58 protein-coding genes and 1 other RNA gene (2 of these 59 running past the window's edge) are annotated in these 54,013 nt (G+C 67.0%); 30 read left to right on the top strand and 29 right to left on the bottom strand.

Features of this window, described 5'->3' with window-relative positions:
• The 3 genes from BMX57_RS10910 to BMX57_RS10900 form a co-directional block, all read left to right on the top strand.
• Positions 1-1,734: the 3' portion of an ABC transporter transmembrane domain-containing protein gene (locus BMX57_RS10910; protein ID WP_092366455.1), read on the top strand. It extends 78 nt beyond the left edge of the window; 1,734 of the gene's 1,812 nt are visible here — the last part of the coding sequence; its start codon lies off the left edge, out of view; it ends in the stop codon at positions 1,732-1,734.
• 159 nt (positions 1,735-1,893) lie between these two features.
• Entirely contained in the window at positions 1,894-3,783 is a 1,890-nt protein-coding gene (locus BMX57_RS10905; RefSeq protein WP_092366452.1) for an acyl-CoA synthetase, read from the top strand.
• A gap of 12 nt (positions 3,784-3,795) precedes the next feature.
• Positions 3,796-4,719 (top strand): alpha/beta hydrolase, encoded by a 924-nt coding sequence (locus BMX57_RS10900; RefSeq protein WP_092366449.1) that lies wholly within the window; start codon positions 3,796-3,798, stop codon positions 4,717-4,719.
• Positions 4,720-4,758: 39 nt separating this feature from the next.
• Here the strand turns inward: BMX57_RS10900 and BMX57_RS10895 are convergent, their stop codons facing one another.
• From BMX57_RS10895 to BMX57_RS20670, 7 genes are all read right to left on the bottom strand, one after another.
• Positions 4,759-5,595 carry an alkaline phosphatase family protein gene (locus BMX57_RS10895; protein WP_092366446.1) on the bottom strand — a complete coding sequence of 279 codons (837 nt, stop codon included), beginning with the start codon at positions 5,593-5,595 and terminating at the stop codon, positions 4,759-4,761.
• A gap of 138 nt (positions 5,596-5,733) precedes the next feature.
• Entirely contained in the window at positions 5,734-7,371 is a 1,638-nt protein-coding gene (locus BMX57_RS10890; protein ID WP_092366443.1) for an ABC transporter ATP-binding protein, read from the bottom strand.
• On the bottom strand, positions 7,368-8,183 hold the full coding sequence (locus BMX57_RS10885; protein WP_092366524.1) for an ABC transporter permease: 816 nt from the start codon (positions 8,181-8,183) through the stop codon (positions 7,368-7,370). Before BMX57_RS10885 ends, BMX57_RS10890 begins: the two co-directional genes overlap by 4 nt.
• Complete coding sequence (locus tag BMX57_RS10880; RefSeq protein ID WP_092366441.1) at positions 8,183-9,139, bottom strand: ABC transporter permease; 957 nt, start codon at positions 9,137-9,139, stop codon at positions 8,183-8,185. The genes BMX57_RS10885 and BMX57_RS10880 overlap by 1 nt, the downstream gene beginning before the upstream one ends.
• Position 9,140: 1 nt before the next feature.
• The gene (locus BMX57_RS10875; protein WP_092366438.1) at positions 9,141-10,727 is read right to left on the bottom strand and encodes an ABC transporter substrate-binding protein; all 1,587 of its coding nucleotides are present in this window, start codon (positions 10,725-10,727) and stop codon (positions 9,141-9,143) included.
• Between the two features lie 426 nt (positions 10,728-11,153).
• Complete coding sequence (dtd, locus tag BMX57_RS10870; RefSeq protein WP_092366435.1) at positions 11,154-11,591, bottom strand: D-aminoacyl-tRNA deacylase; 438 nt, start codon at positions 11,589-11,591, stop codon at positions 11,154-11,156.
• On the bottom strand, positions 11,579-11,731 hold the full coding sequence (locus BMX57_RS20670) for a hypothetical protein (protein ID WP_177175440.1): 153 nt from the start codon (positions 11,729-11,731) through the stop codon (positions 11,579-11,581). The genes dtd and BMX57_RS20670 overlap by 13 nt, the downstream gene beginning before the upstream one ends.
• Positions 11,732-11,877: 146 nt before the next feature.
• On the opposite strand from BMX57_RS20670, the gene BMX57_RS10865 reads away from it, so the two are divergent.
• Positions 11,878-12,297 carry an Hsp20/alpha crystallin family protein gene (locus BMX57_RS10865; protein ID WP_092366432.1) on the top strand — a complete coding sequence of 140 codons (420 nt, stop codon included), beginning with the start codon at positions 11,878-11,880 and terminating at the stop codon, positions 12,295-12,297.
• Between the two features lie 3 nt (positions 12,298-12,300).
• Here BMX57_RS10865 and BMX57_RS10860 read toward each other — a convergent pair whose 3' ends face one another.
• The 6 genes from BMX57_RS10860 to BMX57_RS10835 all read right to left on the bottom strand — a co-directional run bounded on the left by BMX57_RS10860 (position 12,301) and on the right by BMX57_RS10835 (position 18,701).
• Positions 12,301-13,398, bottom strand: coding sequence for a TFIIB-type zinc finger domain-containing protein (locus tag BMX57_RS10860; RefSeq protein WP_092366429.1), 1,098 nt, complete (start codon positions 13,396-13,398; stop codon positions 12,301-12,303).
• A gap of 51 nt (positions 13,399-13,449) precedes the next feature.
• The gene (locus tag BMX57_RS10855; RefSeq protein WP_092366426.1) at positions 13,450-14,580 is read right to left on the bottom strand and encodes an SPFH domain-containing protein; all 1,131 of its coding nucleotides are present in this window, start codon (positions 14,578-14,580) and stop codon (positions 13,450-13,452) included.
• 27 nt (positions 14,581-14,607) lie between these two features.
• Positions 14,608-15,573, bottom strand: coding sequence for a DUF2927 domain-containing protein (locus tag BMX57_RS10850; protein ID WP_177175439.1), 966 nt, complete (start codon positions 15,571-15,573; stop codon positions 14,608-14,610).
• Position 15,574: 1 nt separating this feature from the next.
• Positions 15,575-16,765: a toxic anion resistance protein gene (locus BMX57_RS10845; RefSeq protein WP_092366423.1), complete on the bottom strand. Its 1,191-nt coding sequence runs from the start codon at positions 16,763-16,765 to the stop codon at positions 15,575-15,577.
• A gap of 16 nt (positions 16,766-16,781) precedes the next feature.
• The gene (locus BMX57_RS10840; protein ID WP_092366420.1) at positions 16,782-17,714 is read right to left on the bottom strand and encodes a 5-bromo-4-chloroindolyl phosphate hydrolysis family protein; all 933 of its coding nucleotides are present in this window, start codon (positions 17,712-17,714) and stop codon (positions 16,782-16,784) included.
• Between the two features lie 168 nt (positions 17,715-17,882).
• Complete coding sequence (locus BMX57_RS10835) at positions 17,883-18,701, bottom strand: pseudouridine synthase (protein ID WP_092366417.1); 819 nt, start codon at positions 18,699-18,701, stop codon at positions 17,883-17,885.
• A gap of 61 nt (positions 18,702-18,762) precedes the next feature.
• On the opposite strand from BMX57_RS10835, the gene BMX57_RS10830 reads away from it, so the two are divergent.
• Positions 18,763-19,254: a nucleoside deaminase gene (locus tag BMX57_RS10830; protein WP_092366414.1), complete on the top strand. Its 492-nt coding sequence runs from the start codon at positions 18,763-18,765 to the stop codon at positions 19,252-19,254.
• A 240-nt stretch (positions 19,255-19,494) separates the two neighbouring features.
• Here BMX57_RS10830 and BMX57_RS20880 read toward each other — a convergent pair whose 3' ends face one another.
• The 6 genes from BMX57_RS20880 to BMX57_RS10805 all read right to left on the bottom strand — a co-directional run bounded on the left by BMX57_RS20880 (position 19,495) and on the right by BMX57_RS10805 (position 25,070).
• On the bottom strand, positions 19,495-19,680 hold the full coding sequence (locus tag BMX57_RS20880) for a hypothetical protein (RefSeq protein ID WP_244892198.1): 186 nt from the start codon (positions 19,678-19,680) through the stop codon (positions 19,495-19,497).
• 65 nt (positions 19,681-19,745) lie between these two features.
• Positions 19,746-21,182, bottom strand: a complete 1,437-nt coding sequence (locus tag BMX57_RS10825) for a tryptophan halogenase family protein (protein ID WP_229724223.1) — start codon at positions 21,180-21,182, stop codon at positions 19,746-19,748.
• 281 nt (positions 21,183-21,463) lie between these two features.
• Entirely contained in the window at positions 21,464-22,429 is a 966-nt protein-coding gene (locus BMX57_RS10820) for a nuclear transport factor 2 family protein (RefSeq protein ID WP_177175438.1), read from the bottom strand.
• Positions 22,426-23,394, bottom strand: a complete 969-nt coding sequence (locus tag BMX57_RS10815; RefSeq protein ID WP_092366408.1) for an adenylate/guanylate cyclase domain-containing protein — start codon at positions 23,392-23,394, stop codon at positions 22,426-22,428. The genes BMX57_RS10820 and BMX57_RS10815 overlap by 4 nt, the downstream gene beginning before the upstream one ends.
• Positions 23,391-24,362: an adenylate/guanylate cyclase domain-containing protein gene (locus BMX57_RS10810; protein WP_092366405.1), complete on the bottom strand. Its 972-nt coding sequence runs from the start codon at positions 24,360-24,362 to the stop codon at positions 23,391-23,393. Before BMX57_RS10810 ends, BMX57_RS10815 begins: the two co-directional genes overlap by 4 nt.
• A 15-nt stretch (positions 24,363-24,377) precedes the next feature.
• Positions 24,378-25,070: a metal-dependent hydrolase gene (locus BMX57_RS10805; protein ID WP_092366402.1), complete on the bottom strand. Its 693-nt coding sequence runs from the start codon at positions 25,068-25,070 to the stop codon at positions 24,378-24,380.
• A gap of 210 nt (positions 25,071-25,280) precedes the next feature.
• Here BMX57_RS10805 and gatC point away from each other — a divergent pair, with 210 nt between their 5' ends.
• The 5 genes from gatC (at position 25,281) to rnpB (ending at position 28,963) form a co-directional block, all read left to right on the top strand.
• Positions 25,281-25,568 carry an Asp-tRNA(Asn)/Glu-tRNA(Gln) amidotransferase subunit GatC gene (gatC, locus tag BMX57_RS10800; protein ID WP_092366398.1) on the top strand — a complete coding sequence of 96 codons (288 nt, stop codon included), beginning with the start codon at positions 25,281-25,283 and terminating at the stop codon, positions 25,566-25,568.
• A gap of 3 nt (positions 25,569-25,571) precedes the next feature.
• Positions 25,572-27,059, top strand: a complete 1,488-nt coding sequence (gene gatA / locus BMX57_RS10795; RefSeq protein ID WP_092366395.1) for an Asp-tRNA(Asn)/Glu-tRNA(Gln) amidotransferase subunit GatA — start codon at positions 25,572-25,574, stop codon at positions 27,057-27,059.
• Positions 27,060-27,100: 41 nt separating this feature from the next.
• Positions 27,101-27,844 (top strand): hypothetical protein, encoded by a 744-nt coding sequence (locus BMX57_RS10790; protein WP_177175437.1) that lies wholly within the window; start codon positions 27,101-27,103, stop codon positions 27,842-27,844.
• Between the two features lie 3 nt (positions 27,845-27,847).
• Positions 27,848-28,549 carry an N-acetylmuramoyl-L-alanine amidase gene (locus BMX57_RS10785; RefSeq protein ID WP_229724224.1) on the top strand — a complete coding sequence of 234 codons (702 nt, stop codon included), beginning with the start codon at positions 27,848-27,850 and terminating at the stop codon, positions 28,547-28,549.
• 11 nt (positions 28,550-28,560) lie between these two features.
• An RNA gene (gene rnpB, locus BMX57_RS10780) (RNase P RNA component class A) lies at positions 28,561-28,963 on the top strand.
• Positions 28,964-28,973: 10 nt separating this feature from the next.
• On the opposite strand, the gene BMX57_RS10775 is transcribed toward rnpB, so the two are convergent.
• Positions 28,974-29,306, bottom strand: a complete 333-nt coding sequence (locus tag BMX57_RS10775; protein WP_092366392.1) for a GYD domain-containing protein — start codon at positions 29,304-29,306, stop codon at positions 28,974-28,976.
• A 391-nt stretch (positions 29,307-29,697) separates the two neighbouring features.
• Between BMX57_RS10775 and BMX57_RS10770 the strand changes: the two genes are divergently transcribed.
• The 4 genes from BMX57_RS10770 (at position 29,698) to BMX57_RS10755 (ending at position 31,886) form a co-directional block, all read left to right on the top strand.
• Positions 29,698-30,411 (top strand): DUF533 domain-containing protein, encoded by a 714-nt coding sequence (locus BMX57_RS10770; RefSeq protein WP_092366389.1) that lies wholly within the window; start codon positions 29,698-29,700, stop codon positions 30,409-30,411.
• A gap of 131 nt (positions 30,412-30,542) precedes the next feature.
• Positions 30,543-30,710 (top strand): 50S ribosomal protein L33, encoded by a 168-nt coding sequence (rpmG, locus tag BMX57_RS10765; protein WP_068241894.1) that lies wholly within the window; start codon positions 30,543-30,545, stop codon positions 30,708-30,710.
• A gap of 126 nt (positions 30,711-30,836) precedes the next feature.
• Entirely contained in the window at positions 30,837-31,322 is a 486-nt protein-coding gene (locus BMX57_RS10760; protein WP_092366386.1) for a GNAT family N-acetyltransferase, read from the top strand.
• A gap of 51 nt (positions 31,323-31,373) precedes the next feature.
• The gene (locus BMX57_RS10755) at positions 31,374-31,886 is read left to right on the top strand and encodes a hypothetical protein (protein ID WP_092366384.1); all 513 of its coding nucleotides are present in this window, start codon (positions 31,374-31,376) and stop codon (positions 31,884-31,886) included.
• A 97-nt stretch (positions 31,887-31,983) separates the two neighbouring features.
• Here the strand turns inward: BMX57_RS10755 and BMX57_RS10750 are convergent, their stop codons facing one another.
• Positions 31,984-32,760, bottom strand: a complete 777-nt coding sequence (locus tag BMX57_RS10750; RefSeq protein ID WP_092366381.1) for a Bax inhibitor-1/YccA family protein — start codon at positions 32,758-32,760, stop codon at positions 31,984-31,986.
• A gap of 171 nt (positions 32,761-32,931) precedes the next feature.
• A complete protein-coding gene (locus BMX57_RS10745) occupies positions 32,932-33,204 on the bottom strand; it encodes a DUF1127 domain-containing protein (protein ID WP_308419732.1) in 273 nt (90 codons plus the stop codon).
• A 78-nt stretch (positions 33,205-33,282) separates the two neighbouring features.
• Here BMX57_RS10745 and BMX57_RS10740 point away from each other — a divergent pair, with 78 nt between their 5' ends.
• Positions 33,283-34,173 carry a LysR family transcriptional regulator gene (locus BMX57_RS10740; RefSeq protein ID WP_177175436.1) on the top strand — a complete coding sequence of 297 codons (891 nt, stop codon included), beginning with the start codon at positions 33,283-33,285 and terminating at the stop codon, positions 34,171-34,173.
• A 7-nt stretch (positions 34,174-34,180) separates the two neighbouring features.
• On the opposite strand, the gene BMX57_RS10735 is transcribed toward BMX57_RS10740, so the two are convergent.
• Entirely contained in the window at positions 34,181-35,143 is a 963-nt protein-coding gene (locus tag BMX57_RS10735; RefSeq protein ID WP_092366378.1) for an NADPH:quinone oxidoreductase family protein, read from the bottom strand.
• A gap of 349 nt (positions 35,144-35,492) precedes the next feature.
• On the opposite strand from BMX57_RS10735, the gene BMX57_RS10730 reads away from it, so the two are divergent.
• The 3 genes from BMX57_RS10730 to BMX57_RS10720 all read left to right on the top strand — a co-directional run bounded on the left by BMX57_RS10730 (position 35,493) and on the right by BMX57_RS10720 (position 38,177).
• A complete protein-coding gene (locus tag BMX57_RS10730) occupies positions 35,493-35,864 on the top strand; it encodes a helix-turn-helix domain-containing protein (protein WP_092366376.1) in 372 nt (123 codons plus the stop codon).
• Positions 35,865-35,940: 76 nt separating this feature from the next.
• On the top strand, positions 35,941-36,732 hold the full coding sequence (gene hisN, locus BMX57_RS10725; RefSeq protein WP_092366373.1) for a histidinol-phosphatase: 792 nt from the start codon (positions 35,941-35,943) through the stop codon (positions 36,730-36,732).
• Positions 36,733-36,842: 110 nt separating this feature from the next.
• Positions 36,843-38,177, top strand: coding sequence for an 8-oxoguanine deaminase (locus BMX57_RS10720; protein WP_092366370.1), 1,335 nt, complete (start codon positions 36,843-36,845; stop codon positions 38,175-38,177).
• Positions 38,178-38,230: 53 nt separating this feature from the next.
• Here the strand turns inward: BMX57_RS10720 and guaD are convergent, their stop codons facing one another.
• Positions 38,231-39,514 (bottom strand): guanine deaminase, encoded by a 1,284-nt coding sequence (gene guaD / locus BMX57_RS10715; protein ID WP_092366367.1) that lies wholly within the window; start codon positions 39,512-39,514, stop codon positions 38,231-38,233.
• 135 nt (positions 39,515-39,649) lie between these two features.
• Between guaD and mgtE the strand changes: the two genes are divergently transcribed.
• Positions 39,650-41,044 carry a magnesium transporter gene (mgtE, locus tag BMX57_RS10710; protein WP_092366364.1) on the top strand — a complete coding sequence of 465 codons (1,395 nt, stop codon included), beginning with the start codon at positions 39,650-39,652 and terminating at the stop codon, positions 41,042-41,044.
• Positions 41,041-41,604: a 5-formyltetrahydrofolate cyclo-ligase gene (locus BMX57_RS10705; protein ID WP_092366362.1), complete on the top strand. Its 564-nt coding sequence runs from the start codon at positions 41,041-41,043 to the stop codon at positions 41,602-41,604. The genes mgtE and BMX57_RS10705 overlap by 4 nt, the downstream gene beginning before the upstream one ends.
• A gap of 26 nt (positions 41,605-41,630) precedes the next feature.
• On the opposite strand, the gene BMX57_RS10700 is transcribed toward BMX57_RS10705, so the two are convergent.
• Complete coding sequence (locus BMX57_RS10700; protein WP_092366359.1) at positions 41,631-42,470, bottom strand: 2OG-Fe(II) oxygenase; 840 nt, start codon at positions 42,468-42,470, stop codon at positions 41,631-41,633.
• Between the two features lie 266 nt (positions 42,471-42,736).
• Here BMX57_RS10700 and BMX57_RS10695 point away from each other — a divergent pair, with 266 nt between their 5' ends.
• Positions 42,737-43,549, top strand: coding sequence for a TIGR00282 family metallophosphoesterase (locus tag BMX57_RS10695; RefSeq protein ID WP_092366356.1), 813 nt, complete (start codon positions 42,737-42,739; stop codon positions 43,547-43,549).
• A gap of 4 nt (positions 43,550-43,553) precedes the next feature.
• On the opposite strand, the gene BMX57_RS10690 is transcribed toward BMX57_RS10695, so the two are convergent.
• Positions 43,554-44,171: an ImuA family protein gene (locus BMX57_RS10690; RefSeq protein WP_092366353.1), complete on the bottom strand. Its 618-nt coding sequence runs from the start codon at positions 44,169-44,171 to the stop codon at positions 43,554-43,556.
• 118 nt (positions 44,172-44,289) lie between these two features.
• Between BMX57_RS10690 and BMX57_RS10685 the strand changes: the two genes are divergently transcribed.
• Positions 44,290-45,336, top strand: coding sequence for an aldo/keto reductase (locus BMX57_RS10685; RefSeq protein ID WP_092366350.1), 1,047 nt, complete (start codon positions 44,290-44,292; stop codon positions 45,334-45,336).
• 59 nt (positions 45,337-45,395) lie between these two features.
• Here BMX57_RS10685 and BMX57_RS10680 read toward each other — a convergent pair whose 3' ends face one another.
• The gene (locus tag BMX57_RS10680; protein ID WP_092366507.1) at positions 45,396-46,376 is read right to left on the bottom strand and encodes a GlxA family transcriptional regulator; all 981 of its coding nucleotides are present in this window, start codon (positions 46,374-46,376) and stop codon (positions 45,396-45,398) included.
• 99 nt (positions 46,377-46,475) lie between these two features.
• Between BMX57_RS10680 and bcoG the strand changes: the two genes are divergently transcribed.
• The 4 genes from bcoG (at position 46,476) to BMX57_RS10660 (ending at position 50,251) form a co-directional block, all read left to right on the top strand.
• Complete coding sequence (bcoG, locus tag BMX57_RS10675; protein ID WP_092366347.1) at positions 46,476-47,390, top strand: 3-dehydrocarnitine:acetyl-CoA trimethylamine transferase BcoG; 915 nt, start codon at positions 46,476-46,478, stop codon at positions 47,388-47,390.
• Positions 47,391-47,462: 72 nt separating this feature from the next.
• Complete coding sequence (locus BMX57_RS10670) at positions 47,463-48,011, top strand: lipocalin family protein (RefSeq protein WP_092366344.1); 549 nt, start codon at positions 47,463-47,465, stop codon at positions 48,009-48,011.
• Positions 48,012-48,014: 3 nt separating this feature from the next.
• On the top strand, positions 48,015-49,493 hold the full coding sequence (locus BMX57_RS10665; RefSeq protein WP_092366341.1) for a carnitine 3-dehydrogenase: 1,479 nt from the start codon (positions 48,015-48,017) through the stop codon (positions 49,491-49,493).
• Positions 49,490-50,251: an SDR family oxidoreductase gene (locus tag BMX57_RS10660; protein ID WP_092366338.1), complete on the top strand. Its 762-nt coding sequence runs from the start codon at positions 49,490-49,492 to the stop codon at positions 50,249-50,251. Before BMX57_RS10665 ends, BMX57_RS10660 begins: the two co-directional genes overlap by 4 nt.
• 113 nt (positions 50,252-50,364) lie before the next feature.
• Here BMX57_RS10660 and BMX57_RS10655 read toward each other — a convergent pair whose 3' ends face one another.
• Positions 50,365-50,643, bottom strand: a complete 279-nt coding sequence (locus BMX57_RS10655; RefSeq protein ID WP_092366335.1) for a DUF4242 domain-containing protein — start codon at positions 50,641-50,643, stop codon at positions 50,365-50,367.
• Between the two features lie 100 nt (positions 50,644-50,743).
• Between BMX57_RS10655 and BMX57_RS10650 the strand changes: the two genes are divergently transcribed.
• On the top strand, positions 50,744-51,721 hold the full coding sequence (locus BMX57_RS10650; RefSeq protein WP_092366333.1) for a LysR family transcriptional regulator: 978 nt from the start codon (positions 50,744-50,746) through the stop codon (positions 51,719-51,721).
• 71 nt (positions 51,722-51,792) lie between these two features.
• Here the strand turns inward: BMX57_RS10650 and BMX57_RS10645 are convergent, their stop codons facing one another.
• The gene (locus BMX57_RS10645) at positions 51,793-52,656 is read right to left on the bottom strand and encodes a helix-turn-helix domain-containing protein (RefSeq protein ID WP_092366330.1); all 864 of its coding nucleotides are present in this window, start codon (positions 52,654-52,656) and stop codon (positions 51,793-51,795) included.
• A 105-nt stretch (positions 52,657-52,761) separates the two neighbouring features.
• Here BMX57_RS10645 and BMX57_RS10640 point away from each other — a divergent pair, with 105 nt between their 5' ends.
• The 3 genes in view from BMX57_RS10640 to BMX57_RS10630 are tightly spaced (at most 21 nt apart) and all read left to right on the top strand, a layout consistent with a single transcriptional unit that may run on beyond the window.
• Positions 52,762-52,965: a DUF2061 domain-containing protein gene (locus tag BMX57_RS10640; protein ID WP_092366327.1), complete on the top strand. Its 204-nt coding sequence runs from the start codon at positions 52,762-52,764 to the stop codon at positions 52,963-52,965.
• Positions 52,958-53,863, top strand: a complete 906-nt coding sequence (locus BMX57_RS10635) for a fatty acid desaturase (protein ID WP_092366324.1) — start codon at positions 52,958-52,960, stop codon at positions 53,861-53,863. The genes BMX57_RS10640 and BMX57_RS10635 overlap by 8 nt, the downstream gene beginning before the upstream one ends.
• A gap of 21 nt (positions 53,864-53,884) precedes the next feature.
• A protein-coding gene (locus BMX57_RS10630; protein ID WP_092366322.1) for a DMT family transporter crosses the window boundary here: on the top strand, positions 53,885-54,013 show its 5' end (the start). 774 nt of this gene lie beyond the right edge of the window; the window shows 129 of its 903 coding nt (coding positions 1-129); its start codon is at positions 53,885-53,887; its stop codon lies beyond the right edge, outside the window.

Raw genomic sequence — 54,013 nt, 5'->3', positions numbered from 1 at the left:
CTGGCCTCTCTCTGGCCTTTCCTGTCGCCCTATCGGGCGCTGATGGCCGGCGCCCTGTTGGCGCTGACGCTGACCGCCGCGACCTCGCTGGCGCTGCCGCTGGCGGTGCGCCGGGTGGTCGACAATTTCCGGGTCGAGGACGGCTCGCTGCTGGATCGCTACTTCCTGGCCGCGCTGGGCATCGCCGGAATCCTCGCGCTGGGCACCGGGCTGCGCTATGCGCTGGTCACGCTTCTGGGCGAGCGGGTGGTGGCCGATATCCGCAAGGCGGTGTTCAACCGCGTCATCGGCATGAGCCCGGCCTTCTACGAGCGTATCATGACCGGCGAGGTGCTCAGCCGGATCACCACCGACACCACACTGATCCAGTCGGTGCTGGGCTCGTCGGCCTCGGTGGCACTGCGCAATGTTCTGCTGTTCTTCGGCGGCCTGGCGCTGATGCTGCTGACCTCGGCCAAGCTGACGGCGATGGTGCTGCTGATCGTGCCGGCCGTCGTCGTGCCGATCCTGGTGCTGGGCCGGCGCCTGCGCAAGATCAGCCGCGAGAACCAGGACTGGATCGCCGCCTCCTCGGGCAACGCAGGCGAGGCGCTGGGCGCGGTGCAGACAGTGCAGGCCTATACCCATGAAGGCGAAAGCCGCACCCGCTTCGGCACCATAACCGAGACCGCCTATGACGTCTCGCGCCGCCGCATCCGGACCCGCGCGGTGCTGACCGTGATCGTGATCTTCCTGGTCTTCAGCGGCATCGTGGGTGTCCTGTGGATGGGTGCCAATGCCGTGCGCGCCGGCACGATGACCGAGGGCACGCTGATTCAGTTCGTGATCTACTCGGTCATCATGGCGGGCTCCGTCGCCGCGCTTTCCGAGATCTGGAGCGAGCTGCAGCGCGCCGCCGGCGCGACCGAGCGGCTGGTCGAGCTGTTGCAGGCGGGCGATGCGGTGACCGATCCGGCGCGCCCGGTGCCGGCCCCGAACCCGGTGCGCGGGCGGATCGAGTTCGACGCCGTCAGCTTTCATTATCCCTCGCGCCCGGACATCCCCGCGCTGGACGACCTGAACCTGACCGTCGAGCCGGGCGAGACCGTGGCGCTGGTCGGCCCGTCCGGAGCCGGCAAGACCACGGTGATCCAGATGATCGAGCGGTTCTACGATCCGCTCAGCGGCGCGGTGAGGCTGGACGGGGTGGACCTGCGCGAGATGGCGCGGCATGACTTCCGCCAGCATGTCGCCCTGGTGCCGCAGGATCCGGTGATCTTCGCCACGTCGGCGCGCGAGAATATCCGGTTCGGCCGGCTGGATGCCTCGGACGAGGAGGTCGAGGCCGCCGCACAGGCCGCCGCCGCGCATGACTTCATCGCCGCGCTGCCCGAAAGCTTCGACGCCTATCTCGGCGAGCGGGGCGTGATGCTTTCGGGCGGCCAGAAACAGCGCATCGCCATCGCCCGCGCGATCCTGCGCGATGCGCCGGTCCTGCTGCTGGATGAGGCGACCAGCGCGCTGGACGCCGAAAGCGAACGCGCAGTACAAGAGGCAGTGGACCGGCTGAGCGCGGACCGCACGACGTTGATCGTGGCGCACCGCCTGGCCACGGTGAAGAAGGCCGACCGGATCGTGGTGATGGAAAACGGCCGCATCGTCGCGCAGGGAACCCATGACAAGCTGGTGGGCGAGGGCGGGCTCTATGCCCGGCTGGCGCGGCTGCAGTTCACCGACGGCGCCAACGCGGCCTGACGCGAGGCCGCCCGGCGTGCGGTTCCGTCGCAACGTCACGGGCGACCGTTTCCCAAAATGACGCTAAGGCGTTTCTTGCGCAGGGGCGGTTTTGCACCCATCCTGTGCACGAGGAATTCAGGGGTCCGGCCAACGGACCCGACCAGGGGAGGACAGCCAATGGCTTTTGCGGGGATCGCGGATCGCAACGCAATCGAGAACGAAATGCCGTGGGAGCAGCGGGACCTGCCGCAGACGCTCTATGCGCTCTTGTCGAACACGGCGCAGAAGTTTCCCGATCACCGCGCCGCCAGCTACCAGATCTTCTCGGGCGCGGGCGACAAGGCCGAGACCCTGACCTGGAAGGCACTGCGCGGACAGGTGGCGCAGGCGGCCAACCTGTTCCGGTCCCTGGGCATCGGCGAAAGCGATGTCGTGGCCTATGTCCTGCCCAATTGCAACGAGACCCTTGTCACCATGCTGGGCGGCGCGGTGGCGGGGATCGTCAACCCGATCAACCCGCTGCTCGAACCCGAACAGATCGCCGCGATCCTGCGCGAGACCAAGGCCAAGGTCGTGGTCACGCTCAAGCCCTTCCCCAAGACCGATGTCGCCCAGAAGGTTGCCGAAGCCGTGCGCCATGCACCTCAGGTCAACAAGGTTCTGGAGGTCGATCTCAACCGCTACCTGACGCCGCCGAAATCCTGGATCGTGCCGCTGATCCGGCCCAAGATCGAGAACAAGGAACTGGTGGCCCACGCCGACTACCTGTCGTTCAACAAGGAAATGGCCAAACAGCCCACCGAGTTGAGCTTTGCCGACAGCGAGAGTGACCGGGTCGCCTGCTACTTCCACACCGGCGGCACGACCGGCATGCCCAAGGTGGCGCAGCACAAGTATTCCGGCCTGATCTATAACGGCTGGCTGGGGCATCGGCTGCTGTTCACCGAAAACGACAACATCATGTGCCCGCTGCCGCTGTTCCATGTCTTTGCCTGCCACGTCATCGTGATGGCGGCGGTCGCCTCGGGGGCGCATGTGGTGTTTCCGACGCCGCAAGGCTATCGCGGCGACGGCGTGTTCGACAATTTCTGGAAGCTGATCGAGCGCTGGAAGATCAGCTTCATCATCACCGTGCCGACCGCCGTCTCGGCGCTGATGCAGCGTCCGGTGGATGCCGACATCTCGTCGGTCAAGACCGCCTTCTCGGGATCCGCGCCGATGCCGATGGAGTTGTTCAAGCGGTTCGAGGCGACATCCGGCGTGACCATCGTCGAGGGCTATGGGCTGACCGAGGCGACCTGCCTGGTGTCCTGCAACCCGCCCGAGGGTGAAAAGAAGGTGGGCTCGGTCGGCGTGCCGTTCCCCTATACCGAGGTGAAGATCATCACCGCCACCGAAGACGGCCCCCGCGAATGCGGCGTGGACGAGGTGGGCGAGATCTGCGTCTCGAACCCCGGCGTCTTTGCCGGCAATACCTATACCGAGACCGCCAAGAACCGCGACCTTTACCACCATGACAGGTTCCTGCGCACCGGCGACCTGGGCCGGATCGACGCCGACGGCTATCTCTGGATCACCGGGCGGGCCAAGGACCTGATCATCCGCGGCGGGCACAACATCGACCCCGCCGAGATCGAAGAGGCGCTTCTGGGCCACGAGGCCGTGGCGTTTGCCGGGGCCATCGGCCAGCCCGATGCCCATTCCGGCGAAGTGCCCTGTGCCTTCGTCGAACTGGTGGACGGGGCCAGCGTCACCGAGGCCGAGCTGATGGAGTATTGCAAGGTGCATGTTCATGAACGCGCGGCGCGGCCCAAGCATCTGACGATCCTGCCGGAACTGCCCAAGACCGCCGTGGGCAAGGTGTTCAAGCCGGACCTGCGCAAACACGCGATCACCCGCATCTACAACGGCGCGCTGGAAGAGGCTGGCGTGGCGGCCCGCGTGGTGTCGGTTATAGACGACAAGAAGCGCGGGCTTGTCGCGCAGCTTGACGCGAACGGGGCGTCGGAACAGGATGTGGGGAAGGTGCTGGGTGACTATACCCGGCCCTGGGAATGGGCCTCCTGAACCGGAGATTGAATGGACTACGACGCGCTGCTCGATGACGAGATCCGGGCTTTTGTCGCCAAGACCGGCGTGCATTACCCCGACCATGCGGTCGATCTGTCCTATACCGAACAGCGTCGCATCTACGATGGCATGTGCGCCGCCTTCCGCCAGCCGCGCCCCGACGGAATCGCCTCCGAGGACTTGTCGGTCGATGGCGTGCCGGTGCGGATCTACAACGCCGGCCAGCCGACACGCTCGGTGATCTTTTTGCATGGCGGCGGGTTCGTCGTCGGCGGGCTGGACAGCCATGACGACATCTGCGCCGAGATCTGCGCCCAGACCGGGTACCGCGTGGTCGCGGTGGACTACCGGCTGTGCCCCGAGCACCCCCATCCGGCGGCGTTCGAGGATTGTTGGCATGTGGCCGAGTGGGTCGCGGCGGATTTCGGCGAGCCGCTGGTCATGGCCGGCGACAGCGCCGGCGGAAACCTGGCCGCCGCCGTGGCGCATCATGCCCGCGGCAAGCTCGATCATGTACTGGGTCAGGTGCTGATCTATCCCGGTCTCGGCGGGCCGACCGATGCGCGGTCCTACATCGAACATGCGAATGCCCCGATGCTGGGCCGCGACGACGTTCGGTTCTATGACCGGATCCGCCATGACGGCACGGAACCGCAGGGCGACCCGACCTATGCCCCCCTGCAGGACGACGATTTCTCGGGCCTGCCGCCCACGGTGATCTTTACCGCCGATTGCGATCCGCTGCGGGATGACGGGACGCTCTATCGCGACCGGCTGTCCGAGGCCGGGGTCAAGGTTCACCTGGTCAACGAACCGGGCCTGGTGCATGGCTACCTGCGCGCGCGCCACGCCTCGGAACGCGCCCGCCACAGTTTCGAGTGCATCGTTATCGCCATCGAGGCGCTGGGGCAGGGGCTCTGGCCCTACGACTGACCCGGTTGCGCGTGTGCCGCCCGAGCCCGCCACAGCCCGTCAGGTCAGGAAAGCGCCCGCCTTCATCGTGTCGGCCACCGGGGCACCCAGACGCGTCAGGATCGTCGGCGCCAGTTGCAGCTGGTCGATCACCGTGTCGGCCTCGGGTCCCTGACCTTCGCCGAAATAGTAGAGCGCGGTCTCCTGCTGCAACGGGTCGCGTCCGCCGTGATGGCCGCGCGCGTCCTGCCCGTGATCGGCGGTGACGATGACCTCGTAGCCCAGTTGCCGCCAGCGGGTGATGAAGGGCGCCAGCATCTCGTCCATCACCAGGCAGGCGTGATCCATCTCCTGGCAGTCGTGAAAGAAGCGGTGGCCCATGCTGTCCAGGGTGCAGCTATGCAGCATCCCGTAATCCAGACCGAAACGCAGGCACAGGCTGGTCAGCGTGCCGAACAGGTCCACATCCGAGGGCGTCATCTGGTTGGCGGGGCCATAGCCGGTCATGCTGTGGAACCGACCGTGGTTGATGGTGTCGCTGTCGGGTTCGTCATATTCCACGTCGCGCACGAAATCGAACGGATGGCGGTTGAAGAACTGCGACCAGAAGGAATGCGCGACCGCCCCGGTCACGCCGCCCGCGCCGCGCACCTGGCTGAAGATATCCGCGTGCGACAGGCGAAAGACGTTGCCGTTGCCGGTGCAGCCATGTTCCGCCGGCGCAACCCCGGTGTGGATCGAGGCATAGCAGCTGGCCGAGATCGACGGCAGTACCGCGCGCAGCTTCCACACGCGTGCCTCGCCGGTATCGACCCAGCCTTCCAGATTGCCGAACAGGCGGCGGAAATTGCGCCAGGGCACACCGTCGAGGACGATCAGAAGGAGTTTGCGGTTCATGGAGGTCTCCCGGTGTCCGAACTGCGAATCGCGCGCAGCATCCCGCCTTGGCTCGGGGATTTCCACCCGTGGGTCTGCGCCGGACGGCCTGGCGCGTTGGCGGCTACCCCGCCACCCGCCGGTCGGGCGGCGGGTCGGTCAGTTGCCGGCACTTTCCATCTTGCGATGCGCCACCACCTCTTCCAGCCAGCCAAGTCGCATCTCGGGGACCGAGCTGAGCAGGAGGTCGGTATAGTCGTCGAAAGGCGGGCTGAGAACTTCGCTCTTGGTGCCATAGCGGACCACCTTGCCCTGGTACATCACCGCGATCGAGTCACTGATCGCGCGCACGGTCGCCAGGTCGTGGGTGATGAACAGGTACGCCACATCCTCGATCTTCTGCAGGTCGAGCAGCAGTTTCAGGATCCCGTCGGCCACCAGAGGGTCCAGCGCCGATGTCACCTCGTCGCAGATGATCATCTTGGGCTTGGCCGCCAGCGAACGGGCGATGCAGACCCGCTGCTTCTGCCCGCCGCTGAGTTCGGCGGGGTAGCGGTCCATGAACTCCTTACCCAGCTCGATCTCGTCCAGAAGCTCGATGATCCGCTTGCGCTTTTCGCTGCCTCGAATGCCGAAATAGAACTCCAGCGGCCGCCCGATGATCGTGCCGACCGTCTGGCGCGGGTTCATCGCCACGTCGGCCATCTGGTAGATCATCTGCAATTCGCGCAGATCCTCGCGGGTGCGCCCGGCCAGGTCCGGCGACAGGCTGCGCCCGGCAAAGTCGATATTGCCCGCGCGCGGCGGCAGCAGGCCGGTGATGACCCGCGCCAGGGTCGATTTCCCGGACCCGGATTCGCCCACCACGGCCAGGGTCTGGCCGGGATGCAGATCCACCGAGACATTGTGCAGAACGTCGAACTTCGTGCCCGAATAGCGCGCGGTGATGTCCTGGACGCGCAGCACCGGATCTGGGGTCGGTTTCTTCTCCTCGTGCTCGATGGAGCGGACCGAGACCAGCGCCTTGGTATAGTCCTCGCGCGGCGCGTTGATGATCTGGTCGGTCTGGCCGTGCTCGACCATGTCACCCATTTTGAGAACCATGATCTCGTCGCTCACCTGCGCCACGACCGCCAGGTCATGCGTGATGTAGAGCGCGGCGACGCCGGTGTCGCGAATGGCGTCCTTGATCGCCATCAGAACGTCGATCTGCGTTGTCACGTCCAGCGCTGTGGTCGGCTCGTCGAAGACCACCAGGTCCGGTTCGGGGCAGAGCGCCAGCGCGGTCATGCAGCGCTGCAACTGGCCGCCCGAGACCTGGTGGGGATAGCGGTTGCCGATATTGTCGGGATCCGGCAGGCCCAGCTTGGCAAACAGCGCCCGCGCGCGCTCCTCGGCCTGGCTGCGGGAATACTTGCCATGTTCCACCGACGCCTCGATCACCTGTTCCATGATCTTCTTGGCGGGGTTGAACGAGGCCGCGGCGGACTGGCTGACATAGGTCACCTCGCCGCCGCGCAGGTTGCGCACGTCGCGCAGCCCGCTCTTGAGGATGTCGCGGCCGTTCACCCACACCTCGCCGCCGGTGATCGTCACCCCGCCGCGGCCATAGGCCATGGTGGCCAGTCCGATGGTGGATTTCCCGGCGCCGGATTCGCCGATCAGCCCCAGCACCTTGCCGGGGGCCAGGTCGAAATCCACCCCGTGCACGATCTCGATGTCGCGCGGGCGCTCGCCCGGCGGATAGACCGTGGCGCCGATCTTGAGGTTGCGGACCTTTACCAGCGGATCGCTCATCCCCGGCCTCCTTTCAGCGACGTCGTGCGGTTGAGCACCCAGTCGGCCACAAGGTTGACCGAAATCGCCAGCGTGGCGATGGCCACGGCGGGCCAGAGCGCCGCGCCAATGCCGTAGACGATGCCGTCCTTGTTCTCTTTCACGATACCGCCCCAGTCGGCGGCCGGCGGCTGCACGCCCAGCCCCAGGAAGGAGAGGGTCGAGACGAACAGCACCATGAAGATGAAGCGCAGCCCCATCTCGGCCACCAGCGGGCTGAGCGCATTGGGCAGGATCTCGCGGAAGATGATCCAGCGGGTTTTCTCACCGCGCAGCCGGGCGGCCTCGACGAAATCCATCACCTCGATATCCACTGCGACGGCGCGCGCCAGGCGATAGACGCGGGTGGAATCCAGCAGGCCCATCACCACGATCAGCACCGGGATCGTCACCGGCATCACCGACAGCACGACCAGCGCAAAGATCAGGGTTGGGATCGACATGATGAGATCGACGAAACGCGACAGCACCTGATCCACCCAGCCGCCGGCCACGGCGGCGAAGAAGCCCAGAACCGAGCCGGTAGTGAAGCTGACCAGTGTGGCCGCGGTCGCGATGAAGATCGTCGTGCGCCCGCCATAGATCATCCGGGTCAGCAGGTCGCGCCCGATATTGTCGGTGCCCAGAAGGTGATTGGCACTGGCGGGCTCCCACACGCCGCCGACCACCTCGGCCATGCCGTAGGGGGCGATCAGCGGCGCGAAGATCGCCATCAGGAAATACAGCGCCATGAGGAACAGCCCGATCAGGGCGGAAACCGGAGTATTCGCAATCATTTCGGGTGCCTCAGACGCGGGTTGGACAGGATCGACACGATGTCGGCGACCATGTTCAGCCCGATATAGACGGCGGCGAAGATCAGGCCGCAGGCCTGCACCACCGGGATATCGCGCTTGGCCACGTGATCGACCAGGTATTGGCCCATGCCGGGATAGGTGAACACCACCTCGATCACCACCACGCCCACCACAAGGTAGGCCAGGTTCAGCATCACCACGTTGACGATGGGCGCGATCGAGTTGGGGAAGGCATGCCGCCAGATGATCTTGAACATGGTCAGGCCCTTCAGTTCGGCCGTCTCGACATAGGCCGATTGCATCACGTTCAGGATCGCGGCGCGGGTCATGCGCATCATGTGGGCCAGCACCACCAGCGTCAGCACCGCCACCGGCAGGGCGATGGCGTGCAGTTTCTCGCCCAGGCTCATTCCGTCATAGACGGTGGCCACGGTCGGCGCCCAGCCCAGCTGCACGCCGATGAAATACATCAGCACGTAACCGATCAGGAATTCCGGGATCGAGATCGAGGTCAGCGTCACCGCCGAGATCAGCTTGTCGGGCCAGCGGTTGCGATAGCGCACGGCCAGCAGCCCCAGGAAGATCGCCAGCGGCACCGAGATCAGCGCGGCCCAGAACGCCAGGAAAAGCGTATTCTGCATGCGCCCGACGATCGAGGTCAGAATGTCCTGGTTGTTGGTCAGTGCGGTGCCCAGGTCGCCCCGGAAGACCCCGAACAGCCATTCGAAATAGCGTGTGAGCGCCGGGTCGTTCACGCCCAGCTCCTCGCGCAGGTTGGCCAGCGCCTCGGGTGTCGCGGATTGGCCGAGGATGGATTGCGCCACATCGCCCGGCAGGATCATGGTGCCGGCGAAGATCACCACCGACACCATCAGCAGAAGGAGGAGGCCCAGCGCAAGTCGCTGGGCCACCAGTCTCAATGCGGGTCCCATATCAGGCGGCGACCCACATCTTCATCGGCGCGTAGAAGTTGTTCAGCTCGAAGCCGGTCTTGGCATCGACCCAGCCTTCGACGCCTTCGCCGACGGCGTCGATGAACTGGTTGAACATCGGGCAGATCAGACCGCCCTCGTTATGCACCAGCAGCGACATGTCGGCGTACATCTGCTTGCGCTTGGCCTCGTCCAGCTCGGCCCGCGCGGCATAGAGCAACTGGTCGAACTGCTCGTTCTTGAACCGCGTGTCGTTCCAGTCGGCGGTCGACAGGTAGGCGGTCGAGAACATCGAGTCCTGGGTCGGACGCCCGCCCCAGTAGCTGGTGACGAAGGGCTTCTTGTTCCAGACCTCGGACCAGTAGCCGTCATTGGGCTCGCGCTTGATCTCGACATTGATGCCGGCCGCGCCGCAGGACTGCTGGAACAGCGCCGCCGCATCCGGCGCACCGGGGAACGAATTGTCCGAGGTGCGCAGCAGGACGGTTCCGTCAAAGCCGGACTTCTCCAGGTGGAACTTGGCCTTGTCGGGATCGTAGCTGCGCTGCTCCAGCTCGGTATAGAGCGGGTAGGAGCTGTTGATCGGTGTGTCGTTGCCGACAGAGCCGTAGCCGAACAGGATCTTCTCTACCATCTCCTGCCGGTTGATGCCGTATTTCAGCGCCATCCGCAGGTCCATGTTGTCGAAGGGCGCGGTGTCGCAATGCATGATGAACACGTAGTGCCCGGGGCCGGCCGTGGTGCGCACGTTGATGTTGGGCGCGCGGTCCACCAGGCCCGCGGTGCGCGGCGGCACCCGGTTGATCATGTCGACCTGTCCCGACTGCACCGCCGCGACGCGGGCGGTGTCGTCGTTGATGACGATGAACTCGATCGTGTCGGCATGGCCCAGGCTGTCGTCCCAGTAGTCGGGGTTCTTCTCGCCCACGAACCGCACGCCCGGTTCCACGGTCTTGAGGACGTAGGGTCCGGTGCCGATCCCGGCGGCCGGGTCGTCCTTGCCGCCATTGGGCTGGATCAGCAGGTGATAGTCGGTCAGCAGATAGGGCAGGTCTGCATTGGGCGATTCCAGCTCGACGATGAAGTTCTGGCCATCCACCGACATCGCCTTGATGCCGCGCATGATTCCCAGCGCGCCCGACTTGGTGTCCTCGCCGGAATGACGCTCCATCGTCGCCAGCACATCCTCGGGCGTCATGGTCTTGCCGTTCGAGAAATTCACGCCGGACCGGATCTTGAAGGTCCAGACGCGGGCGTCGGCCGAGGCTTCGAAGCTTTCGGCCAGGCGCGGCCACAGCCCGCCTTGCGGGTCAAGCTCGACCAGCGGCTCGCCCCAGAGGCGGCTCACGCTGGTCGCGGTCGCATTGGCCGCAAGCGCCGGATCGAGGCTGTCGGACGAGCCGCCACCCTGGATGCCGACCTTGATGGTGCCGCCCTTGCGCGGTCCGGCTGCGCGCGCCGCGCTCGACAAGAAGGTGCTGGCGGTCGCCGCGGTCAAGCCAAGGGCCGCCGCGCGGCCCATGAACTCGCGCCGCGACATGGCGCCGGCCAGGACGCGGCTCGACAGGTAACGAAGATGTTGGTTCATGATAATTGAACTCCCCGGTTCAAGTGCCGCTTCGGCACGGTTTTTGTTGATTGATGGGTCAAGACTTGCCCATTTACCTCCTTCGGGCAACCCCGTTGCCCGGAAAACTTCGCCTGCGACGGTCACATCCCGTTGCGGGGGGATGCTGTCGGTCCGGTCCCGGTCGAAGGCCAGCGTGCCGCCCCATGGCCCCCCAACATGGGCGACAGGTGGAAATGGGCCGGGTCCGACCGCACCTCGCAGTGCGCTTTGGTGCGCGGGCGGCACTCGATTCGGCCGCCGGTCAGAGCCAGCTTAGCGGTCCCGGGCGAGGGCCGGATCAGTGGCCTGCAGGCCTGGGAAAGGGCAGCCGGAAGGCACGCGGTCGGCGTTGTTGTTCGGCTCGGGCGTCGCGCTTGCAATGGGGCAGGCTGCGCGGCGCGTCGCTCATATCTCCATCCAGATCGTCACCGGCCCGTCATTGGTCAGATCCACCGCCATCTCCGCGCCGAACCGCCCGGTCTGGACCGGCACACCCTGCGCCGAGAGTTGTGCGGCAAAGACCTGATACAGGTGTTCGCCCTCGGCCGGCGGCGCCGCGGCCGAGAATCCGGGGCGGTTGCCGCGCGCAGTATCGGCGGCCAGGGTGAACTGGCTGACCACCAGCGCGGCGCCGCCGGTATCCAGGACCGACCGGTTCATCTTGCCACCCTCGTCCGTGAAGATCCGCAGCCGGGCGATCTTGGCCGCCAATTGCGCCGCACAGGCCGCGTCGTCGCCGCGCATCGCACAGACAAGCACCAGCAGGCCGGGGCCGATCCGGGCGATCATGTCCCTCTCGACCGTGACCGAGGCCTGCGAGACACGTTGGATCAGGGCACGCATGGGTCATTTCCGTGAAAGCTGACGAACGCGTCCAGATCGGCACGGTCCGTGCGGATCGCGGCGCGCGGCACCGGATCGGGCAGGAAGGCCCGGCAGGAATGCCGGCGCCACAGCAGATCGTCCAGAACCTGGGCGGACATGGATTCCCCCGAATTGCGCTGGCTGCACCATGACCGCGCGGCGATGCCGGTTCAAGAGCGGGCAGGCGGCCGCACCTTGACGCGGATCAAGGCGGTTCACAGGTATATATGCGAGATTCGGCACCTGTTCAGAAAAGGAGGCTATCATGGTTGAAAAATCCGAGCATGGCAGTTTCTGGCCATCGATCTATGACCCGTTCCGCAATATCGGCACGCGTCTGGCCGAATGGCTGAACCCGGCCGCGGAAGCCTCGGGTAGCGACGGCAGCTACGACATCTCGATGGAACTGCCCGGCGTGTCCGAGAGCGATATCGAGCTGACGGTCGAGAACGGCGTGGTGACGATCCGCGGCGAGAAGAAGACCGAAACGGAACGCAAGGGCGACACCTGGTATTTCTCGGAACGTCAATACGGCGCGTTTCGGCGCTCGTTCAGGCTGCCCGAGGATGCCGACGGTGCAAATGCCAGCGCCCGGATGAAGGACGGCGTTCTGAAGATCAGCGTGCCCAAGCTGCCGCAGGAGCGGGAGGAACCGGCGCAGCGGATCCAGATCTCGCGCGGCTGATCCTCAGCGGTTCTGCGCCAGCACATAACCCACCGCCGCGGCCAGGATCAGGCCGGCCAGGACGGCAAGGGTGATCTTGAGGGCCGACCAAGGGCGCTCGCCCTGCACCCGGCCCGAGCGCCCGTTCACCACGAAGCGATAGGTCTGGCCGCGATACTTGTAGGCGGCAAGCCAGACCGGCAGAAGGATATGCTTGAAGGTCACGTCACGCACCGAGGTGTCGATGTCGTGCACCCGCTGCCGGTCGCCGCCGATATCGAACCGCACGTCGCGTTCGATCACGCGGGCCATGTGCTCGCGCGCTTCGGTGTATCCCTCGGACAGCTCCACGGTATAGGCCTCGGCCCGGAACCCGGCCAGGTATTCCGGCTGGTACGGCTCCAGCGCGGCCAGGTCCCAGGGTTCCAGCGCGTCGGTATAGGTCTTGGGCAGCGCATGCGAGGCCAGGACCAGCACGTCGTCGAAGAACCGGGCGACCCGGCCCGATTTCGGGCTCCAGCGGACCTTGGGCACCTGGCGGGTCTGCTTCTTGCCGTCCACCATCACCGTCCGGGTCACGTAATATACCACGCCCCGCTCGCCGCGATAGCGGCTCTTCGTGTCGGCATCGAAGGTCCAGTAGGGCACATAGATCCCCTGCATCCGGCGGCCCTTGCGGGCATAGTCGCGCAGCCCGTTCGGTGCGAACCACAGCCGCCCCAGCCAATCCGACATCGCCTTGTGGGCGCTGCGCTCGTCCAGCGCAAAGGGCAGGACGCCGCGCGGCTTGATATGCCGGTTGATCCCGGTATCGGTGACCACCGGCGTGGCGCAGAACGGGCATTCTGCGGCATGGGTGGCGGGGTCGAACTCGACCTGGGCGGCACAGTTCGGACAGCTGAGGACGCGGGTCTCCTCGATCTCGCTGTCGGGCAGCTTCTGGGCAAGGGCGGTGTCGAAATCCAGCTCGCGCAGGCTTCCGCCGCCCCAGGGCCCGGCCGTGACCTCCTGCCGGTCGCCGCAATGGTCGCAGATCAGCGCGCCCTGTTCGGGGCTGAAGCGGTAGTCGGCGCCGCATTGCGCGCAGGGAAACCGGTGCTCGGTGCGGGCGGCGTCGGTCATGGGTTTCTGGCCTCCGGCGGGGATATTTTCAGCAAGAGGAAAAGGCGGCGGTCACGCCCCCGGCGGCGGCGGGGGCAGGATGGTGAAAAGCTGCGCCAGTTCGGCCACGTCCTCGGCCCGCATCCAGCCGTCCTGTCCCGGGGTCCAGACATGGGTGTCGCGCGTGAGCTTGCCCTCGGTGGCCATCCGGCCCAGCCGCGCCTTGGAATAGGGGCCTTGGGTCTGGCCGTTCTCGGCGATATGCCAGACATGCTCGACCGGCGGCGGGGGCGGCGGTGGCGTCTGCCCGGCGGAGGCGGACGGGCCGGGCCGGCCCCACGGCCCGCCCTGCTGGCCCGCTGCCAAGTTCTGCGCCATCGCCATGCCCATGCCGGCGCCCAGCCCCGCGGCCATGCCGCCGCCCGCGGGGTTGCTGGCGGCCGCGGTCATCGCCTCGGCCGCGGAATACTGCGTGAACTTGCCCAGATCGCCCGCCAGCCCCATCGAGGTGCGCTTGTCCAGTGCCGCCTCGACCGCCGGCGGCAGCGAGATGTTCTCGATATAGAATTCCGGCATCACCAGCCCGTAGCCCTCCAGCACCGGCGACACCTCGGCGGCGATCAGCTTGCCCAGATCGGCGGTATTGGCGGCCATGTCCAGCACCGGGATGCCGGAGCCGGCGATCACGCGGGAAAACTCCTGCACGATGATGTTGCGGATCTGATAGCTGATCTCGTCCATGGTGAACTCGCCATCGGTGCCCACGATCTCGACCAGGAAACGTGCCGGATCCTTCACCCGGATCGTATAGGTGCCGAAGGCGCGGATGCGGGTCGGCCCAAACTCCGGATCGCGCAGCATGATCGGGTTCTTGGTGCCCCATTTCAGGCCGTTGAACCGGGTTGTGTTGACGAAATACACCTCGGACTTGAACGGCGAGCGGAAGCCGTGATCCCAGTGCTGCAGCGTCGTCATCACCGGCATGTTGTTGGTTTCCAGCATGTAGAGGCCGGGGGTGAACACATCCGCCAGCTGCCCCTCGTGCACGAAGACCGCCGCCTGGCCCTCGCGCACAGTCAGCTTGGCGCCATACTTGATCTCGTGGCCCTCGCGCTGAAACCGCCAGACCATCGTGTCGCGGGTGTCGTCGGTCCAGTGGATGACGTCGATGAATTCGCCGGAAAGAAAGTCGAAAATGCCCATGGGCTCGGTCTCCTGTTGTCGGGGGCGCTAGAGCGGCTGCCCCATCAGCTCGCGCGCGATGATGCGGGTCACCGGGCGGGCCTCGTCCGCGCTCATGCCCTGTTTCAGCCGGTCGTCGTAGAGCATCCTCAGCAGCATCTCGTCATGGCTGGTCAGCAGGGCAAACTCGTCGTCGTCGTTGAAGATCGAGGGGCGCGCGGCGGGGCTGTCATTGGGCAGGCCCAGGCCTTGCGCGATTTCCTCGTGAATGCAGCTGCGGCGCACCAGCTCGGGATGCTCGGCCCGGATCAGCGCCACGGCGCGGGTGTAGTTGTAGCTGGATCCGCCGCCCGAGACCGCCACCACGAGGCAGTAGAACGAGCGCGGCAGGTTGTCGAAGAGCGCCAGTTCCTCGGCGCTGATCGAGGGGATCAGGCGGCGCAGCCGCGACTTGACATAGGCCTTGTCATCCTCGCCCGCGACCAGCACGTGAAAGTTCCCGCCGCGTTCGGTGGCGGTGATCGGGTGCCCGGTCAGCCGGCCCAGCCGCGCGGCATAGGCGTCGATCCGCGCGCGGTCGCTCTCGCGCTGGTCGCGCGGGACGCTGGGGCCGAATTCGGCGTTGACCCGCACCGGCCCCGACCAGCGGCTGAGCTGCCCGCTGGCGCCCCGCCCCGAGGTTCCGAAGCCGCCCTTGGCGTATTCGTCGAAGAAGGCGATGGTCTCGAAATTCCGCGCCAGGTCGTCGGCGTCGAAGGGCGCATCGGGCCCGCCGCCATCGGTACGCAGCAAGCCCCGGGTCAGAAGGTCGTTCTGCACCTTCTCGTAGTAGCGCGCGAGATCGCGGCTGGCCGCCGATTGTGGCGTCACGGCATCGCCCGCAGGGCCCAGCCCGGCCGGACGCGGTTGCGGCACGGGCGAGGTCGCCGGCCCCAGCGGTTCGCAGGCCGACAGGATCGCCAGCGTGGCGAGCAGGGCGGCCGCCCGGCCGGGGATGCTCCGCGCGCGCCGCAAGTCAGGTCGGAACGGCGGTGGCCGCGGTATCGCCGGTGCCGTCGCGCCGGGCCTTGGCCGAGGCCAGCGTGTCGCGCAGTTCGGCCTCCATCTTCCTGAGATCCTCCTCGGCGGCGGCCCTCTTGGCCTTGCCCTCGTCTGCGATGGACAGGCTTTCCTGGATCGTGCCGATAAGGTCCGCGTTGGCCTTCTTGACCGCCTCGATGTCGAACACGCCGCGCTCCATCTCCTGGCGGATCATCTTGTTGCTCTCGCGCAGGTTGGCGGCGTTCGAGGTCAGCAGCTCGTTGGTCAGGTCATTGGCGTCGCGCACCGCCGCCGCGGCCTCGGCGCTGCGCTGGATCGTGACGGCCTGGGCCAGCTGGGTCTCCCACAGCGGCACGGTGTTCACCAGGGTCGAGTTGATCTTGGTCACCAGCGACTTGTCGTTCTCCTGCACCAGCCGGATCGAGGGCAGCGACTGCATCGTCACCTGCCGGGTCAGTTTCAGGTCGTGCACCCGGCGCTCCAGGTCGTCGCGCGCGGCGCGCAGGTCGCGCAGTTCCTGCGCCTTCATCACCTGGTCGCCCTCGGGCGCGGCCTGCACCTCGGCCTCCTTGGCGGGGATGTCGGTCTCGTCGAGCACCTTCAGCTTTTCCTCGCCGGCGGCGATGTAGAGCGCCAGTTCCTGGTAGAAGTCCAGCGTCCGGTCATAGAGCAGGTCCAGCGACTTGATGTCCTTGAGCAGCGTGTGCTCGTGGCCCAGAAGGCTGTCGGTGATGCGGTCGATCTGTCCCTGCACCTCCTCGTAGCGGGCGGTGAACTTGGCGAACGGGGCGGCGCGGCCCAGCAGCCGTTCCCACCAGCTCCGGTCCCGGCGCACGTCCAGTTCGCTGACCGAGAAGCCGCGGATCGTGGTCACGATGTCGCGCAGGCTGTCGCCGGCGGGGCCCACATCCTTGTTGCGCACATCGGCCAGCATGGCCTGGCTGATCTCCTGCAGCTCGGCCTGCGCGCCCGAGCCGAAGGCGACGATCGAATTGGTGTCGCCGATGTCGATCTCTTCCATCCGCTTGCGAATCTCGGCGCCCACCGGCGCGTCGGCCTCCTCAAGTGAGACGATGTCGTTCTGCGGCTCCGGCAGGACCACGGCGGTGACCTCCTCGACCTGGGTTTTCACCTCTTCGGCCTTCTGGCGAATTGTATCTGACATGGCAATGGGCCCTCGTTCAGGATTGGTCCGGCGTATTCGTCCGGACGCCTTCGCGCTGCAGCCGATCGCGCAGCACCTCGATTTCGACGGTCAGGTCGCTGCGGTCGTCCAGCAGCATCTTGCGGGTGCGCGCGGCAAAATTCTGTTCCAGGTCGTCGAGCAGCGCGGTGTAATCCTCCAGTGCCCGCGCATCGCGGGTGCGGGCATAGACATCGGCGAACTTGATCGTGGCATCCCGCGCGCCCTGAAGGTAGACGGTCAGGTACTTGCGCGCGCCGGTCAGGTCGCGCGGATCCTCCTCGACGGTGCGGAACAGGTCGCGCGCGGTCAGCTGGAACCGCTCGACCCGCGCCTCGACCTGGCGGTTTCCGGCGCGGCGGATCGCGTCGGACATCTGCTGCAGGTGGGATTCCGCCTCGTCCACGGCGCGGGCGACCCGGTCCTGCTGAAAGCTGTCGACGCCCTCCATCCCCTTGTCCCTGAGCGGGTCGGGGCCGAAGGCGATGACATGCAGCGCGCCGCCCGCCAGTCCGAACAGAAGCGGCACCAGCAGGCTGACCTGCTCGGCCCCGCCAGTGTCCAGATAGGCGTTGCGCCAGGCTGCCAGCCCGACACCCAGGCCGGTCAGCACGCTGGCGAAGATCTTGCGGGGAAAGGCCGGGCGGCGGGCGCTGCGCCGGGCGCGATAGGCGGATTCGGCCCTGAGCCCCTCGCGCAGCAACAGGGCGGCGGCCGTGAGCAGACCGGCGGCCGCCAGTCCCAGCGTCATGCCGATCGCGCCATCGTTCAGCGACAGGAACACCAACGGAATCGGCGGCACGAACATCAGGTTCGCGCGCGCCCCGGCCGGATCGACCCGGGCGCCGTCATATTGCCCGCGCGGCGGTTGGGTATCCTCCCCGGTCGCCTCGCCGTCGGGGCTGTATTTGCCGCCATAGCGCCGGGCCACCGGTCAAAGCCCTCCGAGCCAGCCGGTGCAGACCCCGAACAGCAGCACGATCAGTGCCGCATAGGCCGTTTTCTGCACTCCGCTCTGAGACATCACGATTTCCCGGTTCCGCCCGCGTTCAGCCGAAATCTAGCGACTGCACCCGACGCTTGCTAGGGGGAAGCTGGCTCAACCCGCGTCACGGCGGGGTTTTTTCCGTTTCACCGGCCGCTTGCGCGGCGCTCCTCTGCCGGGCTGCGCAGTCGTTGCCTCGGCAGATTCCAGCCCCAGCTGGTCACGCAGCACCTTGCGCCGGATCTCCTCGACCGCGCCGGGCTTGAGCGTGCCCAGCTGGAACGGCCCGTAGGACACCCGGATCAGGCGGTTCACGGCGAACCCCAGGTCCTCCATCGCGCGGCGCACCTCGCGGTTCTTGCCCTCGCGCAGGCCGACCGTGACCCAGGCATTCGCGCCCTGCTGGCGGTCCAGAGCGACCTCCATCGGCTGGAACTGCTCGCCCTCGATCATCAGGCCCTGCCGCAACGGGGCGAAATCCTCGTCGCGCGGCCGTCCGTTCAGCCGGACCCGGTATTTGCGCAGCCACCCGGTCGAGGGCAGTTCCAGCCGCCGCTTGATGCCGCCGTCATTGGTCAGCAGCAGCAGACCCTCGGAATTCAGGTCGAGCCGGCCCACGCTCATCACCCGCGGCATGTCCTCGGGCAGGTCGTCGAAAATGGTCGGCCGGCCCTTTTCGTCGCGCGTGGTCGTCACCAGGCCCGGCGGCTTGTGATAGAGCCAGAGCCGGGCAGGCTCGGGCGCGGCCAGCGGCTTGCCGTCGACGGTGACACGATCGCGGTCGGTGACGTTCAGCGCCGGGCTGTCGATCCGCGTGCCGTTGACCGAAACGCGGCCCGCCTCGATCATGCGCTCGGCCTCGCGGCGCGAGGCGATGCCGGCGCGGGCCAGAACCTTGGCGATCCGGTCGCCGGGAGGGGGGGTGTTGCTCATGGCCGCGCCTTAAAGCATTTCCGCGCCTTGCGAAAGCGCGCATTGCGGGGCAGGGTGGGGCATGGTGTTCAAATCCCATATGAATCAGGCACTTGAAGAGGCCGCCGCCGCCGCCGAACGCGGTGAGGTGCCGGTGGGGGCAGTCATCGTCTCGCCCGGCGGTCAGGTGGTCGCGGCGGCAGGAAACCGCACCTGCGAATGGTCCGACCCCACTGCCCATGCCGAGATCGTCGCCCTGCGCGCGGCCTGCGCCGCCGCCGGGTCCGAGCGGTTGGTGGGGCATGACCTCTACGTGACGCTGGAGCCATGTGCGATGTGCGCCGCCGCGATCGCGTCCGCCCGGATCGCCCGGGTCTACTATGGCGCGGCGGATCCCAAATCCGGTGGCGTGGCGCATGGGGCGCGGGTCTTCAGCCACCCGCAATGCCACCACAAGCCCGAGGTCTATGACGGGATCGCCGGCCGCGAAAGCGAAGCGTTGCTCAAAAGGTTCTTCGCGCAGCGCCGTGGCGATGGGGCCGAACAGGGGTTCACCGGTTCGACTCCGTCTTGATTGCAGAAAATGGGAAGGGATTTTCGGGGCATGCGGTCATCGAAGGAATAATTCGACCGCTCAAAGGCCCGGGCAAGGGGAGTGCGCAGATCGGGTGCGCCGGCCAGACCGGGCTATAGGTCAGCCGCCACAAAGGACTGCTTGGTGGCGGTTGCCCACAATATACCGAAGCTTCGAGAGCCTTGCCGACCCGCTATCCGTTTCTCCGGAAAACGCACCACCCGGCGCGCAAAGAACGTTCTAGAAGAGTTGCAGATCCTTCTCGCCGCGTTGAATTTCGGCGTGGCTCGGCATGTTCTGGATCACCACGGGTGGCCGTGCCGCGCCGGGCATCGGCACAGTGGGCTGCATTGCCGCCGCCATGCCGAAGGCCGGTTGCTCCAGCTCGCCCCGGATGTCGCGCAGCAGCGTCTTGTGATCCGGCATCGTCTTGAGGATCCTTGCAAGGTCGACCTTTGCCTCTTTCCAATACTGGAACCAGATCGGCTTTTTCAGCGGACGCAGGCGATCCCGGATGCCGGGACCATAGCCCGTGTCATAGACCTGCTTGCCCAACAGAACCGTCTAAAAAAAACGCGAAAGTCGAATAGCGTGGCAAACTCGACATCGTGCGCCATCGGCAGGCGGTGCTGCCATAGCTCCAGGTTCTCGGCCAACCGGTCCGGAATCTTCATCTCCGTTCGCGCGTCGATCCAGTATTGGTCATCCGTGCGGTTGCCCAATCGATAGTGCAGGCAGATGAACTCCAGTACCTCGTCATAGAGCTTGTTCATCTGCCGGTTATACCGTGACCGCAGCGACGGCGCGATGTCTCGCGTGGGCAGGTGCTCGGCGAACCAGCGCACCGCATGATCGATCATATGGATAGCGGTGCTCTCCAACGGCTCGATGAACCCGCCGGACAGACCGATCGCCACGCAGTTCTTGACCCAGGCATTGCGCACGCGCCCGATGCGCATCGGGATCACGCGCGGCGTCGCGCCCTTGCCGCTGTCGCCCAGCCATTCGAGATATTCATCCGCCGCCTGATCGTCCGTACGATGCGCGGAGGAAAACACATAGCCGGTGCCGACACGATTGTAGAGCGGCACCCGCCAGGTCCAGCCCGCGCCAAGCGCGGTCGACCGTGTGAGGCTTTCGATCTTCTCGGGATCCGGATGCTCGATCTGCAGCGCCAGCGCGCGGTCGTTGGGCAGGTAGTCCGAATAATCCTTGAACGGCTCGCCAAGAGCCTTGTTGATGATCAACCCGCGGAACCCGGTGCAATCTATGACCATCTCGATATCGTGGCGGCCCTTGTGCTCCAGCATCAGATGGCTGACGTTGCCCTGCTCATCCAGCTCGACCGATTTCACCTCGTCCCGGATATGCTCGACGCCGCGTTTGGTGCAGACATCGGTAAGCATGCCGGCGAATTTCACGGCGTCCAGGTGATAGGCATAGCCGAACCGCTGCTCGAATTCGGGCTGACCCAAGGGCCGCGCACCTTTGCACAGGCGACCGAGATCGTCGTGCGGCGAAATGGACTGCGTGAAATCCCGGTCCCCGTTGCCGAAGCGCAGGAAGTATTCGGCGGCTTCCAACCCACCCAGCATCTGGCCATGGGCAAAGGGATTCACGTAGTCGATGCGTTTGCCCTTGGCGTCGGTGTTCCAGTTGCAGAATTTCACACCCAGCTTGAAGGACGCGTTGGTCTCGCGGAAAAAGGCCCGCTCTGAAATGCCCGCCTCGCGGAGCGTCTTTGGCATGCGCGGCACGGTGGCCTCGCCGACACCCACGGTGGCGATATTGGGGCTCTCGATCAAGCAGATATGCGGGCGATCCTTGGTCGCTGACGTGCGGGAGAATTCGGTGTCCAGAATCAGCGCGGTCATCCAACCTGCCGTGCCGCCGCCCACGATGGTGATTTTGCGCAAACGATTGTTCATGTGGATCTGCCCCCCGATTGGTTTTCCGGGACTGTAACGCAGCTATCCGGCGCCTGGCTAGGACCTATGACGCCTTGGCCTGCATGCACGACCGCCCATCCGAATCTGCTCCACCCGTTGACAGACCCTCCGCACCCGCTTCCACCCAAGACCGCGCCTCCTCATGGCCCGATAGCGGCGATGTCGCCCGGACTTCCAACGCCTGGAGCGGGCCAGTCAGGCCGGTTGCGATCCTTCCCGCATGACCTGCGACGCACAGTTAACAGGGTCTCGAAACGGGCTCACTCGCGCCACTCCAGCCGAAAGATCACGTGTTCTCCGTCGAGGCCGCGCAGCCGGACCTCGGCCGGGTCGGTGAAGGTGAAGCCGCGCAGATCGCCGGCGAGGATCCTGGTGGCGTCGCTGACGCGGATTTCGTCGGCGGGAGTGGTGGCCGCGATCCGCGCCGCCTTGTTCACCACCGTTCCGAAGAAGTCGTCCTCGGTCCGGATCACGTCGCCGGTGTGCAGGCCGATGCGCAGGTGCAGGGGCGGCGCGCCGGCGGCCTCGTGATTGGCGCGCATCAGCGCCCGGGCGGCGCTCAGCGCGATGTCGGCCGAGGCGAAGGTGGACATCGTGCCGTCGCCCAGCGATTTGACCAGCCGCCCCCCCTGGCCCTCGATCACCTCGCGGGCCAGGTCCAGGTGGCGGCGGATCTCGCGGGTCCAGGCGGCGTCACCAAGCGTCTGGGCGATGGCCGAGGAATTGGCGACATCGGTGAACATCACCGAGGCCATGCCCGCGCTCTGGTCGTGCCGGAACCCGTCGCGCGCCGCCTGCACCAGCGCGTCGAGCGCCTTGTGCTCGATGCCGATCTTTTCGAGATTGGCCATCGGGTTGGACACGTGCAGCTGGATCATCTTCCACACCCCGTCCTCGAGATGCAGCACGAAGGTAAAGCGATGCAGGACGGATGAGCCATTGCTGGGAAAGCTCAGTGTGGCCAGGCAATGGGCCCAGCCGACTTCGCCGCATTCGAAGGCTTCCAGGCTGTGCTCCTGCCAGTCGAAATCGGGGATCTCGGCGGCGTGGTCGGCAAATCCACGGCGAAAGATCTGCCCTGACCAGGCCTCGCCCTCGGCGGTGCCCTGGTAGCGCAGATGCTCCGACGCCGACAGCATGTTGGTCAGGAAGGCGCCGTTCTTGCCGCGCACCGCTTCGTTCCAGCGTCGCACCACGGCGACCAGTTCGGGCGAGGGGCGGATCACTCGCGCCACTCCAGCCGGAAGATCACGTGATCCCCGTCCAGCCCCTTGAGCGGCACCACCGTCCGATCGGCAAACGTGAAATCCTCACCGGGGGCGAGCGCAGCTCGGGTGGCGTCACTGACCCGGATCTCTCCGCGGTCCGCAAGCGTCGTGATGCGGGCGGCCTTGTTGACCACGCTGCCGAAGAAATCCTCGTCGGTCTGCACCACGTCGCCGGTATGGATGCCGATGCGCAGGGAAATGGCCGGACCGTCGGCGCCGTCCCCGTCGCGCAGGATCGCCTGCGCCGCGCGCAGCGATTGCTCGGGGGACGGAAAACTCGACATCGTGCCGTCGCCCATGGATTTCACGAACTGACCGCCTGCATTTTCGATGATCCGGCGCAGGGCGGCAAAATGCTTTGCCATTTCCGATGACCAGAGCCGGTCGCCCATGACCGACGCGAGGCGGGAGGAATTGACGATATCGGTGAACATCACCGAGGCGAAGCCGTCGCGCTGATCCAGCGCAAAGCCCTGTTTGGCGGCCGCGACCAGGTCGGCGATCGCGGTCTGTTCGGTCCCGGTGAAGTCCCTGTTCGGGAGAGGCACCGAGCCGTGCCGGTGAACGATTTTCCAGGCGCCGTCCTCAAGCGCGAAAATCAGCGTTGTGCGCGGTTTGAAGAGCCTGTCGGGTTGGTCGGCCAATATGACCTCATGGGTCATGCAGGCCCAGCCGGTGTCGCCGTTTTCAAATGCCTCGGCAAAGGTTTCCTGGTGCCGGAGAAAGGGCGGGATGACACCGAAGAACTCCGCGACACCTTCTCGGACGGCGCTGCCGGTCCAAAGCTCGTCCTCCCCGGTGCCGATGAACAGCAGATGCGCCTGCTCGGTCATCAGGTTTCGAAGCTCATTCTCGCGCCGACCCGGGATGGCCTCTATCCAGCGCCGCGCCACCGCCAGCAATTCCGGCGATGGTCGGGTCATTCCCGCCACTCCAGCCGGTGAATCAGGTGGTCGCCTTCGAGGCCCTTGAGCGGGATCGTTGCGGCGTCGGAGAACGTGAAGTCGCGGGCGCCGCCGACCATGATGCGGGTGGCCTCGGAGATGCGGATCTCGCCGGGGCGCGCGGCGGCGGCGACACGGGCGGCCTTGTTGACGACGGTGCCGAAGAAGTCGCCGTCGTCTTCGACGACCTCGCCGGTGTGGATGCCGATGCGGACGCTCAGGCGGGGCTCGGTCCGTTCGGCGCTGATCGCGTGTTGTATCGCCTGGGCGGCGGACAAGGCTGCACGCGCGGTCTGAAAGGTCGACATTGTGCCGTCGCCGAGGGATTTGACCAGGGTGCCGTCCGAGGATCGGATCAGGTCGCCGACGAGCGCGACATGGCGCTTGACGAGCGTGCGCCAGGCGCCGTCACCGATGGCCTGGGCGACCGATGTGCTGTCGGCGATGTCGGTGAACATGACCGAGGCCATGCCAGACCCGGCGATCCCCGGCGCGCTTGCGGTGGCCGCGCGGACCAGATCGTCGAAATTCCCGGGATCCTGCCCCAGCGACTCCAGGTTCGAGACCGGCGTGGAATTGTGGGAATGCACAACGCGCCAGACCGAGTCCTCCAGCGTCAGGATGACCGTTCCGCGGAAGTCGGTGCGTTTGCCGATCTCTGGTATGACCATGGTTCCGGTCCACAGCGCCCACCCGAAGGGCCCGCTTTCATAGCCCGTGATCCGTAGGTCGTCGTAGGAGAATGGCAGTATGTTGTCCGGCATGGCGGCAAAGCCCGCACGTAGGGCGTCGTCCGTCCAGATCTCGCCCGGTGCCGACCCGACATAGGTTAATGCGGAGGACGCCGAAAACAGGTTGGCGACCGCCCGCGGATTCCGGTTGGTGGAAGCCGCCAGCCAGCGCCGGACAACGGCATCGATCTCGGGCGAGGGCGCTATGTCAGGCATTCGCGTACACGGTGATCACACCTCGATCGCCCGCATTACCTCGGGTTCGATCACGTCCACGCCGGGCAGGCCGTCGACCAGATCCTGCGCCGATTGCTCGAGGATCGGGAAGGTCTTGTAGTGGCAGGGGATCACCGTCTTGAAGTCGAAATAGCGCTTGGCGGCCCAGGCCGTGGCCTTCATGTCCATGGTGAAATGGCCGCCCGCCGAGAGGATCCCGATATCGGGTTTGTAATAGGCGCCCATCCAGTCCATGTCGGCCATGATGTCGGTGTCGCCGGACAGGTAGAGCATGTGCCCTTCGGCCGCGATCATGAAACCCACCTCGGAGCCGCCGGTGCGCAGCCCGTCGGGCGTGGCGAAGGTCGAGCTGTGCGAGGCCGGCACCATAGTGACGCGCACCCCGTTCAGGTCGACCGTGCCGCCCTTGTTGAAGCCCACGGTCTCGATGCCCTCGGACTCGGCCCAGAGCCCCATCAGGTCGTATTGACCGACCACCGGAACGCCGAGCCTGGTGGCCAGGGGCAGCACGTCGACCACATGGTCGAAATGGGCATGAGTGAGCAGGATGTGGGTGGCGCCGGACACCGCCTCGTCATGCCGGTCCTCGGGCAGGACGGGATTGCCGGTCAGCCAGGGATCGACCAGCAGGGTCTGGCCTTCGGTCTCGATGCGGAAACTGCCGTGGCCCATCCAGATGATCTTCATGAGTGCTCTCCCTCGTTTGCTGTCGCGCCGAGCCTAACATCGGGCGGGCAAAAATCCATCGGCGCTTTCCGGGGGCGCTGCCCCCGTCCGCCTTGTCGGCGGACTCCCCCGGGATATTTCGGGCAAGAGGAAGCAGGGGCGTGCCGCGAGGCTTGCGGGTGCTGCGCGGGAAGAGTAAATGCCCCGGTGACGCCAGACAGGGGTAACCGCATGTCGATAGATCAGAACACCGCCGCGAAAGTGGCCAAGCTGGCCCGGATCAAGGTCGAGGAGGACGCGCTGCCGGCGCTGGCCTCGGAGTTCAACACCATCCTGGGGTTCATCGAGCAGCTGGGCGAGGTGGATGTCGAGGGCGTGGAGCCCATGGTCTCGGTCACGCCGATGCGGCTGAAGCGGCGGGCGGACGTGGTCAAGGAGGGCGGGCAGCAGGACAAGGTGCTGTCCAACGCGCCCGATGCCCGCGAGGGGTTCTTCGCGGTTCCCAAGGTGGTGGAGTAGGACATGAGCAAGCTGAACACCCTGCGGCTGGCCGAGGCCCGCGACGCCCTGCGCAAGGGCGAGGTCACCTCGGTCGAGCTGACCGAGGCCTGCCTGGAGGCGATCGACGCGGCGGATGCCTTGAACGCCTTTGTCCACAAGACCCCCGAGATCGCGCTGGAGCGGGCCAGGGCGGCGGATGCGCGGATCCGGGCGGGCGATGCGCCCTCCATGTGCGGGCTGCCCATCGGCATCAAGGACCTGTTCTGCACCAGGGGCGTGCCGAGCCAGGCGGCCAGCCGGATCCTGGACGGTTTCCGGCCGGAATACGAATCAACTGTCAGCCAGCAGCTGGCCGATGCCGGGGCGGTGATGCTGGGCAAGCTGAACATGGACGAGTTCGCCATGGGCTCCAGCAACGAGACCAGCACCTATGGCAACGCCGTGAACCCCTGGCGGCGCGGCAATGACGACGCGCAGCTGACGCCCGGCGGCTCGTCCGGCGGCTCGGCCAGCGCGGTGGCGGCCGATCTGTGCCTTGCGGCCACCGGCACCGACACCGGCGGGTCGATCCGGCAGCCGGCGGCCTTCACCGGCATCACCGGCATCAAGCCGACCTATGGCCGCTGCTCGCGCTGGGGCATCGTGGCCTTTGCCTCTTCGCTGGACCAGGCCGGGCCGATGACCAGGGATGTGCGCGACGCCGCGATCATGCTGCAGGCGATGTGCGGGCATGACCCCAAGGATTCCACCAGCGCCGACCTTCCGGTGCCGGATTTCGAGGCAATGCTGACGGGCGACATCAACGGCAAGGTGATCGGCATTCCGCGCGAATACCGCATGGAGGGGATGCCCGAGGAGATCGAGGAACTATGGGCCAAGGGCACCGAGATGCTCAAGGACGCGGGCGCGAAGATCGTCGATATCTCGCTGCCGCACACCAAATACGCGCTGCCCGCCTATTACGTGATCGCGCCGGCCGAGGCGTCGAGCAATCTCGCGCGCTATGACGGGGTACGCTACGGCCGCCGCGCCAGGCTGGCGCAGGGCGACGGCATCACCGAGATGTACGAGAAGACCCGCGCCGAGGGCTTCGGCCCCGAGGTGCAGCGCCGGGTGATGATCGGAACCTATGTGCTGTCGGCGGGGTTCTACGACGCCTATTACAACCGGGCGCGCAAGGTGCGGACGCTGATCAAGAAGGACTTCGAGGATGTCTTCGCCGACGGCGTCGATGCGATCCTGACGCCGGCCACGCCCTCGGCGGCATTTGGCCTGGGCAAGATGACGGACGCCGACCCGGTGCAGATGTATCTCAACGACGTGTTCACCGTCACCGTGAACCTGGCCGGCCTGCCGGGCATCGCGGTGCCCGCCGGGTTGGACAAGCGGGGACTGCCGCTGGGGCTGCAACTGATCGGGCGGCCCTGGGAAGAGGGCGATCTGCTGAATACGGCCTATGCGCTGGAGCAGGCGGCGGGCTTTGTGGAAAAGCCCGTCAAATGGTGGTAGAACCCGGCCTCGGCGACGGCAAGGACGACAGGATGGCAGCAATGCGCGCAGTATTACTGGTCTCGGTATTGGGTCTGGCGGCGGGTTGTGCCGCGACGGTGCCGGATTCCGGTCAGGGCGTGGGCTTCAACACGCCGGAATACCAGGCACAGCGCGACGCGGCGCTGACCGGGCAGACCGTGACCGGGGAACCGCTGGTGCCCGGTTCTGTGGTCTCGTCAGAGGAATTGCCACCGGCAGGCAGCGCGCCGCTCTCCGGCCCGGCCGGCGCGGCCTCGGCCGAGGATATCGCCCAGCAGACCGCGCGGGCGCTGGAGCAATCCGGCGGCGCCGGGAACCAGATCCAGCCGCCGGCGACGGCCCAGGCCGGCGCGCCGCTGGCCGAGACCAGCACCGGCATCTCGGCCGAACAGGATTTCGACGCGGTGTCCTCGCGGCGCAGCATCGAGGGCGACGCGGCGCTGATCGAACGCAATCGCGCGCAATACGAGGTGGTTCAGCCCACCGCCGTGCCCGAGCGCAGCGGCAATTCCGATCCGAACATCGTGCAATATGCGCTCAACACCTCGCATCCGCGCGGCACGCAGCTCTACTCGCGGTCGGGCTTCAACCTGGAGGCCAAGGCGCAGCGGGCCTGCGCGGGCTATAGCTCGCCCGACCAGGCGCAGATCGCCTTTTTGTCGAATGGCGGACCCGAGCGCGACCGCAAAGGGCTGGACCCCGATGGCGACGGCTATGCCTGCCGCTGGGATCCGGCGCCGTTCCGCCGGGCGGTCCAGAACTGAGCCTTGCCGATCTGGCACCCGTCCCCCAATTTCGGCCCGCGACGCGACGGTCTGGAACCGTCGCTGGTGGTGCTGCACTACACGGCGATGGCCAGCGCCGAGGCCGCGCTGGACCGTCTGAGCGACCCGGATGCCGAAGTGTCGGCGCATTACCTGATCGGCGCCGACGGCACGCTGTGGCAGTTGGTGCGCGAAGCGGACCGGGCCTGGCATGCCGGGCAGGGGGAATGGCGCGGGCATGGGGACGTGAACTCGCGCTCGGTCGGGATCGAGCTGGACAATCGCGGTGATCACCCCTTTGCCGAGGCACAGATGGCGGCGCTGGAACGGCTGCTGCCCGAGATCATGGGGCGGTGGTCGATCCCCGCGCATGGGGTGATCGGCCATTCCGACATGGCACCCGGCCGCAAGCGCGATCCGGGGCGCAAATTCGACTGGCGGCGGCTGGCGCGGCAGGGGCTGGCCCTCGATCCGGACGTGGATCCGGCCGCCTTGCGCGACAGCCGGCCGGCGCCGCCAGATGCGTTCGACGCCCCGCTGCGCGCCCTCGGCTATTCCGGCAACGTGCCGCTGGAGACCCGGATCGGCGCGTTCCTGATGCGGTTTCGGCCGCAGCGCATGGGTTCGCCCAGCCGGGGCGATCTGGCGCTGGCCCTCGGGGCCGCCGAAACATTGGGCATTGACCGCACCACGCCCACTGCCTAACTGAGCGCTGCGCGGAGGGCCGGATGGCCGCGGCAGCGATGCCGAGGAAAGTCCGGACTCCACAAGGCAACGGTGCCGGGTAACGCCCGGGCGGGGAAACCCGACGGAAAGCGCCACAGAAAACAGACTACCGCCGCTTGCGGCGGAAAAGGTGAAACGGTGGGGTAAGAGCCCACCGCGTCCCCGGCAACGGGGGCGGCCTGGCAAGCCCCACCGGGAGCAATGCCGAATAGGGTCCCCGCGCGGGCCGGTCCCGGGTCTGACCCGGGATACCGCCGCTAGGTGCGTCTTGGCCGAGAGGGACCGGGTTGGCAGCTTGAGCCGCGGAGCGATCCGCGGCCCAGAGGAATGGTCGTCGAACCCCGGATCACGGTCCGGGGGGAACAGAATCCGGCTTACAGGCCCTCCGCGCGTCTCTTGCCTGTTACGATCCCGGCTTCCGATAGGCGCCGGTCAGCCCTCCGGCCCTTTCGGCGATGGCGGCGAACTCTGCCCCGGTCCAGGCCCGGACGGTTTCGATCCTGTCAATCGCACCGGTCGAGGCCACGGCCATTCCGACCGCAACCGCGTCCGAGCCGTCAGGCGCGTCGGTGACCATCACGATGTCGTTGGATCCGGTGGTCATATAGAGCGCCACGACCTTGCCGCCGACCTTGTCGAGCAGCGCCTGGATCGCTGCGCTGCGATCTTCGGGTTTGCTCATCAGCCCCTGAATGCCGGATTGCGAATAGGATGCGTAGGTGATGAAAAGTGCCATTGTCCCCTCCCAAGGATTAACGGCGCCGGAAATCGGCACCATGCGGCGGGCCATGCCTGCCGATGAAAGCGGCCCGGCGTCGGCGTCAGTGCCTGACGGGCCCGGCGGACATGCCGTGAAATCGGAAATCGGGTTACATCTGCCAACCGGGCGAATTACCGGTCGCGGTCAGGCGGTCAGGACGCATTGCGTGCATGCCTCAAGCGCGCCGAAGTGCCGTGGTTGTCCGTGTCTGGGACCTGACAGCGGGAGTGTATCACGGCTCCGTGATCTCACCAATGCCCTTGGGCTCCTGGCCCGGCAAGGTCGGTCGCCGCGAAAACCGGGTAACGTCGATCCGACCTCTCTGCTAGGCTGCGGCACAGCCAACCGGTTCGGGAGGAGGGACAAAATGAGTTTCATGAAGACGCTGGCCTCGGTCGCGGTGGGGTTCGCCGCCGCAAAGGGCATCGACAAGTATCGCCAGATGGGCGGCATGTCCGGGTTGCAGGACATGATGAAGGGCGGTGCGGACAGTCCCGCCGCCGATCAGCTGGGCCAGCTGGCCGACCGGATGGGCTTTCCCGGCGGTTCCGAGGCGGTGCGCAACTTCCTCGGCCAGATGACCGGCGGCGCGGGCGCGGCGGCGGCCGGCACCGCGGGGCTCGGCGGGCTGATGAACGCCATGCAGGGCGCGGCGCGGGCCGGCGGTGAACAGACGGCGGGGATGATGGACGCCATCTTCTCGGGCACACCGGCGGGTGCCGCGATGGAGGCGCAGGCCAAGCTGATGCTGCGGGCTATGATCCAGGCGGCCAAGGCCGACGGCCAGATCGACCCGCAGGAGAAGGCCGCGATCCTCGACCAGCTGGGCGACGACATCAGCGCCGAAGAGCGCGCCTTCGTGCAGGCCGAACTGGATGCGCCGGTGGACGTGATGGGGCTGGCCGCCGATGCCGGGGCGCCGATGAAGGCGCAGATCTACGCCACCTCGCTGGCGGCGATTCGTGTCGACAACGCCAACGAGGCGGCCTATCTGCGCCAGCTGGCGACCGCGCTGGGGCTGAGCGATGCCGATCGCGACCAGATTCACGCGCATATGGGCGTGCCGCCGCTGCCGGGCTGAGGCTGGCGCCGGGAATTGCGCGCGGCGGTCGGGCAAATGGGCTTGACACCCGGGCGTCATGGCGTAGAAGCGCACGCTCATAGGAATTCAACCGAGAGGCCCGGCGCCTTTTCGGGCGCAGGAGAGAGAGCATGGCGAAGCCGACGACCATCAAGATCCGTCTGAACTCGACCGCGGGAACGGGCCATTTCTACGTGACCAAGAAGAACGCCCGCACCATGACCGAGAAGATGTCGGTGCGGAAGTACGACCCCGTGGTCCGCAAGCATGTCGAGTACAAGGAAGGCAAGATCAAGTAAGCCTGATCCGACAGCACGACAGGTCTGGGGCCACGCCGCGCGCGTGGCCCTTTTGCGTTCCGGGAGGGGCGGGCATGAAACCTATGATGATCGCAGGCTGGTCCGCCGCATTGGGGATGCGTTGACATGAGCTTCGTCGTGCGCCCGACCTCAAAGGCGGATCTGGCGGCGGTGGATGCCCTGCTGGCGCGGAGTTATCCCAGGCTGCTCAAGGCGGACTACCCGCCTTCGGTGCTGGTTACGGCGCTGCCCCTGATCTCGCGCGCGCAGCCGGCGCTGCTGGCCAGCGGTACCTATTACGTCGCCGAGGAAGCGGCTGAGATCCTGGGCGCGGGTGGCTGGACGCGGGACGGCAAACGCGCGGATCTGGGCCATATCCGCCACGTCGCGACCGACCATCGTGCGCTGCGGCGCGGGGTGGGCCGGGCGATCCTGCGACACGCGCTGGACATGGCCCGTGCCGCCGGCGTGACCGAGATGGCATGCTGGTCGACCCGAACCGCCGTGCCCTTCTATGCCGCGCTGGGGTTCGAGACGTTGGGGCCGATGCAGGTGGAGCTGGGACCCGGCATACGCTTTCCGGCGGTGCGGATGAAACGGCGCTTGTCATGACGGGCCGGCTGCCGCTACGCTTGTGCAGTCTGCCAACAAGTCCTGAGAGCCATGAAAAAAATTCTGCTGCCCGCATTTGCATTTGCCGCATTGTCGGCCTGTACCGGCCTGTTCAACCGCGAAGGGGTCGGTTTCACCGGTATCGATGGTGAACCTCGAACGCTGGCCGAGGCCGAAGCCCGCGCCGGCCAGGTATCGCGCAACATGACCGTCCCGGTTGCCCTGGGGCGCCTGCCGACGGTGCGCGTGGCCACGGACGAGGCGGATCTGGCCAAGCTGGCCCGCACCGCCATCTCGAACGGGGGCCGCAGCCCGGCCAACGCGGTCGAGGTGGGCGGCAACCGCCGGCCGCTGATGCTGAGCACGGTTGCGGTGAACAACGTGCTCTTCGCGGTGCTGCGCACACCCGACTCCGACCTGACCCCGATGGAGCCCAGCACCGGCCAGGCCTTTGTCGGCTCGGTTCCCAAGCTGACCGGATGCCTGCCCGCGGGCAACGCTTATGGCGCGTCGCGGTCGGGGCGGTCGTCCAGTGGCTTTGCGGTGCCGATCAACTGCCGCTGACCGCGGGCAGCTTCTGCCACATGTCACCTTCGGTAACGAAAAAGGGGCGGGTCCAACCGGACCCGCCCCTGGCTTGTATTCGTGTCCTGGTTCCGGATCACTCGCGGCTGCCGAACAGCTGCAGCAGGAACATGAACATGTTGATGAAGTCCAGGTAGAGGCTCAGCGCGCCCATGATGGCCGCCTTGCCCAGCCACTCCTGGTCGCCATGCGCCGCGTGCTGGATATAGGTGGTCTTGATCTTCTGCGTGTCATAGGCCGTCAGGCCGGCAAAGATCAGCACGCCGATCACCGAGATCGCGAAGGCCATCGCCGAGGAGGCGAGGAAGATGTTCACGATCATCGCGACGATCAGGCCGATCACGCCCATGATCAGGAAGGTGCCCAGACCGCTCAGATCCTTCTTGGTCGTGTAGCCATAGAGCGACAGGCCGGCGAAGGAGATCGCGGTGATCAGGAACACCTGCACGATCGACTGACCGGTGAAGACCAGGAAGATCGAGCTGATCGACAGGCCCATGACCGCCGAAAACGCGTAGAACACGGTCTGCGCGGTGGCCGCCGACATGCGGTTGATCGCGGCGCTGAAGCCGAAGACGAAGATCAGCGGGGCGAACATGACCAGCCATTTCAGCGGCGACCCGTAAAGGGTGTAGCCGAACTGGGTCAGGTACTTGTCAGCGCTCAGCTGGGCAACGGCGGCCGACGGGTCGGTCGTCACCGCCAGCCCCGAGACGGCCCATGCCGCCGCGAAGGTGATGAGCATGCCCACGGACATCGTGCCGTAGACCTTGTTCATGTGGGCGCGCAGCCCCTCGTCGATCTCGGCTGAGCGCGCGCCGGCAGCTGTCCGGATCGTGTTGAGTTCTGCCATTAGGGTCTCCATCCAATGCGTTGCCTTCCGCGGGCGCAGGCCCGTGGGGTTCCTTGGTGAATATCGGCAAGCAACGCGCCCGTTTCAAGTATTTCCGACGGGATCGGGTGGTTTTTCGGACCCTTCGGCGGGTTTGGTGCCGCGGCGCCGCACCGGCGCCGCATTTTGACCCTATCGCAGCCAGTTATCCGGGGCATCCCAGATCGGTTTGCGTGCCTCGCGCCGGGCCTCGTCGCGGGAGAGACCGATATCGCGGAGCTGGCGCGCGTCCAGCTTGTCAAGCGCCCGGCGCGAGCGCCAAAGTGCAAGCCTGAGGCTCAGACGTTCCCGCAGGCGGAACAGGGCAGGGCGGGCGGCGGTCGTCCGATTGGAGACGGTCGCATTCGGGGAAGGGCTGTGCATGGTCGTATTCTCTCGTTTGGTGATGCCAAGCTGGCTCGACATCAATTTTCTTGATATATATGGCAATCCCTGTAGCATCAGGGAAACGAATGTTTTTGATGATGGGGATCAGGATTCGTCATGATAAGGAATCTCGACATCACAACGCTGCGGTCCTTTCTGGCGGTGGCTGAACAGGGCGGCGTGACCCGGGCGGCAGCGGTACTGAACCTGACCCAGTCGGCGGTGTCGATGCAGCTCAAGCGGCTGGAGGAGGTGCTGGGCATCGCGCTTTTGGACCGCAGCAACCGGCGCATCGGTCTGACCGGCGCCGGCGAGCAGCTTTTGTCCTATGCGCGCCGGATCGTTGCGCTGAACGACGAGGTGGTGGGGCGGCTGACCGACGATGTCTATGAGGGCGAGTTGATCCTGGGGGTGCCGCATGACCTGATCTATCCGGTCATCCCGCAGGTCCTGCAGCAGTTCAACCGCGCCTTTCCCCGGGTCAAGATCCAGCTTCTGTCGTCCTTCACCACGCGCCTGCACGAGATCTTCGAACGCGGCGAGGCCGATGCCATCCTGACAACCGAGGCCGAGTTGCGCCCCGGCGGGCAGACCCTGGCCGAGGTGCCGCTGCGCTGGTACGGCGCGGCGGGCGGCAGCGCCTGGAAACAGCGGCCGCTGCGGCTGGCCTATTCGCGCAACTGCGCGTTCCGCCCGCAGGTCATCCGCCACCTCGAAGAGGCCGGGCTGGATTGGGAAATGGCCGTCGATTCCGACTCCGACCGCAGCGTCGAAGCGGTTGTCAGCGCCGACCTGGCCGTGTTCGCCCTGCTGGAAGGACATGCCGTGCCGGGATCCGAACCCCTGCCGGCGGGGCACGGGTTGCCGGATTTGAACGTGCAGAAGATCAACCTGCATGTCCGCGACGGATCGGGTGACGATGTTCTGGGCGAACTGGTCGCCATGCTGCAGGCCGGATTCTGCCGGTTCGGCGCGCCGCGTCTGGCTTCGGCCCCGGCGGCGGGCTAGGCTGGGATCACCCGCCGGGTGTGATGACGACCTTTCCCGTCGATTTGCGCTCGCGCAGCAGCGCCAGCCCCTCATCGGCGCGGTCGAGCGGCAGCACGTGGCTCACATGCGGCCTGAGCCGACCGGCCAAGTACCACCCGATCAGCGTCTCGAAACTGTCCCGCACCACTTCGGGACGGAAGCCCAGGTAAGCCCCGAAATAGACGCCCAACACGCTGAGATTCTTGACCAGCAGGTGATTGGCCGGGATCTGCGGCACCTCGCCGCCGGCGAATCCGATCGGCAAGAGCCGGCCCTCGGGATTGGTGGCGCGGAACGCGGCCTTGAACACGTCGCCGCCAATGGCGTCATAGACCACGTCGGCACCGCCCAGATCCAGCACCCGGGCGCGCAGGTCCTCGCCGGCGTCGATCAGGTGATCCGCGCCCGCCTCGCGCGCCACCTCCAGCTTGGCCGCGCCGCGGGCCTGCGCGATGACACGCGCGCCCAGCAGTTTGCCGATCTCGACCGCGGTCAGCCCGACCCCGCCGGCCGCCCCGGTGACCAACAGCGTCTCGCCCGGCTGCAGCCGGGCACGATGCGCCAGCGCCACATGCGAGGTGCCATAGGCGATCTGCAAGGCCGCGGCGTCGGTGTCGGACATCGCGTCCGGCAGGCGCACCGAGCGCGCCACGTCGAACACCCCGTGTTCGGCCAGCCCGCCGTGCCCGCCAAAGGCGGCGATTCGGTCCCTGACGTCCAGATCGGTCACCCGGTCGCCCAGTTTCGTGACCTCTCCGGCGATTTCCATTCCGAGGGTGAAGGGGGGCTCGGGCGTGTCCTGATAGGTGCCCTTGACCATGAGCAGATCGGCGAAGTTCAGACCGCAGGCACGGATACGCACCGAGACCTGGCCGGGCCCCGGTTCTGGCCGGTCGATCTCGACCAGCTGCGGTGGCGATCCGGCTTGTAAAACTTGAAAGGCGCGCATGTTCGTCCCCTGTTGACCCTCCCCGAAACTGGCGGGTTTTCCGGCGCTGTCAAACCCGTTCTTCTGCGGCCCGGGCAGGTGTCCTGCTCGCACATGGCGGCCTGTCGCGGACGGCAGGCCGGGCCGGGCGGGGACATGACCCACGGCAAGGGCGCGCGGGCCTTTGCAGGCGATACGCGATTCGACAAGCTTGAATTCAACCGAATTCTTCGTAATAGTTTCCGACAAGGTGCGGTCTGGGTGGGTATGGTCAGGTTAGGGGCTTTTTAAACGGCGATCCTGTAAGCGGGTGGAGCCGTGGCCAATACGAATGCCCGGGCAGTTGTCAGTGAAAAACGAGGAGATTCGTATGACCCATCCTGTCGATGTCCATGTGGGCAAGCGCGTTCGCCATCGCCGTTGGCTGATCGGCATGACCCAACAGCAACTGGCTGAGCAGGTCGGCATCAAGTTCCAGCAGATCCAGAAATACGAAACCGGTGCCAACCGTATCAGCGCGTCGCGCCTGTGGGACATCGCCGAGGCGCTGGAGGTCTCGGTCTCGTTCTTCTTCGAGGGCCTGGAGGAAAGTCAAAAGGCCGCGCCGGAAAAGCCCGGTATCCCCGCCGACATCATGGGCGACAAGGAGGCGCTGGACCTGGTGCGCTCCTACTATGCGATCCCCGAAAACCAGCGCCGCAGGCTGTTCGAACTGGCCCGGGTGCTGAGCGACGTGGCCTGAACCGGCCACGGCGATCCGTGCCCGCCGGTCCCGCGGGCGCTTGATTATCCGCGCCGCAGATGGCTAGGTGCCGCGCATGACACAATCCGTGCGCAGCGATCTGGACATCGCCGAGGAACTGGCAGAGGCCGCGCGCGCGGCCATCCTGCCGCATTTCCGCCATCCCGGCCTGCTGGCCGATAACAAGCTCGATGCCGGGTTCGACCCGGTGACCGTGGCCGACCGCGCCGCCGAACAGGCGATGCGTGACGTCCTGGCCCGCCATAGGCCCGAGGACGGGATCTGGGGCGAGGAGCTTGGCCGGACCGAGGGCAGCAGCGGCCGGGTCTGGGTGCTGGACCCCATCGACGGCACCCGCGGGTTCATCAGCGGCACGCCGACCTGGGGGGTCCTGATCGCGCTATCGCACGAAAACGGCCCGATCCTCGGTGTGATCGACCAACCCTATATCGGCGAGCGCTTCGTGGGCCAGAACGGCCGCGCCACCGTCACCGGTCCGCAGGGGCACGGCACGCTGGCCACCCGCCCCACGGCGGCGCTGGCCGACGCCATCCTCTTCACGACCTTTCCCGAGGTCGGCACCGCCGAAGACGGCGCCGGGTTTCGCGCCGTGTCGGAACAGGTGCGGCTGACACGCTACGGCATGGATTGCTATGCCTATGCGCTGTTGGCGGCCGGGCAGGTGGACCTGGTGATCGAGGCCGGGCTGAACGCCTATGACATCCAGGCGCCGATCGCGGTGATCGAGGCCGCCGGCGGCGTGGTCACCGACTGGCGGGGCGGGTCCGCGCATCTGGGCGGGCGTGTACTGGCCGCGGCGAACCCGGTGCTGCACGTGGCGGCGCTCGATATCCTGAGCCGGTATTGACCGGGCCGCCCGGCCGGCACTAGTCTGCACCGGTGCCCGGTTCTTCCGGCCCGTTTTCCAACGGCGCGCGGCAACACTCCTATGAGACGGGCACAGACAGGAGTGTAGACATGCCCGAAACCCTCATCCGAAATGCCCATACCGTCCTGACCATGAATGACACCCGGCAGGAGCTTGCCGGGGCCGACCTGCTGCTCCGCGATGGCGCAATCTCGGCCATCGGCCCGGACCTGCAGACCGATGGCGAGGTGGTCGATGCGCGCAACTGCGTGGTCACGCCCGGCCTGGTGAACACCCACCACCATCTTTACCAGACGCTGACCCGCGCGGTGCCCGGCGGGCAGGACGCGTTGCTCTTCGGCTGGCTGCAGACGCTCTATCCGATCTGGGCGCGCTTCGGCCCCGAGGAGATGTTCATCTCGGCACAGGCCGGGCTGGCCGAGCTGGCGCTGTCGGGCTGCACGCTCAGTTCCGACCACCTCTACCTCTACCCGAACGGCGCGCGGCTCGACGACACCATCGCCGCGGCGGCCGAGATCGGGATGCGGTTTCACCCCACGCGCGGCGCGATGAGCATCGGAGAGAGCGATGGCGGCCTTCCGCCCGACAGCCTGGTCGAGCGCGAGGCGGCGATCCTCGAGGATGCCATCCGGGTGATCGACGCTTTCCATGATCCGTCCGAGGGGGCGATGTGCCGGGTGGGCCTGGCGCCCTGTTCGCCCTTCTCGGTCAGCCGCGACCTGATGCGCGACGCCGCGCTGCTGGCCCGCGACAAGGGGGTGATGCTGCACACGCACCTGGCCGAGAACGACGAGGACATCGCCTATTCCCAGGCCAATTTCGGCTGCCGGCCGGGCCAGTATGCCGAGGATCTGGGCTGGACCGGCCCGGATGTGTGGCACGCGCATTGCGTGAAGCTCGACGGCCAGGAGATCGATCTCTTTGCCAGATCCCGCACCGGCGTCGCCCATTGTCCCTGTTCCAACTGCCGCCTGGGCAGCGGGATCGCGCCCGTCCGGGCGATGCGGGACGCCGGCGTGCCGGTGGCGCTGGGCGTCGACGGCTCGGCCAGCAACGACAGCGGCAACCTGATGGCCGAGGCGCGCCAGGCCATGCTGCTGCAGCGGGTCGCGCGGGGCGCAGATGCCATGTCGGCGCGCGAGGCGCTCGAGATCGCCACGCGGGGCGGCGCCGACGTTCTGGGCCGGCCCGATTGCGGGCGGCTGGTGCCCGGCGCGCGCGCGGACATCGCGCTCTGGGACATATCCGGTATCGACAGCGCCGGCAGCTGGGATCCCGCGGCGCTGCTGCTGGCTGGGCCCACGAAGGTCACGCATCTCTTCGTCGAGGGCCGCCAGATCGTGCGCGACGGGCAGGTCACCACCATCGACCTGCCGCGCGTGATCGAACGGCAGAACCGGCTGGCCCGCGCCCTGCGCGAGTGATCTTCATCTTTTTGGCAAATACTCCCGCCGGAGGCACGCGCCGCAAGGCGCGTTCAAACCCGGCGGCCGCCGATCCGGACCTCGGCCACGGCGCGGTCATCGCCCATCATGATCGTCGGGAACACCGCCTCCCACAGATCTTCGGCCCGCTCCGCGCGTTGGGCGATGGCCGGGGTCGAGCCAAGGTCGAGCACCACCAGGTCGGCCTCCATTCCCACCGCGATGTTGCCGATCCGGTCGCCCAGATGCAGCGCCTGCGCCGCGCCGCAGGTCGCCAGCCACAGAAGCTGCGCGGGATGCAGGGCGGTGCCGCGCAGCTGGCCGATCTCGTAGGCCGCGGCCATGGTACGCAGCATCGAAAACGACGACCCGCCGCCGGTATCGGTGGCCAGACCCACGCGCTGACCCTCGGCCATCAGCCCGGCCATGTCGAAGAGCCCCGAGCCGATGAAGGTGTTCGAAGTCGGGCAATGCACCAGCGCCGCGCCGGTCTCGCGCAGCCGGTCGCGTTCGCGCGGCTCCAGGTGGATGGCGTGACCATAAAGCCCGCGCGGGCCCAGAAGCCCGTGCGCCTCGTAGGTGTCGAGATAGTCCCGCGCCTGCGGGTAGAGAGATCTGACCCAGGCGATCTCGTCGGTCTGTTCGCTCAGATGCGTCTGCATCAGGCAGTCGGGATGCGCGGCCCAGAGCGCGCCCAGCGCCTCCAGCTGTTCGGGCGTCGATGTGGGCGAGAATCGCGGGGTGATGGCATAGGACAGACGGTCCACCCCGTGCCAGCGCTCCAGCAGCGCCTTGCTGTCGTCATGGGCCGATTGCACGGTGTCGCGCAGCCCCTCGGGCGCGTTGCGGTCCATGCAGGTCTTGCCGGCCGTCACTCGCTGCCCGCGCGCCTGCGCCTGCGCGAACAGCGCCTCCACGCTTTCGGGGTGGATGGTGCAGAAGCTGCACATGGTGGTGGTGCCATGCGCCGCGGTCAGGTCCAGATAGCGGGCGGCGATTTCGGCGGCATAGTCCGGATCGGCAAAGCGCATCTCTTCGGGGAAGGTATAGGTATTCAGCCAGTCGATCAGCCGTTTGCCCCAGCTGGCGATGATCGCGGCCTGCGGATAGTGGGCATGGGCATCGACGAAGCCCGCCAGGATCAACCGGTCGCCATGGTCGGTGACGGGGGCCTGTGGATGTGCCGCGCGCAGGGTGGCCGCGCTTCCCAGCCCCGCGACCTTGCCATCCGCGACCGCCACCGCCTCGTGGATTTCGGCACCCGCCTCGGGCGCGGCCTCGAAGGGTGAGCGGGTGAAGGACAGCACCCGGCCGGTCAGGATTTCGGTCGTGGTCATCGCGCGCCACCCCCTCGCTTGGAAAACGCCGCGCGACAGGATAGGCAGGCCGTGCGCGTCGGTTTTTTCGGCTTTAGCATTGTTTGCCGTCAGCAGCTTCTTCTATTTTGCCGGCAACCGGAAAGGGGCAGGGGCATGGATCAGGACGACGACGTCATCGAGCAGGAGCGGCCCCGCGACGAGGATGCCTATCAGCTTGACCGCAAGCTGGTCGCCGCGATCCTGCAGGCGGTCGAAACCGGCGATCAGGCCAAGCTGACCGAGCTGATGGAGCCGCTGCATGCGGCCGACATCGCCGACCTGCTGGAGCAGATCGACGCCGAGGAACGGGACCGGCTGATCCGGCTCTACGGCCACGAGTTCGACGGCGACATCCTGTCGGAACTGGACGAATCGATCCGCGAGGAGGTCATCGCGGTTCTGCATCCCAACGTGCTCGCCGACGCGGTGCGCGATCTCGACAGCGACGACGTGGTCGATCTGGTCGAAGACCTGGAGGAGCCGCAGCAGGAGGCCATCCTGGACGCGCTCGAGGATGCCGACCGGGTTGCCGTCGAACAGGCGCTGAGCTTTCCCGAGGGCTCCGCCGGCCGCCTGATGCAGCGCGAGGTGGTCATGGCCCCAGAGGACTGGACCGTGGGGCAGGCCATCGACTTCATGCGCGGTTCGGACGAGTTGCCGGATCAGTTCTATCATGTGGTGCTGGTCGATCCCCGGATGCATCCGGTGGCCAATGTCACGCTGGGGCGGATCATGTCCTCGCCGCGTGCGACGGCGCTCAGGGACATCGCCGAAGAACTGTTCCGGGTGATCCCCGCCGACCAGGACGAAGAGGACGTGGCCTATGCCTTCAACCAGTATCACCTGATCTCGGCCCCGGTGGTCGATGGCGACGGGCGGCTGGTCGGCATGATCACCATCGACGACGCGATGATCGTGCTGGACGAGGAGCATGAAGAGGACATCCTGCGCCTGGCGGGTGTCAGCGACGAAAGCTCGCTGTCCGACCGGGTGATCGAGACCACCAAGCGCCGCTTTCCCTGGCTGGCGGTGAACCTGGCGACGGCGATCCTCGCCTCGGTGGTGATCGCGCAGTTCGACGAGACCATCGCGCAATTCGTGGCGCTGGCGGTGCTGATGCCGATCGTCGCCTCGATGGGCGGCAATGCCGGCACCCAGAGTCTGACCGTGGCCGTGCGCGCCATTGCCACCAAGGACCTGACCGGGTCCAATGTCTGGCGAGTGATCCGGCGCGAGGTGCTGGTCGGACTGGTGAACGGCACGATCTTCGCGGTGGCGATGGGGGTGCTCGGCGCGGCCTGGTACGGAACGATGACGCTGGGCTATGTCATCGGGGCGGCGATGGTCATCAACCTTGTCGTGGCCGGCCTGGCCGGCACCGTGATCCCGGTGATCCTCGAGCGGATCGGCATCGACCCGGCGCTGGCGTCGGGTGCATTCGTCACCACGGTCACCGATGTCGTGGGCTTCTTCGCCTTCCTGGGGCTTGCGGCGGTGGTGCTGCTGTGAGCGACCCGGGCGCGGTCAAGGCGGCGGCGCGCAAGGCGGCCTTCGCCCGCCGCAAGGCCGCCTTCGCCGCGCGCCCGCCCGGCGCGGCGGGGCGTCTGTCGGAGGTGCTGGCCGGGTATCGCGGCGTGCCGCTGGCCGGCTACATGCCGATCCGTACCGAGATCGATCCGCTGCCGGCCATGGCCGAGGCGGCGGCGCACGGCCCGGTCGGGGTGCCGGTCATCGCCGGTGCCGGACTGGCCCTGGATTTCTCGCGCTGGGAACCGGACGGCCCCCTGCGTGCGGGCCCGTTCGGCGCGATGGTTCCCGAACAGGACCGGTTTTTCGAGCCCGAGATCCTGATCGTGCCCCTTGTGGCTTTCGACGCGCGCGGCGGCAGGCTGGGCTATGGCGGCGGCTTTTACGACCGCACGTTGGAACGGCTGCGCGCCCGGCGCCCGACACTGGCCATCGGCTTTGCCTTCGATGCGCAGGAGGCCGATGCGCTGCCGCTGGAGGCCATGGATCAGCCGCTGGACATGGTGGTGACGGAGAGCCGGGTGTTGAGCTTCCCGGGATAGCGCGACGGCAGCGTGGGCCGGTCCTGTCAGAACCCCAGCTTTTGCAGTCGCCAGGCCACTCTTCGGTGGATGAAGGGTGGCAGGATCTCTTGCAGCAGCGCGCGGCGGGCGACCACCCGGTCGGGCTGATCGGCAGTGCCGGGGCGCGGCTTGAACAGCGTGTCGTGCGACTTGCGCGTGCTGTCCCAGGTCGCGGTGTAGTAGTAAAGCGCGATCGACCGGCGCGGCTGGCCGTCGGGATGGTTCACCGGCTCGGGATTGCCGTGCCAGCTGGTCGAGCTGGTCGAGAAGATGCACATTCGGTTGAACTCGGGCACGAAGCTGGCCATGCGCTCGGTCATGTCGTCGTTCCAGACCTCGAAGGACCCGCCATAGTCGGCCTTCCAGCCTTTGTTGAGATAGATCAGCAGGTTGACCCGGCGCTCCAGGTTCAGCCCGGCGTGGTGATTGAAATCGGCATGGATGTCGAGATGGCCGCCATTCGCCACCACATGGATGCCGCCGCCGGCGAAATAAGGGTCCGGAATCAGCCCCTTGATGCCGGTCAACTCTTCTAGAAAGCCCAGAACCGGGCGCGAGTTCAGCGCGTAGAACAGCCGGCGGGTGTAGTCGGGCAGCCGCTCGGGCACATAGCTCGTCTTGAGCTTCTCCTGCGGCCGGTCGAAGCTGGTTTCGGCCTCAGGCAGTTCGTCCAGCTCGGCGATCACCCGCTCGAGGATGGCCGGATCGAGAAACCCGTCATAGCCGCCGTAGTGGAACGGCGTCTTCGACTGGTAGTCGCCGGCAAGCGTCTTTCCAGCCGCGCGGGCCGCGCGGCTGGAGACGAGCAGCGTGTCGGGATCAAGGGCCAGAACGGGTGTCGGCATGATCGGATTTCCCCCGGGAAATGGCGTTGTTGGTGCAATGACCGTCAATATGAAATCAAGTTCCTGCCGTGGGCCGTGTCTTGTCAACCGTCTTGGGGTGATCCGGGGTGTCGTGCAGCCGACTGTGCGGGGGCGTGGACGATCGCGCGCGGTCTGACGGATTGTTGCGAACCCGGACCCGCCGCGCGTCGGCAGGGGCGCCCGATGACGCGCCAGGGCACCGATTGGCGCTTGTTCTCGGCCGGTCGGCGTCCTAGGACCGGGACATGAAAATTCTGTTTCTCGGGGATGTCATGGGCCGGTCCGGCCGGGCGGCGGTGCGCGACCGGCTGCCGGGTCTGCGGGCCGACTGGCGGCTGGATTTCGTGGTGGTAAATGGCGAGAACGCCTCGGGCGGCATGGGGCTGACGCCGGATCACGCGCGGCTGCTGCTGCAGGCCGGCGCCGATTGCATCACACTGGGCGATCACGCCTTCGACCAGAAGGACATGCTGCAGTTCATCGAGACCGAGCCGCGCATCATCCGGCCGCTGAACTATGCCAAGGGCGCGCCGGGGCGCGGACACCGGCTGTTCGAGGCGTCGGGCGGGCGCAAGGTGCTGGTCGCGCAGGCGCTGGGTCAGGTGTTCATGAAACGGCCCTTCGACGACCCGTTCTCGGGGATCGAGCCGGTGCTCAAGGCGCATCCGCGCGGCGGTCTGGCCCAGGCAGTGATCGTCGACATGCATTGCGAGGCGACCTCGGAGAAGATGGCGATGGGGCATTATTGCGACGGCCGGGCCAGCCTTGTCGTCGGCACCCACACCCATGTTCCCACGGCGGACGCGCAGGTGCTGCCCGGCGGCACCGGGTATCTCAGCGATGCCGGCATGTGCGGCGACTATGATTCGGTGATCGGCATGGACAAGGCCGAGCCGATGCGCCGCTTCGTCACCGGCATGCAGAAGGAACGCTTCAGCCCCGCGCGCGGCGAGGCCACCCTGTCGGGCGTCTATGTCGAGACTGACGACCGCAGCGGCGCGGCGACGCGCATCGCCATGGTCCGCCTCGGCGGGCGGCTGGAGCCGGCAACCCCCTGACCGGTCAGGCCGGTTCGGGTATGCCCGGATCGCTCAGTTCGAGCCCGGCCCGGGGACGGGTCTGCTCGGCCGTCCAGCGCGCCGGCGGCAGGGTGCGGGCGCGGCGGCGCTCGAGCACCCAGCGGCGCGCCTTGCCCCGATGCGCGGGGGCCATGTGCCAGCGGCTTTCGATGCCCTGCGCGCCGCCGTCGCCGGGGGTCAGCAACAGCCCCAGCGGCGCGGATCCCTGCGTACCACCCTGCTCGGCGGCCAGGTGCAGCCGGCGCACCGGGGTCAGCGCGGGCGCGCCGGGCAGGTCGGCCACCACCAGCGGCACCGCGCCCGCGCGCAACGCCTCTTCGGCGCACCACAACAGGTCCTCGCTCCGGCGCGGATGCACGAAGACGAAGCGCGCGGGATCGGCAAAGGGCAGCATGCCGTCGGGATTGGGGCGGTCCACTTCCCAGTCGGGCGAGATCCACAGCACCGGCCCGGTCATCCGGCCGGCGATCCACAGGGCGAAGCTGCGCCGCGCGGGGCCGCAGGCCTCATGCGTGCGGGCCAGCCGCAGGGAGACGCCGGGGGCCGGGGACAGGTGCGGCGCGGCGCGGTCGCGCGAACGGTCGAGCAGATGAGTCGGCATGGGGTCGATCCTGGCATGTTCCCCATATGTTCTCAATCCCGATATGGGGCGCGATGCAGGGGTTGCCCCGCGCGTCAGGACCGCTAGGCTCTGCCCGACCGCGAACAGGAGATCCCCGATGAGAACCCGACCGCTGGGCCGCACCGGCCTCGACGTGACCGAGCTGTGCCTGGGCACGATGACCTTCGGCACCCAGACCGGCGAGACCGAGGGCCATGCCCAGATGGACATGGCGCTGGATGCCGGCATCAATTTCGTCGACACCGCCGAGATGTACCCGGTCAACCCCGTCGCGAAGGAGACCATCGGACGCACCGAAGAGATCCTGGGCACCTGGAACGCCGCCAACCCGGGCCGGCGCGGCGCCTACATCCTGGCCACCAAGCATTCCGGCGAGGGGCTGGCCATCGTGCGCGACGGCGCGCCGATCTCGGCGGCGACGATCCCCCAGACCATCGAGGACTCGCTGAAGCGCCTGCAGACCGATTACATCGACCTCTACCAGTTCCACTGGCCCAACCGCGGCAGCTACATGTTCCGCAAGAACTGGACCTATGACCCCTCGGGGCAGGACAGCGACGCGACACTGGCCAACATGGAGGAATGCCTGCACACCCTGCAGCGCGAGGTCGAGGCGGGGCGCATCCGCGCCTTCGGGCTTTCCAACGAAAGCGCCTGGGGCACCGCGCAATGGCTGCGGCTGGCCGACGCGGGGGCGGGGCCGCGGGTGGCCTCGGTCCAGAACGAATACTCGCTTCTGTGCCGACTCTATGACACCGACATGGCCGAGCTGTCGGTCAACGAGGATGTGGGCCTGATGGCCTTCTCGCCCTTGGGCACCGGGCTGCTGACCGGCAAGTACCGGGGCGGGGCGGTGCCCGAGGGCTCGCGCAAGTCGTTCAGCCCGGAGTTGGGCGGGCGTGACAGCGCGCGGGTTCACGGCGCGGTGGACGCCTATCTGGAGATCGCGCGGCGTCACGGGCTGGACCCGGTGCACATGGCGCTGGCCTGGTGCCGGACGCGGCCCTTCATGATGTCGGCGATCTTCGGCGCGACCACGCTGGCGCAGCTCGAACATGCGCTGGGGGCGGTTGATGTCGTTCTGGGCGACGAGGTTCTGGCCGAGATCGACGCGGCGCACCGGGCGCATCCGATGCCCTATTAGGGGGCGCTGCCCCCTCGGCCTGCGGCCTTACCCCCGAGGTATTTCCGGCAAGAGGAAGATCATTCCGCCGCGGTGGCGCGCGATGCGCGAAGGTCGCGCGCGGACAGGCCATGCGCGGTGCGGAAGGCGCGGGCGAAGCTGGATTGCGAGGTGAATCCGGTGGCCATGGCGACCTGCATCAGCGGCATGTCGGTGTCTGTCACCAGCCGGCGCGCCTCGGCCAGGCGCAGCTGCAGGTAATGATCCTGCGGCGTGGTGTCGAGGCGCAGGCGGAACTGCTGTTGCAGGCTGCGCGCCGAGCTGCCGAGCTGGCGCGCGATCTCGGCCAGCGGCAGCGGGTCGTCCAGCGCCGCCTCCATCAGCGCATGCGCCCGGGCCGTCAGGGCGGTGTGGCGGTGATGGCCCAAGCGGCTTTGCGGGCGCGTCGCCGGCTGCGGGCCGTCATAGAGAAAGAGGCCGGCCACGCGCGCAGCGAAGCCCGCACCGTGGCGGGCGGCGATGACGTGCAGCATCATCTCGATCGCCGGCGTGGCGCCGCCGCTGGTCAGCCGCGTGTCCGAGGCCACGAACCGGTCGGGCCGGACATCGACCTGCGGGAAGCGGATGGCGAAGTTCTCGAGATCCTCCCAATGGGTGGTGGCGGCATGGCCGTCCAGCAGCCCGGCCTCGGCCAAGAGCCACGGCCCGCCGTCGATGCCGGCCATCGCCGCGCCGGTCCCGGCGATCCGGCGCAGCCCGGACAGGAGCGAGGGCCGCGCGTGGCGCGCCAGCTGGAACCCCGCGACGACGATCATCAGCTCGCATTGCTCGAACCGGGCCAGCGGAACGCCGGGGACCTGAAGCATCGAGGTCAGACGGGCCGGGCTGTCGCCGGCGGTGACATAGTCCCAGTCGAAAGCGGGACGATCGGCCAGCCGATTGGCCGCGCGCATCGGGTCCACCGCCGCAGCGAAGCTGAGCGTGTTGCAATCGTCCAGAACCAGGAGCCCGGTCTTCAGGGCCCGGTGTTCCGGCTGCAGGATGTTTTTTGCGGATTTCATCAAGTTCGATTCGCGTTGCGGCAAGTGCATGACCTCAGGCTGCGTCAGAGTCGCGATCACTTGCAAATCGGAATCCGGGGATAAGACGGGGGATAAACCATGCCGCTTGCCATGAATCGCGAGGTCTTCATCACCTGTGCCGTCACCGGCTCGGGCGGCACCCAGGACCGCAGCCCGCATGTGCCGCGCTCGCCCGCGCAGATCGCCGACAGTGCGATTGCCGCGGCCAAGGCCGGGGCGGCGGTGGTGCATTGCCATGTGCGCGACCCCGACACCGGCGCGCCGTCGCGCGACCTGGCGCTTTATCGCGAGGTGACCGAGCGGATCCGTGCGGCCGAGGTGGACATGGTGCTGAACCTGACCGCCGGCATGGGCGGCGACATGATGTTCGCCGGCACCGACGCGCCGTTGCCGCTGGCCGAGGGCACCGACATGGTGGGCGCGGCCGAGCGGGTGGCGCATGTGGCCGAGTGCCGGCCCGAGATCTGCACGCTGGATTGCGGCACGATGAACTTCGCCGAGGCCGACTATGTGATGACCAACACGCCGGGCATGTTGCAGGCGATGGGGCGCATGATGACCGGGATGGGCGTGAAGCCCGAGATCGAGGCCTTCGACACCGGGCACCTCTGGTATGCCAAGCAACTGGTCAAGGATGGCGTGCTGGACGCGCCCGCGCTGGTGCAGCTGTGCATGGGCGTGCCCTGGGGCGCGCCGGATGACCTCAACACCTTCATGGCGATGGTCAACAATGTGCCCGACGACTGGACCTTCAGCGCGTTTTCGCTGGGCCGAAACCAGATGGCCTATGTCGCCGCCAGCGTTCTGGCGGGCGGGCATGTGCGCGTCGGGCTGGAGGACAACCTGTGGCTGGACAAGGGCGTGCTGGCCGAGAACTGGCAACTGGTGGAGCGTGCGGGCAGCATCGTCGAGAACATGGGCGCGCGGGTGATCGGACCGGCCGAAGTGCGCGAGAAGCTGGGGCTGGTCAAGCGGGTGCCGGCGGGGAAATGACGCGCCGCCGCGGACCCGATCGGCCCGCCGCGCGTTGGGTCGGGCAACCGATCCGAACGAAAGGAAATCCCGATGCTCCGTTCCTTGCTGGCCGCCTTGTTGATCCTGCCTAGCACCGGCGTCTCGGCCGCCGAATACCGCGACCGGTCGGTGCCGATGAGCGTCGAAACCGATCTGGACGTGAAGCGCTATATGGGCCGCTGGTACGAGATCGCGCGGTTTCCCAACCGCTTCGAGAAGGGCTGTCAGGGGGTGACGGCCGATTATGCGCTGCGCGAGGACGGCAAGGTGCGCGTCGTGAACACCTGCCGCAAGGGCGCGCCGGACGGGCCGGCGGAACAGGCCAGGGGCGTGGCGCGGGTGGCAGCGCCGGGACGGCTGGAGGTGACATTCGTGCCGTTCCTGTCCTTCCTGCCGTTTCTCTGGGGCGACTACTGGGTGCTGGACGTGACCGAGGATTACGATGTCGCGGTGATCGGCAACCCAGATGGCTCGACCGGGTGGATCCTGGCGCGCGATCCGCAGATCGACGAGCGCACATTCCAGGCCGCCGCGAAGGTTCTGCAGAAGAACGGGTATGACACGAGCGCCCTCAAGAGGGTGCCGCAACTTGAGGAGTGACGGATGAAGCAGCGTGTGGCCGCCATCGTCGGCGGCGGGGTGATCGGTGGCGGATGGGCCGCGCGGTTCCTGCTCAACGGCTGGGACGTGCGGGTGTTCGATCCCGACCCGCAGGCGCAGCGCAAGATCGGCGAGGTGCTGGACAATGCCCGCCGGTCGCTGCCGGGCCTGAGCGATGCGCCGCTGCCGCCCGAGGGGCGGTTGAGCTTTCATGACGATCTGGCCGAAGCGGTGCGCGACGCGATCTGGATCCAGGAGAGCGTGCCCGAGCGGTTGGATCTGAAACTGAAGGTTTACAAGGAGATACAGGGCGCATGTGATGTGAGTGCCATCCTGGGATCCTCCACCAGCGGGTTCAAGCCGTCGGAGTTGCAGCAGGGCAGCGCCCGCCCGGGCCAGATCGTAGTGACGCATCCGTTCAACCCGGTCTACCTGCTGCCGCTGATCGAGCTGGTGACCACCGGCGCCAACCAGGCCGGGCTGATCGACCGCGCGCAGGATCTGCTGCGCGGCCTTGGCCTGTTCCCGCTGCATGTGAAAAAGGAGATCGACGCCCATATCGCCGACCGGTTCCTGGAGGCGGTCTGGCGCGAGGCGTTATGGCTGATCCGGGACGGCATCGCCACCACCGAGGAGGTCGATGAGGCGATCCGCATGGGCTTCGGCATCCGCTGGGCGCAGATGGGCCTGTTCGAGACCTATCGCGTGGCCGGTGGTGAGGCCGGGATGCGGCACTTCATGGCGCAGTTCGGCCCGGCGCTGAAATGGCCCTGGACCAAGCTGATGGATGTGCCGGAGTTCACCGAGGATCTGGTCGACAGGATCGCGGAGCAGTCGGACGCGCAATCGGGCAAGCATTCGATCCGCGCGCTGGAGCGGATCCGGGACGGGAACCTGGTCGGCATGATGCGCGCGCTCAAGGCGCGCGACTGGGGCGCGGGCGCGGTGCTGAACGGCCAGGACCGGCGGCTGAAGGCGGGCACACCGCTGGCCGGTGACATCGACGCGCTGGAGGATCCCGGCCGCCCGATCCTGACGTTGGCGCGCGCGGTGCCGCTCGACTGGACCGACTACAACGGCCACATGAACGAGGCGAAATACCTCGAGGCCTTTGCCGCGGCCACCGACCGGTTCATGGAGCTGATCGGCTGCGATGCCGAGTATATCGCCGGCGGCGGCAGCTATTTCACCGCCGAGACCCATATCCGGCACCTGGACGAGGTGAATGCCGGGGCCCGGATCGAAGTGCGCACGCAGATGTTGCTGGGGTCGGGCAAGAAGCTGCACCTGTTCCACGAGATGCACGCGGGCGACCGGTTGCTGGCCACGGGCGAGCATTTCCTGCTGCATGTCGACCTCGAGACACGCAAGCCATGCCCGCCATCCGACCGGATCGAGGCGGCAATGGCGCGGATCGCGCAGGCGCGAGCCGGGTTGCCCCTGCCCGAGGGGGCCGGCGCGTCGATCCGTGGCCCGTCATGAGCCGGCGGGTGCTGATTACCGCCGGCGCCTCGGGGATCGGGCGGGCGATGGCCGAGGCGTTTGCGGCCACCGGGGCGCGGATCTGGGTCGCCGATGTCGATGAGGCCGCATTGTCCGCATGCCCCGGTGACTGGCGGGCGACCCGCGCCGATGTCTCGGATGCCGGATCGGTGGCGGCGCTGTTCGGGGCGGTTGGCGCCGACTGGGCTGGGATAGACGTGCTTTGCGCAAATGCGGGCACCCCGGGGCCGACCGCCCGGGTCGAGGATGTAGACCTGCAGGAATGGCGTCGCTGCCTGGCGGTCAATCTCGACGGTGCGTTCCTTTCCGCCGCACAGGCAGCACCGATGATGAAGGCGCAGGGCGCGGGCGTGATCCTGATGACCTCGTCGACGGCCGGGCTTTACGGCTATCCCAACCGTGCGCCCTATGCCGCCGCGAAATGGGGTGTGATCGGGTTGGCCAAGACGCTGGCGATGGAGCTTGGCCCGTACGGCGTGCGCTGCAACGCGCTCTGTCCCGGCGCGGTCGAGGGGCCGCGGATGGAGGGCGTTCTGGCGCGCGAGGCCGAAGCCAAGGGCATGACCCGCGACCAGGTCCATGCCGGCTATGCCTCGGGCACGGCCATGGGCCAGTTCGTCGAGGCCCGCGACATCGCGGAGATGGCGGTGTTCCTGGCATCCGACGCGGCGCGGCGCGTTTCGGGGCAGGTGATCGCCGTGGACGGGTTTACGGTGAATCCCGATCCGAAAATCTAGCTTTACAGAGGCGGGACACGCCTGTGAACGAGCGCTTCCGGCGCGGTCTCGAACCCGATCGCCGGTGACCGCCATGCGATGGCATGGCGGTCACGACGCCGGGATTGCCGGGTCTAGTTGTTGGCGGTCAGAGGGTCGATGATCTGCGGCGCTTCGGTGATCTTTCCGACCGGTATGCCGGACAGTTCGGAATGGCGGCGGATCTCGTCCTCGTTCTCGGCGAGATACACGCAAAACGTCTTGTCGGCCGCCACGTAGGAATGTTGCCATTGGATCTTCGGCCCCATATCGGCCAGCGCCTTGTTGGATGCACGCGAGGCCGCACACAACTCGGTCAGTGAGAACTCACCGATACCCGCGATGTCGCGTTCGATAACAAACCGTTTCAGCATTTCTTGGCCTCCCTTTGGTGTGTGCAACAACTGTGCCGGGATGTCTGTCAATCTGCGAGGCAAGTTTTCTTTATCTTGGTAAAGCTTTCCTTGTAGGTTGATGAAGAAACACGATGTCCATAAAGAAAAGCTTTCGCAAATGCCGGCGACAACACATCTGAAGTCCCTTCAGGCGGTCGAAATGGCGATCCGCGAGGGATCCCTGAAGGCCGCAGCCGGCCGACTGGGTATCACCGCGGCGGCTGTCGGCCAGAGAATCCGTGCGCTCGAGGATTATCTCGGGTCCGATCTTCTGGTGCGTGGCCGGTCCGGCCTGCAGCCGACACCCGAACTGGCCGCTGCGCTGCCGGATCTTCAGGCCGCATTCCAGTCGCTCGACCGGGTTTCGTCCACGCTCGACTTTCAGCGCATCAGCGAGATCCACATCGTTGCCGACCCGGACTGGTCCGAACTTTGGCTGGCCCCGAGGTTGCCGGCGTTCCGCGAGGCCCATCAGAACATTCTGTTCTGCATCAACGGTGCGGGCGATGTACCCACGCGCCTCGGCGCGCCCGACATCCGCGTCGAATATGGCGGCGCGGAACGCGGCGACGCGCTGTTCACGGACTACCTGGTTCCAGTATGCAGCCCCGACAATCTCAGACGGATCGCCGATTACGACCAGGAACACGAGATTGAAGGGATGCCGCTGCTGCACCTGGAAGGTCACCGGGCCGAGCCGGACCGCCCCGGATTTGCGGACTGGTTCGACAAATTCGGCATGCGCCGCTCGGGAACCGACCGTGGCCCCTATTACCGGCGGGCAAATATGGCGCTCGACGCGGTCCGGCAGGATGTCGGTTTCCTGCTCTGCGGCATTTCCCTGATCGAAGGCGATCTGGACACCGGCAGTCTGGTGCTGCCTTACCCGGCCAGCATGGGGCTGACGGCACCTTGTCCCTATCGGCTCTGGCAGCGTGAAACCGGACACCGTCGCCCGCAGATGCGGCGCTTTGTCGAATGGGTCAAGGCAGAATCCGCGGCAACTGCCCGCTGGATATCCGACATGCAGACGCGGCCGGGCCCGGACGCAGCCTAGCGCCCGGACCGATCCGCGCGGCGACCGAAGGCGAAAGCTGCGTTGGCCGGGTGCCGGGGTTGCGATGCCCTTTACGCAACCACCCCGTCCCGCAGCAGTTGCAGATGCGCCGGCAGGGCGCGGGCGGTGATGGTCGCCTCGCGCACCAGCCGGTCGAAATGGGTGGTGAAGGTCTCGATCCGGTCGCGGTCACGGAAGGCCACGTAGTGCCCGCCCGCATAGAGAACGCAGAGCAGCGGCCCGAAGATGGTGATCGGCGCGGCATAGAGCCGCCGGGCGTCGAACAGGTAGATGCGCAGGCGCGGATAGAGCTGGTCGGCCAGGCTCAGCAGGTGGTCGATCTGGTCCAGCCGGTCCTGCGCCGGCAGTCCGTGGTAATAGCCCGTCGCGCCGGCGAAGCTGTCGAGTTCGTAAAGCGGAACGGCGATCTCATAGTCCGATTGCGCGCCGCGCATGAAGGCCAGCCGATCCTCGGACGCGCCGATGGCCTGGGTCGTCGTGCGTCCCAGATGCGGCGTGTATTCCCATTCCAGCACCGCGCGCGTCTTGAGCATGTCGGGCAGGGCCGCCGGCACGTGGCGGATCTTGTAGCCCGCCGCCTCGCGGTGCCAGTCGAAGATCCGCTCGTCCACCAGCGCGCGCGGCGCCTCGGTCAGTGTCAGCGACCCGGCCAGCAGCTCGGCGGCGCTTTCGGGCCGGTCGCTGAGGCTGAGCAGCCAGTCCGCCGACACCCCCAGCGCCGAGGCACAGGCCCCGACCACATGGGCATTGGGCAGACGCGCGCCGTCATCGGTCAGCAGTTGCGAGACGGTCGACCGATCGACGCCGGTGGCGCGGGCCAGCGCGCTCTGGCTGGTGCCGGTCTCGGACATGGCGCGGGCCAGACGGGTGCGGAACTGTGCGGCGCGCAGGCGTTTGTCGATTTTTTCAACCATATGGTTATAAATATCACGGCAAGTAAGTTTTGTTAACTGTTTCCAGAATTCTCACGCCCTGCGCGCTCGTGTAACGATCATGTGAAGCAACACATGGGTAACGGAATGGAAACGCGGTGGCGCTCGCTTGTCAAAGCGATCGTTTGGAATGTGATCGGTCTTGGCGTCATGACGCTGGTCGGGCTTGCGGCGACCGGGTCGGCGGCGTTGGGCGGGACCATGGCGCTGGCCAACACGGCGCTCGGCTTCGTGATGTACCTGACCTATGAGCGTGTCTGGGCGGGCATCCGCTGGGGGCGGCATGTCTAGATCCGCCGGAACCCCGAAATCCGCCGAATGGGGCACGTTTGTCCTGATCCTGGCCTGCTACGTTTTTTGGGGGGCGGTCCTGATCTGGCTCGCGCCGGTTTCGCTGATCGCGGCGGTGCTGGCGGCGGCGGTTCTGGTGGCCTTCCATTCCTCGCTGACGCATGAGGCCCTGCACGGGCACCCGTTCCCGAACCAGGCACTGAACGAGGCGCTGATGGCGCTGCCGCTGAACCTGTGCATCCCCTACAACCGGTTCCGGGATCTGCATCTGGCCCATCACCAGGACGCCAACCTGACCGATCCCTATGACGACCCGGAGTCGAATTACCTCGATCCGGCCAGATGGCACCGGATGCCCGGCTGGCTGCGGCTGGTCTATCGGGTCAACAACACGTTGCTGGGCCGGATGCTGCTGGGGCCGGCCCTGGGCCAGGTCGCGTTCATGCACGACGACCTGCGCGGGGCGCTGCGCGGCGACCGCGAGATCTGGCTGGCCTGGGCGCTGCACCTGCCGGGGGTGGTCGCGGTGCTGTGGATCGTGGCGCAGACGCAGATGCCGCTCTGGGCCTACCTCGTCTCGGCCTATCTGGGCCTGTCGCTGCTCAAGATCCGCACCTTTGCCGAGCACCGCGCCCATGAAAAGGCGCGCGGGCGCACCGTGATCGTCGAGGATCGGGGCCCGCTGGCGCTGCTGTTTCTCAACAACAACCTGCACGTGGTCCACCACATGCACCCGCGCGCGCCCTGGTATCGCCTGCCCGAGCTCTATGCGCGCGGCAAGGACCGGTATCGTCGCGCCAACGAGGGCTATGTGATCGCCTCGTACCCGCAGCTGTTCCGGCAACACCTGTGGCGGGCAAAGGACCCGGTGCCGCATCCGCTCTGGCCGCAGCGCTGAATTCGCGCCATACCGGCCGCCATGAGTCTCTGGATCCCCGTCACCCTGGCGGCCGCGCTGTTCCAGACGGTGCGGTTCATGCTGCAGAAGTCTCTCAGCACCGTGCGGCTGAGCCCGGCGGGGGCGACATTCGCGCGGTTCGCCTATTCC

The organism is Cribrihabitans marinus (assembly GCF_900109035.1).
Lineage (GTDB): Bacteria > Pseudomonadota > Alphaproteobacteria > Rhodobacterales > Rhodobacteraceae > Cribrihabitans > Cribrihabitans marinus.
The sequence above is the reverse complement of the archived record's forward strand: the minus strand, read 5'-3'. Positions and strand labels throughout refer to the sequence as shown.

What these genes read in the sequence shown, in the direction of transcription:
- BMX57_RS10680 (WP_092366507.1), bottom strand. Translation starts at nt 46,376, where the DNA reads ATGAAATCCGCAAAAAACATCCTGCAGCCGGAACACCGGGCCCTGAAG.
- gatC (WP_092366398.1), top strand. Translation starts at nt 25,281, where the DNA reads ATGTCGATAGATCAGAACACCGCCGCGAAAGTGGCCAAGCTGGCCCGG.
- BMX57_RS10905 (WP_092366452.1), top strand. Translation starts at nt 1,894, where the DNA reads ATGGCTTTTGCGGGGATCGCGGATCGCAACGCAATCGAGAACGAAATG.
- BMX57_RS10665 (WP_092366341.1), top strand. Translation starts at nt 48,015, where the DNA reads ATGAAGCAGCGTGTGGCCGCCATCGTCGGCGGCGGGGTGATCGGTGGC.
- BMX57_RS10640 (WP_092366327.1), top strand. Translation starts at nt 52,762, where the DNA reads ATGGAAACGCGGTGGCGCTCGCTTGTCAAAGCGATCGTTTGGAATGTG.
- BMX57_RS10805 (WP_092366402.1), bottom strand. Translation starts at nt 25,070, where the DNA reads ATGAAGATCATCTGGATGGGCCACGGCAGTTTCCGCATCGAGACCGAA.
- BMX57_RS10875 (WP_092366438.1), bottom strand. Translation starts at nt 10,727, where the DNA reads ATGAACCAACATCTTCGTTACCTGTCGAGCCGCGTCCTGGCCGGCGCC.
- BMX57_RS10635 (WP_092366324.1), top strand. Translation starts at nt 52,958, where the DNA reads ATGTCTAGATCCGCCGGAACCCCGAAATCCGCCGAATGGGGCACGTTT.
- BMX57_RS10825 (WP_229724223.1), bottom strand. Translation starts at nt 21,182, where the DNA reads ATGAACAATCGTTTGCGCAAAATCACCATCGTGGGCGGCGGCACGGCA.
- BMX57_RS10815 (WP_092366408.1), bottom strand. Translation starts at nt 23,394, where the DNA reads ATGACCCGACCATCGCCGGAATTGCTGGCGGTGGCGCGGCGCTGGATA.
- BMX57_RS10735 (WP_092366378.1), bottom strand. Translation starts at nt 35,143, where the DNA reads ATGCGCGCCTTTCAAGTTTTACAAGCCGGATCGCCACCGCAGCTGGTC.
- BMX57_RS10750 (WP_092366381.1), bottom strand. Translation starts at nt 32,760, where the DNA reads ATGGCAGAACTCAACACGATCCGGACAGCTGCCGGCGCGCGCTCAGCC.
- BMX57_RS10645 (WP_092366330.1), bottom strand. Translation starts at nt 52,656, where the DNA reads ATGGTTGAAAAAATCGACAAACGCCTGCGCGCCGCACAGTTCCGCACC.
- rpmG (WP_068241894.1), top strand. Translation starts at nt 30,543, where the DNA reads ATGGCGAAGCCGACGACCATCAAGATCCGTCTGAACTCGACCGCGGGA.
- BMX57_RS10830 (WP_092366414.1), top strand. Translation starts at nt 18,763, where the DNA reads ATGGTGTTCAAATCCCATATGAATCAGGCACTTGAAGAGGCCGCCGCC.
- BMX57_RS20670 (WP_177175440.1), bottom strand. Translation starts at nt 11,731, where the DNA reads ATGTCCGCCCAGGTTCTGGACGATCTGCTGTGGCGCCGGCATTCCTGC.
- BMX57_RS10810 (WP_092366405.1), bottom strand. Translation starts at nt 24,362, where the DNA reads ATGCCTGACATAGCGCCCTCGCCCGAGATCGATGCCGTTGTCCGGCGC.
- BMX57_RS20880 (WP_244892198.1), bottom strand. Translation starts at nt 19,680, where the DNA reads ATGCCGGATCACAAGACGCTGCTGCGCGACATCCGGGGCGAGCTGGAG.
- BMX57_RS10745 (WP_308419732.1), bottom strand. Translation starts at nt 33,204, where the DNA reads ATGTCGAGCCAGCTTGGCATCACCAAACGAGAGAATACGACCATGCAC.
- BMX57_RS10790 (WP_177175437.1), top strand. Translation starts at nt 27,101, where the DNA reads ATGCGCGCAGTATTACTGGTCTCGGTATTGGGTCTGGCGGCGGGTTGT.
- hisN (WP_092366373.1), top strand. Translation starts at nt 35,941, where the DNA reads ATGACACAATCCGTGCGCAGCGATCTGGACATCGCCGAGGAACTGGCA.
- guaD (WP_092366367.1), bottom strand. Translation starts at nt 39,514, where the DNA reads ATGACCACGACCGAAATCCTGACCGGCCGGGTGCTGTCCTTCACCCGC.
- BMX57_RS10740 (WP_177175436.1), top strand. Translation starts at nt 33,283, where the DNA reads ATGATAAGGAATCTCGACATCACAACGCTGCGGTCCTTTCTGGCGGTG.
- BMX57_RS10670 (WP_092366344.1), top strand. Translation starts at nt 47,463, where the DNA reads ATGCTCCGTTCCTTGCTGGCCGCCTTGTTGATCCTGCCTAGCACCGGC.
- BMX57_RS10835 (WP_092366417.1), bottom strand. Translation starts at nt 18,701, where the DNA reads ATGAGCAACACCCCCCCTCCCGGCGACCGGATCGCCAAGGTTCTGGCC.
- BMX57_RS10700 (WP_092366359.1), bottom strand. Translation starts at nt 42,470, where the DNA reads ATGCCGACACCCGTTCTGGCCCTTGATCCCGACACGCTGCTCGTCTCC.
- BMX57_RS10755 (WP_092366384.1), top strand. Translation starts at nt 31,374, where the DNA reads ATGAAAAAAATTCTGCTGCCCGCATTTGCATTTGCCGCATTGTCGGCC.
- BMX57_RS10855 (WP_092366426.1), bottom strand. Translation starts at nt 14,580, where the DNA reads ATGGGCATTTTCGACTTTCTTTCCGGCGAATTCATCGACGTCATCCAC.
- BMX57_RS10900 (WP_092366449.1), top strand. Translation starts at nt 3,796, where the DNA reads ATGGACTACGACGCGCTGCTCGATGACGAGATCCGGGCTTTTGTCGCC.
- BMX57_RS10865 (WP_092366432.1), top strand. Translation starts at nt 11,878, where the DNA reads ATGGTTGAAAAATCCGAGCATGGCAGTTTCTGGCCATCGATCTATGAC.
- mgtE (WP_092366364.1), top strand. Translation starts at nt 39,650, where the DNA reads ATGGATCAGGACGACGACGTCATCGAGCAGGAGCGGCCCCGCGACGAG.
- gatA (WP_092366395.1), top strand. Translation starts at nt 25,572, where the DNA reads ATGAGCAAGCTGAACACCCTGCGGCTGGCCGAGGCCCGCGACGCCCTG.
- bcoG (WP_092366347.1), top strand. Translation starts at nt 46,476, where the DNA reads ATGCCGCTTGCCATGAATCGCGAGGTCTTCATCACCTGTGCCGTCACC.
- BMX57_RS10770 (WP_092366389.1), top strand. Translation starts at nt 29,698, where the DNA reads ATGAGTTTCATGAAGACGCTGGCCTCGGTCGCGGTGGGGTTCGCCGCC.
- BMX57_RS10660 (WP_092366338.1), top strand. Translation starts at nt 49,490, where the DNA reads ATGAGCCGGCGGGTGCTGATTACCGCCGGCGCCTCGGGGATCGGGCGG.
- BMX57_RS10685 (WP_092366350.1), top strand. Translation starts at nt 44,290, where the DNA reads ATGAGAACCCGACCGCTGGGCCGCACCGGCCTCGACGTGACCGAGCTG.
- BMX57_RS10775 (WP_092366392.1), bottom strand. Translation starts at nt 29,306, where the DNA reads ATGGCACTTTTCATCACCTACGCATCCTATTCGCAATCCGGCATTCAG.
- BMX57_RS10860 (WP_092366429.1), bottom strand. Translation starts at nt 13,398, where the DNA reads ATGACCGACGCCGCCCGCACCGAGCACCGGTTTCCCTGCGCGCAATGC.
- BMX57_RS10890 (WP_092366443.1), bottom strand. Translation starts at nt 7,371, where the DNA reads ATGAGCGATCCGCTGGTAAAGGTCCGCAACCTCAAGATCGGCGCCACG.
- BMX57_RS10650 (WP_092366333.1), top strand. Translation starts at nt 50,744, where the DNA reads ATGAAGAAACACGATGTCCATAAAGAAAAGCTTTCGCAAATGCCGGCG.
- BMX57_RS10730 (WP_092366376.1), top strand. Translation starts at nt 35,493, where the DNA reads ATGACCCATCCTGTCGATGTCCATGTGGGCAAGCGCGTTCGCCATCGC.
- BMX57_RS10760 (WP_092366386.1), top strand. Translation starts at nt 30,837, where the DNA reads ATGAGCTTCGTCGTGCGCCCGACCTCAAAGGCGGATCTGGCGGCGGTG.
- BMX57_RS10690 (WP_092366353.1), bottom strand. Translation starts at nt 44,171, where the DNA reads ATGCCGACTCATCTGCTCGACCGTTCGCGCGACCGCGCCGCGCCGCAC.
- dtd (WP_092366435.1), bottom strand. Translation starts at nt 11,591, where the DNA reads ATGCGTGCCCTGATCCAACGTGTCTCGCAGGCCTCGGTCACGGTCGAG.
- BMX57_RS10655 (WP_092366335.1), bottom strand. Translation starts at nt 50,643, where the DNA reads ATGCTGAAACGGTTTGTTATCGAACGCGACATCGCGGGTATCGGTGAG.
- BMX57_RS10720 (WP_092366370.1), top strand. Translation starts at nt 36,843, where the DNA reads ATGCCCGAAACCCTCATCCGAAATGCCCATACCGTCCTGACCATGAAT.
- BMX57_RS10895 (WP_092366446.1), bottom strand. Translation starts at nt 5,595, where the DNA reads ATGAACCGCAAACTCCTTCTGATCGTCCTCGACGGTGTGCCCTGGCGC.
- BMX57_RS10845 (WP_092366423.1), bottom strand. Translation starts at nt 16,765, where the DNA reads ATGTCAGATACAATTCGCCAGAAGGCCGAAGAGGTGAAAACCCAGGTC.
- BMX57_RS10695 (WP_092366356.1), top strand. Translation starts at nt 42,737, where the DNA reads ATGAAAATTCTGTTTCTCGGGGATGTCATGGGCCGGTCCGGCCGGGCG.
- BMX57_RS10880 (WP_092366441.1), bottom strand. Translation starts at nt 9,139, where the DNA reads ATGGGACCCGCATTGAGACTGGTGGCCCAGCGACTTGCGCTGGGCCTC.